This is a genomic window from Paenarthrobacter sp. NPDC090517 (assembly GCF_044769165.1).
Classification (GTDB): domain Bacteria; phylum Actinomycetota; class Actinomycetes; order Actinomycetales; family Micrococcaceae; genus Arthrobacter.
Genome location: NZ_JBIVXN010000009.1, coordinates 1 through 57,671 on the forward strand (window position 1 = coordinate 1; position 57,671 = coordinate 57,671).

Genomic DNA, 57,671 nt, shown 5'->3' on the forward strand with positions numbered 1-57,671 from the left:
TGTGTTTGTTTGAACCGATGCAGGGTTGCCTCGGCATGCTTCAGGATCGGACCGTCGATCATTTTGCCGTCGAGCCGGAACACGCCATTTTCGGCCTTGGTCGCCGCTTCTAGGATCCTTTGTGCGGCTAGAACCTCAGTTTCGGAGGGCGCGTATGCAGCGCGCACTACATCTACTTGGTTCGGATGGATGCACGCTTTGAAACCGAAGCCCGAGGCGGCGGCATCGCCGGCTTCGACGGCCAGCCCATCAAGGTCGAAGATATCCAAGTAGACCGAGTCGATTGCGGGCTTGCCAGCCGCCGCCGCTGCTATGAGCACAGAGGATCGTGCCTGGACCGCGACGTCCCGGTAGCTCCCGTTAGGGTGACGGCTTGATGTCCCACCGATAGATGCCAGCAAGTCTTCGGCGCCCCACATCATGGCCACTACGTTGGGCTCGGCAGCAATGGCGTTTGCATTTGCCACGCCCGCGGCGGTCTCGCACAGAGCAACCACTCGGTAGCCATCCAGGACGCGGATCTGTGCGGTGTCCTCGGTTTTGGCCAGCATTATGGTGCGGTAGGGCGTGAGTGCCAGCCACTGCAGGTCCTTTTCAAAGTCTTCGGTGCCTACGCCACTTATCCGAACAATGGTCCTGTCGGGCTCCAGACCGTGGAATTGTCCATGATCGCTAAGCCGGGAGAGGATTTCCCGCCTGGCACCTACCCGATCTTCTGATGCCACGGCGTCTTCGAGGTCGAGAATGACCGCGTCTGAGCGGGCGGCGGCCTTGATGAACCGGTCAGGTCTGTCGGCTGGGCAAAACAGGAGTGCAGGGCCGGTAGATAATTCGATATTCATGAAAGCCGCCTGGAAGCTTTGTGAGCGTCTTCAGTCCACATGAGGGCGCTTCGTGTTGCTACGGCGACAGCAACCATGTGTTGATTTCTGCCGGTGTGTTTCATGACGGCGATCCCCTGCCCGGGCCTGGTGGCGGACAGCCGCTTTTCGAGGACAACGGTCTCGGTGTACAGCGTGTCCCCATGAAAGAGCGGATGAGGGAAGGAAACGTCGGTCAGCCCTAGTTGGGCAATGATTGTTCCCTGCGTTAATTGGGTTACAGACTGTCCCACCATCGTGGCCAGGGTAAACATGGAGTTGATCAGTCTTTGACCAAGGGGCTGCTGGGCGCTCCATGCGGCGTCCAAGTGAAGAGGCTGGGTATTCATTGTCATGGTGGTGAAGAGCACGTTGTCTGTTTCGGTGACGGTTCGGCCTGGGCGGTGGGCATAGGTGACGCCCAGGTCGAGTTCATCAAAGTACAGCCCACGTTGTTCGACGAGTGGGGGAGCGTGCCCGGGTGAGGGCACAGGGATCTGCGTCATGGTTCTATCGCTCCGCTACAGACCGAGTTCACGGGCGATGAGCATCAGCTGGACTTCAGTGGTACCTTCGCCTACCTCCAGGATTTTGGAGTCTCGGTAGTGTCGAGCTACGGCGAATTCGTTGATGAAGCCGTAGCCGCCGAACACCTGGGTAGCATCTCGCGCGTTGTCCATGGCTGCCTCGCCTGCAACCAGCTTGGCGATAGCAGCTTCGGTCTTAAAGGGTTTGCCGGCTAGCATCCTGGCGGCGGCATCGTAGTACGCAAGGCGCGCTGTGTGGGCTCTGGCCTGCATACGCGCGATCTTGAACTGGATGGCTTGGTACTTGCCGATGTTCTGTCCGAATGCGCTGCGTTCCTTGGCGTACTTCACGGACAGGTCCACGCATCCTTGGGCTGCACCGGTGGCCAGTGCAGCGATCGCGATTCGGCCCTCATCCAGGATGGCGAGGAAGTTTGCGTAGCCGCGTCCTTCCTCTCCAAGCAAATTCGACTCAGGTACCCGGACGTCCTTCAGTGTTAGAGGGTGCGTATCCGAAGCGTTCCAGCCAACCTTGTTGTACGCCTTTTCGGCGGTGAACCCTGGTGTGTTGGTGGGGACCAGGATGGTGGAGATTTCTTTCTTCGTGGTGCCGTCCTCGCGCTCCCGCTGGCCGGTGACAGCGGTGACCGTGACGAGCCGGGTGATGTCCGTGCCGGAGTTGGTGATGAACTCTTTGTTACCGTTGATCACCCATTGGCCTCCATCACGGTGGGCGTGGGTTCGGGTGCCGCCGGCATCCGAACCGGCCTCCGGCTCTGTGAGCCCGAATCCTGCCAGTGCTCGTCCGGACGTCAGCTTAGGCAGCCATTCGTTCTTCTGGTCCTCAGTTCCAAAACGGAAAATGGGCATGGCGCCGAGCGAGACGCCGGCCTCCAGGGTGATGGCTACCGACTGGTCCACTCGCGCGAGTTCTTCCAGAGCAAGGGCGAGTGCGAAGTAGTCGCCGCCCATGCCCCCATATTCTTCAGGAAAGGGGAGCCCGAAGAGGCCCATATCCGCCATTTGGGAAACTACGTCGTACGGAAAGCTGTGTTCCTCGTCGTGTTTGCTTGATACGGGAGCGACGACTTCATCGGCGAAGTCAGCCACCGTCTTCCGGAGTTCTTGGTACTCCTCGCTGAGTTCAAAATCGACCATTTTTGATTCCCTTCTTAATATCTTCTGTCTGCGTTTTGTTTACAGCGCGTGAGTTGAGCTGTTGCGTCCGGCTGCGTCTAAGGAAGAAGTGCCATCCGGTGTGAAGTTCTAAGAGTCAACGGCTTGTGGACCGCGGACCGTCGCCAAAATCTGGTTCGCCCTGACCAGTGCACCGGTGTGCGCGTTTATTTGGACGGTTCCGTCTTGCGGGGCCAGTAGTTGATGTTCCATCTTCATGGCTTCCACGGAGAGGAGGACTTGGCCGGCAACGACTTCTTCGCCGGTACTGACTGCTACAGATACGACAGTTCCCGGCATGGGGGACCGGACTTCGGGGTCTACCGTGCCCTCCGCTCGTTGGATGCTTCCTAGCATCCGGTCGAGGCGGGCCTGACGCGTCAGAATATCCATGCGGCAGGCCCAGCCGTGTTCGCCCAGATACAACGCGGTCGGGTAGTTGATTACTTGTTGTTGGTACGAGCTGTTGGTGATGGTAGCGATGGAGTACTTACGGACTTCGCCGTTGTAGCTCAGCAAAATGGCATCGTCGCCCAGCTGGGAGAGAGTAGCGGTATGCGGCGGACCGTTGTCCACGCTTACATCGAACTCGCTGCCGATGCAGCCCCCCTGGGTGACTGACACAGTCCTCACCTCACCACTGGAAGCACTTAGACTAATGCGCCGTGGCGCGTGCTCTCCCAAGCGCCAGCCTGTGGGCTGGGTCCAAACGTCGGCTTCCAACGCCGGTCGGCCCGCGTCCATCGCGACCAGGTACAGGGCTGTCGCCACAAATTCTCTGTCGGCAGCTGCCCTGAAGGAGAACCCCGACATCTTGCGTTCGATAAGTTCCGTATCGAGCTTTCCTGCCCGGACCTCGGCGTCGTTGATCAGCAGGCGCAGATACTCCACATTGGTCTCGACGCCGAGCAGCCTGTAGCCCGAGAGTGCGTCATCGAGGGTATCGAGCGCCGACTCACGGTCCTCGCCCCAGGCGATTACTTTGGAGATCATCGGGTCGTAATGGGGTGATATTTCAAGGCCGGGCAGCAGGGCTGAATCGATCCGAACTTCACCTTTCGCCTCTGCCCCGGCTGCCGTCCAGGTTGCCGGTTCGTGTAAGAGCTGAACCGTGCCGGTTGACGGTAAGAAGTTCTGCTCAGGGTTTTCCGCGTAGATCCGGGCCTCGACGGCGTGACCCTTGAGTTCGACATCGGATTGCGACAAAGTAAGTTCTTCACCGGCGGCGATCCTTACCTGCCATTCGACGAGGTCCACTCCGGTGACCATTTCCGTGACGGGGTGTTCCACCTGCAGCCGGGTGTTCATCTCCATGAAGAAGAACTCGTCCGGAGCATCATTAGAGACGATAAATTCGACAGTACCTGCACCGCTGTAGTCGACGCTGCGCGCCGCTTGGCAGGCCGCTTCCCCGATCCGAGCGCGGACGGCTTCCCCATCGTGAAGTCCTCCAAGCAGCGGCGAGGGGGCTTCTTCGATGACTTTCTGATGGCGGCGCTGCAGCGAACATTCGCGTTCGCCTAGATGGATCACGTTGCCGTGATTGTCGGCCAGGATTTGGACCTCGATGTGCCTGGGAGTGCGGACCAGACGCTCAAGGAAGAGAGTGTCATCACCGAAAGCACTGGCTGCGACGCGGCGGGCAGTAGCCAGGGTAGCCGGCAGGTCCGCTGGATCTTCGACAACGTGCATGCCTTTGCCGCCACCACCCGCGGAGGGCTTGATCAGCAGCGGAAATCCGACAGCAGCTGCTTCATCGATGAGTTGTCCGTCTGTCATACCGGGCTGCGCGATGCCTGGGACGACTGGAACGCCGTAACCGGCAACATGATTCTTGGAACGGATTTTGTCGCCCATGACGTTTAGCGATTCGACTCCGGGACCAATGAAGGCGATGCCGGCCGCCTGAAGTTCACGGGCGAAGTCGACGTTTTCGCTGAGGAACCCATACCCAGGGTGCACAGCGTCGGCGCCGGATTCCCGGCAGGCTCGGATTACGGCGCCAATGTTCAGGTAGCTCTCAGTGACAGAGGCGGGGCCAATCCGCACCGCTCGATCTGCCTCCTGCACATGCCGGGCATGGGAGTCAGCATCGCTATACACAGCTACTGACTGGATGCCCAAGGACCGCAGGGTCCGGATGATGCGGCAGGCTATCTCACCACGGTTGGCAATGAGCACAGTTTCGAAGAGGGGTCTAGTTGAGCCGATGCCGGTGGGATTGTGAGCGGAAGAGGTGAGTGAGGGAAGAGTCATTGTGGGCTCACATTCTGAAGAGACCGAAGGAGGTCTCGGGCAGTTGTTGGCGGGAGACGACGTCCAGGGCCATGCCCAGGACACGCCGCGTATCAGCGGGGTCGATGATGCCGTCGTCCCAGAGGCGCGCGGTGGAGTAGTAGGGGCTTCCCTGGTCTTCGTATTGCTGTTTGATGGGAGCTTTGAAGGCTTCCTCGTCCTCGGCGGACCATTCCTGGCCGACCGCCTCGTATTGATCCCTCTTGACCGTGGCGAGGACGCTGGAGGCCTGATTTCCGCCCATCACGGAGATCCGGGCTGCCGGCCACATCCACATAAACCGCGGCGAATACGCCCGCCCGCACATGGAGTAATTGCCGGCGCCGAAGGAACCACCGATCACCACTGTCAGTTTCGGGACCCTCGCTGTTGCCACGGCGGTGACCATTTTGGCGCCGTTCTTGGCGATGCCACCTTGCTCGACGTCTTTGCCCACCATGAAGCCTGAAAGGTTTTGCAGGAAGATCAGGGGAATACCGCGCTGATCGCAGAGCTCGATGAAGTGGGCTCCCTTCAAAGACGATTCGCTGAAGAGGACGCCGTTGTTCGCGATTATGCCCACGGGGTGGCCGTGCAGGTGCGCGAATCCGGTCACCAGGGTGGTGCCGTAGTTCTTCTTGAACTCATGAAATTCGGATCCGTCCACCAGCCTCGCGATGACTTCGCGGACGTCGTACTGGGCGTTGACGTCTGTGGGAACCACACCGTATATCTCCGAAGGATCGACGACGGGCGGCAGGACGACGTCCGACATGTCCCATGCTGGCTGCGCCGGCTTCGGCAACGTCGCCACGATGTCCCGAACGATCTCCAGAGCGTGCTGGTCGTTCTCGGCCAGGTGGTCGGTGACCCCGGAAATCCTTGAATGGACGTCGCCGCCGCCCAGTTCCTCTGCTGTGACGATCTCGCCAATCGCTGCCTTTACCAAGGGCGGGCCACCCAGGAAGATGGTGCCCTGGTTCCGGACTATGACGGTCTCATCGCTCATGGCGGGTACATAGGCACCGCCGGCCGTGCACGACCCCATGACGGAGGCGATCTGCGGGATCTTGGCCGCGGACATTTTGGCTTGGTTATAGAAGATCCGGCCGAAGTGCTCCTTGTCCGGGAAGACCTCGTCCTGCTTGGGCAGGAAGGCTCCGCCGGAATCCACGAGGTAGATGCACGGGAGCTTGTTCTCCAAGGCGATTTCCTGTGCCCGGAGGTGCTTCTTCACAGTCATGGGATAGTAAGTGCCGCCCTTGACCGTGGCGTCATTGGAGATCACCAGAACATGGCGACCATGGACCAGGCCAATGCCTGCAATAACCCCCGCACCGGGAGAATCGTCGTTGTACATGCCATTCGCAGCCAGCGGCGCGATCTCAAGGAAGGGGCTGCCCTCATCGAGTAAGTAGTCGATCCGTTCCCGCGGCAGCAGTTTCCCGCGGGCGATGTGCCGTTCCCGGGACTTGGCTGGGCCGCCGAGGGCCGCCGAGGCCAACTTGGACCGGAGCGTGGCTACGAGATCCCGTTGTGCAGCATTATTTGCGGCATATGTTGCATCGACGAAATCCGCTGAGCTTTGCAAGGCATGCATGCACATCTTCCATTCCACATAGGTTTCTTGCCCCAGACGGGGGCTTTCCTTCACGCCTTTTCGAAAGCCACTGGAGAGCTTTCCGGAGAGATGCTGTGAGGGGCGACTGATACTCAACCACTTCGGTATCACCGCTTTATAAATTGGTACTACCACTCTACGAGTTGTGGACCCGGTGTCAAGAGCCCTGAAGCGGCTACCCATAGAATCGGAGAGTCCGCCAAGAGGTGAATGAGGTAAGGGCCGATGACAATACATGATGGGGAAGTCCACTCCCTCGCCAGCGTCTTCGCGAACGACCCAGTCTCTGCAGCTCTCGCGCGGCTCATTAGGGAACTGCGTCCTGGCGATCGACTTCCTAGTGAACGCGACCTTGCCCTTGAACTGGGAGTGAGCAGGACGGCGTTACGCGACCGTTTGGGAGTGCTCGAGGGTTTGGGAATCCTGCGGCGCCGTACCGGGTCGGGAACATTTGTTGAGACTCTAAACCCAGATGCTCTGGCACTGGCTCTGAACTTGGCCATTGCTTCGTCGCACCTTCCGGTATCTGCTCTTGAATCCGTCCGGATCGCGCTAGAGCGGCAAGCGGGCCGTGAAGCGGCTACATCATCGGATCCCGTCCTTGTTGCTTATATGCAGCGCGCCATTAACACGATGGCATCCACAGATGTCCGAGCAGACGTCATGGATGCCGACCTCGCATTCCACCAGTCCCTTCTTAGGGCGGCAGGAAATCCCGCACTGTCCTTCTTTGCTGAAGCACTCTCTGATGTCTTCGCCCAAGACCTCGCCTACCGCAGCGCGCGTCTAAACAACACGAGACTCACTGACTCCGTCCAAACCTTGTTGGTCGAGCACCATCAGAGGATCCATGACGCAATCGTTGCCGGCGATCCTTCTGCGGCGATGCAGGCAATCGATGACCATTTCGACGCCCTTCGCATCAGTTGAAGCATTCCTGGCCAGCTTCTAACGGGTGACCGACCCTGTCATAGCGGCCACCGGGCGCAGGAACAGAGGTCGCGCCAATCCCCACGCGGCGACCATAGCGGCCAGGGAAGCGGAGAAAATCCAGAAACCAACCCAGCTTTCACCGTCCTGTGCGGCGTACATATGGTTTAGGTTTCGCAGCGCACCCGTGGCCAAAACCAGAGTCACGTGAACAGCAATGAACAAAACCAGATAGAACATCACCCAAAGATGCACCCTGCGGCAGATCTCCATGGGAAGAATGCGACTCAAGATGGCGGGGGCCTTTGTCCAGGCCGGGGACATTCGTAGGCCTGTCGCTATGGACAGAGGTGCAGCAACGAAAACTGTTGTGAAGTACGCCAACAGTTGCAGCGAGTTGTAGTTGTTCCAGCCGTTCTCCACAGGCCAATTTAGCGAAACGTACTGCAGGGCAGCAGACGCCGCATTCGGCACAACGTCCCACCCCGTGGGTACAAGCCGCATCCAGTGCCCCGTCACGAAGATGAGAACGAAAAACACGGCACCGTTGAGTACCCAGAGCGCATCAAGGGAGAGATGAAACCAAAGGTCCAGGCTGATCTTTGTGAGCCCCTTCTGGGACTTCTTCGACCAAATCAGTCTCTTGGGTGTCCAGTACGCAGGCGGTTTGCTTCGAGTTCGAACAAGCCACCCTGATCGGATGATCAGTACGATCAGCAAAGAGTTGAGGAAGTGCTGCCATCCCACCCACGCCGGAATACCTGGTTGCGTTCCTTCGGGCTGGTGCGACTCACCGGGATACGCCGCGATGAAATCTTGTATCGGGCTCATCTCGCGGAGCCACCGTCCCAACAGCACGAATACAAGCAGGATGCCGAGAGCCAGCGCAACCTTGCCTGTTATGGGAACCCAGCGTCGCCTGGCTGTGGGTGGGGCTTTGGATTTAGTGGACATGACAGATTCTCCGTGCTTCCGTGAACCGCGACAGTTAGCGGATTCCCGAGGATTCAATGAGTCGACAGAGTTCCAAGGTGTAGTCTCCTGCGGTGGCTCCATCAATTACACGATGGTCGAACGTTACGGTGACGTTCGAGAGTGTCCGAACAACCACTGCACCGTCACGGACCACAGGGCGTTGGACAGCCCGGTGGACCCCAATAATTGCAGTCTGAGGATGACTGATGAGCGGAGTCGCCAAGACCCCGCCTCGTTTCCCGGGGCTGGTGAGGGTAACTGTTGCCCCAGTCATGTCAGCCGGAGTGAGCTTGCCGTCGCGTGCGAGTGCCGCCAGCCGTCGAATCTCTTCCTGGATATCGTCGACTTTTCGGTTTCCTACGTTGCGAATCACCGGGACCATGAGACCGCGTGGGGTATCAACGGCTATGGCCACGTTGCACTCGTCGAAGCAGACAATTTCCGAGTCCACGACATGGGCGTTGAAGTAGGGGTACGTGGCAGAAAGTTGTCCGATTGACGAGCAGGTAATGGCGACGATCCTGCTGAGATCAACCTCAGTGACGTCACATTCCTCGACAACGTGGACACCCGGGATTTGTGTGTGTGACAGCACCATGCGGTCCGAAATGATTTTGCGGATCCCCGAAATTTTAATGCGACGTTCCCCGGGAGCCGTCGTCGTACTCATATCGGTCACGCTGCGCCTCCCTCTGCGGAAACGGCAGTGGACCTGGCGATCGCGTTCCTTCCGTATGCCTTACTGACAGCGGCTGCGATGTTTTCGATGCTAGGAACGAAAGCAGCTTCCAACTGTGCCGCGAAGGGAACGGGGGTGTGGGGTGGCTCCACAAAGTCGACAGTGAAACTTGGGAGACCGTCCACCGCACGGATCAGTTGTGCGCAAATTTCGGACGCAGGACCCGCGACGGGCCAGGACTCTTCGGCTATGACCAGGCGGCCAGTTCGTTGCACCGACTTCAGAATGGTGGAAATATCCAAAGGGGCCATCGACCGGGTATCAATAAGCTCAACGTCGATGCCTTCGGCGGCTAAAGCCTTGGCAGCTCGAAGTGCGCGGGAGACCATCAAGCCCGAGGCTACGACAGTGACGTCATTCCCGGGCCGCCGTATGCTTGCTGTTCCTATTTCGATGCTCAGCTGTGTGTCCACCTCTGCCCGTGCACCGTGGAGCAGACTCATGTGTTCGAGGAAGACGACCGGATTGTCATCTTGAATAGCTGCCCGCATCAGAGAGTAGGCATCCTGTGGACTGGTCGGGATGACGATCTTCAAGCCGGGAAAGCCCATCAGCATGCCAATGCACGACTCGGCATGGCCGCGGTGCGGCCCAATCCCAAATTTCGCCCTCACAACAAGGGGAACGGTAACCCCGGACCGGGTGCGGTAAGCCACCGATGCGCCTTCAAGAGCCAGCGGCGTCATGGTGAGGGCGAGGAATTCAGCAAACATGAGGTCGATAATGGGGCGGCTGCCAGCCATTGCTGCCCCCACAGCACTGCCAACCATGGACGCCTCAGAGATGGGCGCATCAATGAGTCGGCCGGCGGGACCGAACCGTTCCCACAACCCCTTTGTTGACTGCATTGGACCCTCGAAGATCCCAATGTCTTGCCCCAGAAGGTACACAGAATCGTCTGTGTCCATTGCATCGCCGATCGCCGCAACGATGGCTTCACTGATGGTCATCCTGGTCACGATGCGATTCTCCAGTCCTCGGCAAAGGCCGACGGGTTCAGTACCAAGTTCTCTGTCGGCGGAGCATCTTTGGCCGCCGCAACAATGTCATTCATTTCCGCCATCAGGGACAGCGTCTCCGAGGCAGCTTCGTCGGCCCCTAATTCGCCAGCAACAATCAGCTTCTGCTCGAATCGTGTGATGGGATCCAGCTTCTCCCAAGCGGCCACTTCGTCTCTTGTTCGATATGTCTCCGGATCATTCATGTAGTGCCCTCCCATCCGGTAGGTGAGCGCGTGGATCAAAGTAGGACCTCCGCCCTCGCGTGCCCGCGCGACCGCTGTGGCGCGGGCACTGATCACTGCCTCGAGATCGTTGCCGTCAACGTCAACGACCTCAAGTCCCAAAGCCTTCGCCCGGTCGGATACTGTCCCCCCGGCAATCGCAGTGGTCGCCGGAAGAGAGGTGGCGTACTGGTTGTTTTGGCAAATGAGAACCAGCGGCAGCTGCAGCATGGATGCAAGATTCATTGACTCAGCCACAATGCCCGCGTTCGCGGTGCCGTCGCCGAATGCACAGACGGCGACGTTATTCAGATGTCGCTGCTGCAGATGGAGCGCGGCTCCGGTTGCGTAAGCGACGGTGGTTCCAAGCGAACCCGAGAACATCCCGATAAAGCGCTCACTGGGAGTGGGACAGATGTCCCCGCGCCAGTTTCCCCCCGAATTGCTGCCATCCGTGCCGAAGACCCCCGCAGCCAGCTCGGCCGGATCACTGCCACGCATGAGGCTAACGGCGCAAGCACCGCGGAAGTGAGGTGCGACGATATCGTCTGCTTCAAGGTGGGCGAAACCTCCGATAAAGACCGCTTCTTCGCCGCGGGCCTCATGCCAATGGTTGTTGTGCCGGCACATGGCTTGATCGAAAGCACGACCCCGGACCATCGCCCGCCACAGGTTCATTCGGCCCTCTGGTGTTCCGTGGTCAAAGCTCATGATGCCTGCACATCAATCAAGCCGATGACCTGGCCAAGGCGGACAGTGTCCTCGGGCTCACAATCCTGGCTCGCAAGCACGCCGGCCACGGTTGACTCGATTTCGAGGTTGACCTTGTCGGTCATCACCTCGGCGATTGCTTCACCGACAGCGACGGAGTCCCCGACCTCCTTCAGCCAAGCAGCGAATACAGCCTCTTCAACTCCGTCGCCTAGGTCATTAATAGACACCTGAGCACTCATGTGACACATCCTTTCCGTTCGAAGTCGCCGCGTGTAGAGTGGTACCACCGCCTGACGAATTGGTATCACCACTCTACGAGACGTGAGCTTTCTGTCAAGGGCCTCGTCTCGACGCCATCGCGGGCCATACACGAAGGAGTGTTCATTGAAGATCATCGTGCTCATCAAGCAAGTTCCGGATACCTCCGACGAACGATCGCTCGATATGGCCACCGGCCGCATTGAACGAAGTCCGGACAGTTGCGTCGTCGACGAGATAAGCGAGCGTGCGCTCGAAATGGCTCTGCGATTCAAGGACGCTGACAAAAAAACTGAAGTTGTAGCGATGTCGGTCGGACCGCGGCAGGCTAACGCGGCACTACGCAAGTGCCTGTCCACAGGAGCGGATTCAGCCATTCATGTCTGCGACGACGGACTTATCGGAGCTGACTCAGTGTGGACTTCCCAGGTCATCTCAACTGCTCTGCGCGACTCCACATTTGACCTCGTAATCGCCGGAAGCCAGTCCACAGACGGCTGGACCGGAGCGGTGCCGGCCATGATTGCCGAGTACCTGGGCCTGCCTTTGCTCGGCTTCGTCGACGATGTGGAAGTCTCGGCACATCTTGTCAGCGGTCAACGCCACGGAGAAGGAACAGTCATGAAACTGCATACGACGCTGCCGGCCCTCGTGACAGTCACAGAACGCTCACCTGAAGTACGCTTTCCAAACTTTAAGGGCATCCTGTCGGGCAAGCGGAAATCCATCACGAACCTTTCCCTCGCTGACTTGGGCCTGGTCGCATCGGACCGTAACGGGAGCGGCCAATCCGTTGTCGTGTCCACCAATGCCAAGCCGGCCAGGACTGCCGGTAAAAAGATCGTCGATGATGGCGCGGCCGCCAACGATTTGGCCGAATTTCTTATCTCCAGCAAACTCATTTGAAAGAGGAAGCGACGATGCCCAACGTACTAGTGTCAGTTGACACTTCTCCCGAAGGAAAACTCAGCAGGAGCACCCGGGAGGTCCTCGCTGCGGCTTCGCAGCTAGGCTCGCCGGTGGCCGTTCTGGTCGCTTCAAGACCCATAGAGGACAGTGTCGTCGCGGAGCTGGGCAACCTCGGAGCCGAACACGTATTCGCGGCTTACTGCGAGGACGCCGAATCTCTCCTTTTGGCACCTCAGTTGGAGGCGCTGCACCTGGCAGTGGAACACTTTGAGCCTTTAGCCGTTCTTTTGGCCGCTACTCCGGGAGGGCGGGAACTCGCCGGCCGTCTCACAGTCCGCACGAAGGGCGGACTGATCGCCGATGCGGTCGACCTGCAGCTCACTGACGGAACCATAATTGCCACGCACTCTGTTTTCGGAGGATCCTACGCGGTTGAGTCCATGGTTGCCGATGGCCTACCGGTAATCACGCTCCGAGAAGGAGCAATCGAAACTCAGGCAAGGCCGGCTACTCCTGCCATGACTACGGCAACGGTACTCTGCGAAAAGAGTAAATCAGTGGTCATCGATGGCTCCTCTGCAATGACCGTTTCCAGTCGCCCGGAACTGCGTGCTGCGACAAAAGTCGTCTCAGGTGGCCGAGGTCTGGCCTCCAAAGAGAATTTCTTGCTCGTCGAGCAGCTTGCCGATGCACTCGGAGCTGCCGTTGGCGCTTCCCGGGCAGCTGTTGACGCTGGTTTTGTCGGCCGTGACTCACAAGTGGGCCAAACCGGAGTCAGTGTCACACCAGACCTGTACGTGGCGCTGGGAATTTCCGGAGCGATCCAACATCGGGCAGGTATGCAAACGGCGAAGACGATCGTAGCCATCAACTCGGATCCGGATGCGCCCATCTTCGATATTGCTGATTTCGGTGTTGTTGGAGATGTCTTTTCCGTGGTTCCTAAGCTGATCGAGACCATCAATTCCCGCCGCTGAAAAGACAACGCTATCCGGCAGGCTTCACCTCTCGAAGTCTGCCGGATGGACAACAATCCTGGATGCACCGGCCAGCTTTCCGGTCACGGCTGTCGAGATGCTAGTGGGCCGGCTCCAAGCGAATGAAATGATGGTTTACCGCCGCCATCGCTCGCTCTGGGTCCCGGGCGAGAATAGCTTCGTGGATTTCACGATGTGCATCCACAAAAAACTCAGTGGAGCTCTGGGAACCTTCTCCGGCAAGGGCCTGGCTGGAGCGCGTCTTGACATCTTGGGTAAGAACGCCAGCTATGGCGTCCGCGAAGAAGGTCAAGGCGGGATTGGAGGCGGACCGGAGCAGCGCCTGGTGGAATTGCCTATCAGCCTCATCCCTCGTTGCCTGATCTTGCGCTGACGCCATAAGGTCCAAAGCGCGATGCATATAGGCGACAAGCACCGGGTCAGCACTCGTCGCAGCCTCCATCGCCGCCTGTCGCTCCAGCGCAATGCGTACCGACTCCAGCGCCTTGAGCGGGAGTTGGGCGGAACTGATGCCCAAATTCAGGGCCATCGATACGGAGGCCGGATTAAACTCCTGCACATAAGTACCCGATCCGGGCCGACGTTCCAGTATGCCCAAGCCCTCAAGGACACCCAGCCGGTCACGCAACGCGGTTCTACCGACGGCCAGCTGCTTGGTGAGTTCGCGTTCCGTCGGCAATTTATCGCCAGGCTTGAGGCTCTTAACAATGTCCGAGAGCGCAGCAACGAGCGGGTCTTCCTGAGCAAGTGCGTCAAAAGGATCTTTCGCCGGCTCCAAGGCCGGTTCTACCAGTTGTGACATGAACCCTTCAGCTCTCCAGTCGGCCCGCACTCCGCGGGCAGCTCCAGTTGTTGGATGATCGGTCGAATCTACCCCAATCATAGCAACCACGGTCTACCAATTTAAAAAATTGGTGATACCGACCACAAATTGGTAACACCAGGGTTAGACTGGTCTTCATCGGCCCTTAGTGGGCTAGGACACAATCAGGAGGTTTTCGAGTGGACCCCGCAACGATGACTCACGAGGACACCAGAGTCTTCCACCGTGATGTCACCAACGTTCCCGTCCGGGTAGAGCGCGCTGAAGGCGTGCATATCTGGGACGAGGCTGGAAATCGCCTCCTAGACGCATCTTCGGGCCTCAACGTCGTTGTCAACATTGGCTACGGCGTACAAGAGGTCCTTGACGCCATGCAGAAGCAGGCCGCCCTGGTAACCTTCTGCGGCGGATTTACCAGCGCACCACAGGAGGAGTTGGCCAGAGTTCTTGCCAACATGGCCCCCGGGGACCTCAACCACGTTCGCTTCACATCGGGGGGAGCTGAGGCGACAGAGACTGCCATCAAGCTGGCCCGTCATTACTTTGTCGAAATCGGCCAGCCCTCCAAGTGGAAAATCATCAGCCGATGGAAGAGCTTTCACGGCAACACTTTGGGGGCCCTTGCTGCCTCCGGTTACACGGCGCGACGGCTGGAGTACACCCCGTATCTGAGCAACTTCCCGCACATTTCGCCAGCTTGTGACCTGGCAGCAGCCGAGGAACTCGAGGCTGCGATTCTCAACGAAGGACCCGATGAGATAGCAGCTTTCATAGCTGAACCTGTGGTGGGCTCAGCCGACCTTGCCCGGATACCTCCCGAAGGCTACTTCAAGCGTGTCAGGGAGATCTGCGACAAGTACGACGTTCTCTTCATAGCCGACGAGGTTTTGTGCGGCATTGGCCGCACCGGCAAGAACTTCGCGATTGATCACTGGAATGTGACACCGGACATGATCATCTTCGGCAAGGGCGTCTCCAGCGGTTACACCCCCTTGGGCGGGGTCATCACAACTGACGGAATTTACGATGCAGTCTCAGAAGGATCGGGACTTTTCGACCATGGCTACACCTACAGCGGCAACCCCCTTTCGTGCGCGGTTGGCCTAGCTGTGCTGAACTACCTCAACGAGCACCAGCTGGTCGAACGTTCCGCACAGACAGGTCAATACCTCCTGAATTCGCTTCGGTTGGCCTTGGCAGAAAGCCCGATCGTCGGAGAAATCTCCGGACTGGGGATGCTCACAGGTATTGAGCTGGTTTCCGACAAATCAACACGCACTCCTTTTGCCGCAGCGAAGCGGATCGGAGCAAGGATAGGCAAAGCAACCCGCGACCGGGGAGTGCTCATCAACCCGGGTTTCGGGGCACCCAGTCTTCCCACGGACCCCGAACGGATTGGCGTCTGCCCGTCATTTATTTTCACCAGGGAACACGTCGACGAAGCCGTAGCCGCCCTCTCCGCTGCAATCATGCAGATCGCCCAAGAAGAAGGTCTCGCTTAGTTCCCTGCCTTCCTTTTCCCCAACACCCCAGTAAGGACTCACTATGCGCATTATCAAGCCTTCGGCTCTCGCCGGCCTTTTCGGCGTGTCCGTTTTAGCACTCTCTAGCTGCTCAAGTCCGTCACCGGCAGAGAGCTCAAATCCGTATTCAGGCAAAACCGTCTGCATCGACCAGTATGCGACAGCCACAGCGATCACGGACATCATGGCTGGGCTGGAGACAGGCTTGGCTGACGCCAAGGCTAAAGGACTCAAAGTCGTCATCGAGAACCCCAACGCTGACCCGGCCACCGAGCAGAGCATTGCTCAGAAGTTCATCAGCAGCGGTTGCGATGTCATCGGGGGAGTAGGAACTGCAGCAGCGCAGCTACAGGCCAATGCTTCCAACGGAATCCCGGTCGTGTTCCTGGCTTCGTCCACCCCGGTGGAAGCCGGCCTCGTGGCATCAATGGATAAGCCGGGAAGGCACGTCACGGGCGTGGCCGACGTCCTTGACCCAGCTCCCGATATCGACGCCATGATCAAACTGGATCCGTCCATAAAGACCATCGGTCTTATCTGGAAGACGGGTGACCCTGCGGGAGACACACTGGCGAAAGCCGCGCAGAAACACATGGATTCGTTGGGTCTCAAGAACATCACATCCACCATTACGACCGGAGCCGACGTTACCCAGGCGGCTCAAAGTCTCGTAGGTCGCGTTGATGCAGTCATGATCCCGGGCGATACAACCACCATCAGTGCCGCCGCGGGAATCACTGCAGTTACAGACGCTGCCAAGATCCCGGTCTTCGGCGGGACAACGTCGGCCGTCGACGCGGGGGCAGTGCTGGCCTCCGGTTACAACTATGTCGACGTAGGCACCGAGGGCGCCAAGCTGATGCTGGGCATCTTGGACGGGAAGGACCCAGCAACCACCCCGGTTGTCATCCCCCACGTCGGAGGCTTCGACATCGCCACCGACAAACTCTCGACCTTCGGTCTTACTCTGCCTGACTCGCTTAAAGACCAGCTCTTGAAGAAGAAGTAGAACGGAAATTCTGTGCTTGAATCAATCACTATCGCAGTCCAGGTGGGGCTGCTATACATCCCGCTCGTCCTAGGTATCTACATCACCATGGGCGTCCTAAGCCTGCCCGACTTCACGATGCAAGGATCGTTTGGCATCGGCGGAGCGACGGGAGCCGTCCTGGCGATTAATGGAGCGAACCCACTCGTCGCAATCCTGGTCGCAATGATTGCCGGGGCTCTTACAGGCCTCGTGACCGCTGCGATGCACTTGTGGCTTCGACTTAACGTCCTGCTGGCAAGCATCCTGGTCTCGGCGGCCGCATATTCGGTGGCGCTCGTCATCATGGGCAGCGGAAATCTCTCTCTGATGGGCAAAAAGAGCGTCTTCTCCTGGTTCCAGAGTCTGGGGCTGACCCCCCAGATGTCGACGATACTCGCCGGCTCTGCCATCACGATCCTTCTGAGCGCTGCAATTCTGGTCTTCCTCCGCACACAGTATGGTGTCTCCTTGATCGCCTCAGGCCAGAGTATTCAAACGGCCCGAGGTTTGGGCATCAGAACTGAATCCAGGCAGGTCGTCGGTTTGGCGATCGGCAACGGGCTCGCCGGCGTCTCGGGTGCCTTGATCGTCCAAAATCAAGGCTTCATGGACGTCACCATACAAAATGGAATCATCGTCATCGGACTCGCAGGAATGATGGTTGGGCTCAGCCTTGTCCGCACCAACAAGACAACCCTTATCCTCATCGGACTCATCCTGGGGGTCTTCATCTACCGGCTCGTTGTGGTCTACGCGATCCAACTGGGCATCAATCCAAACCTTGTTCAGCTGATCACAGCAGCACTTGTTGTGCTCGTCGTGTGGTTGCGGAACAACGGCAACATGCTCACCGGACTTACATCCAAACGCGGACGAAACAATCTCCAAATGTCACGCGTCAAATTCTACGAGGAGGACCGTGTTGCTAGTTTCTTCTAACTCAGCCCCCGACCTGGAGATCGTCCATCTTGCCAAGCAATTCAAGGGACTTGGCAAAGAAGTCAACAAGGTCATCACAAATTTCTCTCTGACCATCGAGAAGGGAACCACAGTCGCCGTCGTGGGCTCCAACGGTGCAGGTAAATCCACCCTTCTGAACATGGTCTCGGGAACAGTTCTGCCAGACTCAGGACGGATCTCAGTCCGTGGAAAAGACATAACTTTCCTCCCTTCCTGGAAGCGGGTTCCCCTAGTTCGCCGTGTGCGTCAGAATCCGCAAGACAACATGATTTCATCGCTAACCGTCGAGGAAAACTTCGCCATGGCCCTCTCTGGCACCCGTCAGAGATACAGGCTGACTCCTGCCAGAAACAAGGCAGTTCGAGAGCTGGCCGTGAGGCAGATCGAGATGCTGGGCATGGGCCTTGAAAACCGGCTTCATGCGACCTCAGAGAGCCTCTCCGGAGGCCAAAGGCAAGCGATCGCCCTTGCCATCGCCGCCCTCGGCTCACCGGCTGTAATGCTCCTCGATGAACACACGGCGGCTCTCGACCCCAACAGTGCCCAACGAATCAAGGAAGTCACTGAGCGCATCGTAAAAGAGTCTGGAACAACAGCTCTCATGGTCACTCACGACATGGCGCACGCGCTCAAACACGCCGACCGGCTGCTGATGCTGCATGCCGGAACCATAGTCATGGATCTGAACAAGGACGAAATGCAGCGCCAGAGCGTCCAGCAAATCTCCGCCCAGTTCGCAGCCCACGCGGGGGAGTCCCTGCCTGACGAAACGATGCTGACCGCATCGTGAACGGATAACGTCTCCGTTTTCAGTTCACGACTAAACCGCGAACCAGGTGAACGCAGGTGGTGGGCGCAGGGCTCATGTAGAGGCTGCGCCCACCACGCCAAAGGCCCTCGAGCCGTGCATTATGCCCCACCCGTGGAGCTCGCCACCGCAAGCCACATGATTTCAGCCCTTTGACAGCAGGTAGTACTCATGATCGAGATGTACAGATATGACGGCTGGTCCCACCTGCGAGGTCACTTCGTGGAGGTAAGACGTCGGGACAACGTTGTGCGAAGAGGTTTCATCGAAGAGGCCACTTCAGATTCGGAAGTTATGTGGCTGACTGCAGACGGCACTTGCACTCGACAGATGTTTGAGAAGGCCGAGGACTACGAAGTTTGGGTTTGCGTAAACGCCGCTCAGCCTCAAATCCCTGACGAGAAAGGAGCATTGAAATGAAGAAGCGCAGTATTCGTTGGGCCCGGACCGGTGAACATTGCCCTATGACCGGGTGGTGGAGCCCCAATGCAGAAGGCCAGCGCACGATGTTTCTGAGCGAGGGCACCTTGATGCCTCCAGCAAAAAGCGAGCCGACCACCTGGCGGATGCTCCAGCAGCCATCCCTCGGGACACTGCCTGCGTACCACCCCCTCTATGACCTACCCGCGACTGGGCTCAAGCAGAATGGACCAGCTTAGGCTCCATTCTGTGGTCGTGCGCAACGTCGCGCACATACCGCTCTCTGAGCGGTGCCAAGTGCCGCACCGGGGCTTGGATAGCCTGGCTCGGAGTCGACCTGGATCTCCCGAATGAACTGACTCGCTACACAGGTCGCCCAGGCAACTAAAGCCACATGCTATCCAAGGGAAAATAGGTTGTTGAGGAGTTCCAGCAGCTATCTCCAGCCCCGTGTTTTAAGTACCGATAACGGAGATTATGTCGTGTTGAACGATGACTATCGGCATCTGATGCACGATCAACGGCCGCCATCTTCCCGTAGGACTTTCTCCGCGGGTTCAGTCCAGCCATCGGTTTGGGGGCACACGTCTTTAGAGTTAGAACTTGGGTGCTCCCGGGAAGTACGGCTCATGCTCGGAGTCGTCTTCCCAGTAGCGGTATCTGTCACCCAGGAAACTTAGGATCGCTTCGGTGGGAACAGCCTTCTTGTGAAGGGTGAGACCCAAAGTACCTAGGCCCGACACCGCTGCAGTAGACAGATGGATCCGAAGGCTGTCTTCAGTGAAAGAACTAGTGGGAAGGACGGGGTCACTAGTACGGGCGGGCTCGTGAATCAGGTCGATGAAAGCCCGCTGTTCGCTGGCCGTCATGTTTCTACTTAGTCGGATACCACGCGCGGCCGCTCGGCCATTGACCACGATGTTGGCAATAGCAAGAAGCAGATGCCAGTCAAGCCATCCCTCTCGGCGAAGTCGTTTAGCTATGAATGTGAATTGAGTGTCCTGCTGGAGGAGGCCCAACACCGGGCCGATCACCGCAGGAAGCCGCGCGTACCGGTAGGCGATGTTCTCGTGGATCTTGTTCCTATTTGCCTCGTAGGAGGCCGCCAAACCCTGAAGCTCCTGCATGTCGGGGCTCGGGTTGCTAATTGATGATGGATCACTCCGTCCCACGGGTGTTTCCTCACGCTCGGAAAAAGCAGCATAGGTTGCACCTTCTGCTAGGTCCGCGAGCTCGTCGTACGACCTCACAATTGACGACTTGTGTGATAGACCCCCTGCAAACAAGGTGTCCATCACGGCACTGAAGTCAGCTTGATTGAGTAGGGACTGGGAAGCCAGAAAGTGCATGGCCGCACCGAGCGATTCTAGCTGTAAGGCTTCACGGTCAGCACCATCACCAGGGGTTAGGTGGAGGTTCCAATGCCCGCCTCGCTTATCCGAGATCCAGTCGACCCACCCTGCACCCCCCAGTCCATTTCTCGCATCGACACTCACGTCAATGAGTAGGGGCTCCACTAGAAGATGTGCATCATGCCGGGCAAACTCGCTAAGGACAATCTGAGTTGTGGCTATAAAGCGCTCCGTGGCTAGTACAGCTTGTCGTTCATTCTTACACTGCACCTGCCATGTAAGCCCCAAGGCAGCCCAACGATAGTAGCGGGTAGGTCCAACGTCACTGAACAGTCTCCCCATTCCGGAACGATCCGTTGCATCTGCAATTTCGGACTCCGTCATGGGTTTAGTTCCGCCTACAGCATCCAGCACCGACGTGACTGCTTCCATGACGTTGGTGGGCTCAAGTAATGACGAGAGTAACGGAACAAGAGACGGCCGCACCGCTTTCGCTGCCCGGAATATATGGCATTGGTCCTGCAGCATGTTCGTCACAGCCGAATGAACTTCCAATTGATCAGAGCGGTCACCATAGTGACTTCGAGCAAGCAGCCCCAGATTGAAGGTCCGAGTGGCGGTAAGGGATTGACCAGCGTGGTGATCGCAGGTGGCGGCAGCCACAAGGCCATGCGCCACATAGTGCTTCAACGAGGGGTCAGTGGCGTCGTGAGCCGCGGTCGTCGCCGCCAAGGCGTAGAGTTTGCCCGCATGCGGCAAATTCAGCTGGTAGTAGACCCTAGAGATCAACATAAACATCTCGATGCTTCCTTCGAGAGTGTCGCCGTGCCACCAACTGGCTTTGGCGACGTGAAGTTCATGAAGCGCGTCTAGTAGTCGATCTACTTCGATGAGTCTAAGCGCGCGATTAAGAGCTCGACTACCACGGCCAGATTCACCTTCTACTCGTTCCAAAGCGTCGTCCAGCCCGTCGCGCACTTTTCCGAACAGAGGGTGGTCCACCAACTGGGACGTGTAGAGGCCAAAAATGTCGGCAGTGTCGCGGATCGGAAAAAGGGGGGCTTCGGGAAGGAGCTCTACAAGTTCTCCCAGCGCTTTCATACCCTTATCGACATCCATCAACTCAATGCCGCTCACCCCGTGATGCGCATCAATTTGGACAGTGCCACGAAGAGCAGACATGGTGTCGGACATGGAAGGCATCTCCCCATGTTCAGGCAGTTCCCCGGCTGGGTACCTCTGATGCAGTGCTAGATAGGCCTGGAGCGAAAGCAACATGGCTCGCGCATTGGGGTATGGGCTTGCTCCTAATAACGCGTCAATTTTGCCCGCCAAAGCTCCATGCCACGTCTCCAGCTGACATCGATCGATGCTGGTTGTTCGTCGAAGCATCGCGGCATAGCCGAGATCGAGCAGCATGGTACCGTCACGCAGAATGCCCGGATCCTCCAGCGACCCAGGCACGAGACCGAAAAAAGCCTTAAGCATATCGTCTGCTGGCAGCAGTGTTTCGGTACCGCGCATCGTCGCCCATGCAATTTCGAATTGTGCTCGAACGGCGACATCCTCGCTGTTGGCATTTGCGAGAAGTTGCTTAGCCATCGTCAACCAATTGGGCAGGTCCGCTGCAAACAGAGAGTCGGTACTGGCGAGCCTCAGCCCCTCCCTCAGATCAACAAGATCACCGATCGTGGACGGCGAGTTTGGACGTGTGCTCCACCGAGATAGGGCTTCCACGTACCAATCCGGCCTGGGACTTTCGGGGACCGGCCGTTCAGGGGCAAGGTCACTAGGAAGGTGCAGGTAATCGACGGCTAAGTGGTACAGATCGTGTTCCGAGAGCTCTTTTGCTACGGCTAGGCCATCCCAGATATCCAAGGAGATACCGTGAAGGTCTCTTGCCTGTTGCTGCAATTCATGACGCTTCGCCACAGAGACAGGACTTAGAGTGAAGAAGACGACCCGGTCAACGTGTCCGCCCTGTGTGCAAATGGAACGCAGATCTCTTCGGATCTTAGTGGGAACGTCCGCCTGCTGGATCGTGCAAGCGAGGACAACATTCTCTTGGGTCGCACCCAGCGCAAAAGATGAAAGGATTGCCACCTCGGAGGGAAGGTGGGTCCAAAAGCTCTCCGCGTCTCGCCCCTGGTCCCCTCCAGCACTGACTGGCCCAGTCGCCGGCATAAGATTCGTCGCGATGCGTCCGCGAGCAAGACCCAGGCATATGGCTTCGAAATCGTGGTGGGCGTTACTCTCAGCCAACGTACTGAGTTCGTATCTTATTCGTTTTTCGAGCGCGAGACGGCTAGTCATACCCTTGATCATCGCCCACAGACCCCAGGGACACGACGTAGACGACGTGGTGGTTCATCAAGGGCGCAGAAACAGCGGAGTTGGACCAGCCAGGGAGCTGGTGGAGTAGACATCAGGACTGGTCGTCAGCACAGGCACCGGAAATCATCTGACTCCTATCCTGACACAGTTCAGATGACGGGCGAGCAACCCTACACCTCAACCATGGTCAAACAGACCGTGCAAATGAAGCTGAGCGAATCTAATGGCGACCTCAAATCCCCCAACGAGGCGTACAACGAAGTCACCGACCAATTGAGGATGGAGGACTCGGAGGCAAACAGCTATCTGTGACGTCCTATTGATCTGGTGGGAAGCGCTCAACCCGGACTACGACTTTCTTCCTGCATATGAAGAATCAGTACTTAGTTTGCCAACACAAAGGAAGGGCGTCACGTTGAAACGTGACGCCCTTCCTCTGTTGGTAGTCAACGCGACAGTCCGCTCTTCCCGCGCTCAGCTCCTACGGAGGCCCCTCTGCGGGATTTGCGGGCCTCGGCGGCCTTCCCGGTTGTCACTGCTGCTCTCGGGTGTGTGCCCTCGCTGCGGGCAGCTGCGAGTCGGCCACGGATCTGGGTTTCGTTGGCGCCGGTGCCGGCTAGGGACTCCGCGAATTTCTGGTGGTGCTCGGCTGAGCCGTAGCCGGACTGTGCAGCGGTTTCGGTTTTCAAGCCCTGGTCTTTTAGCCGGCTGCTGTCGTTGCCGGTGACGCGGTTCTCGATCTCCCGTCCGACCGCCTCCATACGGGCAAAGAGTTCCTTCTCGGCCCGCTCATAGCGCTGCTCCTGCGTCGACCATTTGTCACCCGTGAAGCCGCCCTCAGCCAGTAGTTTTGCTTCGTGCAGTTTCTTGGCGGCGTCCACGAAGGCAGGGTCTTTGAAGTGTTCCTCTCCCGCCCCGTTGACGTTGGCGGTGGTTTCCGTGCGGAGCTGGTCGATGTCGGGTCCGTTGATGCCGTCCTTCCCGATGAGGAACATGCGTTCCTTGATTTCGGCGTCGGCTACCTCGCGCGCCTTAGGGGTCTTCGCGTTGTGTGCGAGCTGGAGTGCTTTGGTTAGTTCAGGGTTGGCCAAGTAATCCGCCGGCACCTGGTGGCGTTCCATTTCGGGGGCGAGTTTCGCAGCCTGGGCACGGAGTTCTTCGGCTCGGGCGGCGGCTATGAGCTGCGTGGCTTTCTGGTGCTCAGCCTCGCCTTTGCGAGCATCCTCCTGGCTACGCGCCTGCTCACCTTTGGCTTTCTCAGTCGTAGCCGTCTGGATGCCGGCTTCAAGCTCGGCGCCGCCCACCTCGCGGGTGTCGATGGCGTACCTGGACAGGACTTCCTGACGGATCTTCTCCGACGCGGACAAGGCAATGGGATCGTAGTCTTTCCAGCCCTCAGCGACAGCATGTGCTGTGGCAATGTCCGCCGGTTGAGCTTTGTCCCACCACTGGTCCTTTTCTACCTGTGCGAGGACCGCGTGGGCAGTGCTGCGTTCAGCCGCCAGGCGGGCGGCTGCTTCCTGAGCGGCCTGCGCGTCTCGGTGCTCCTGTTGCCTTTGGGATTCCTGACGACGACGGGCCAAGGTCTCAGCGATGCGGGACGCGATCATCAGCGATTGCCGCAGCCCACCGTCTATTACATCGTCCATTCCGTCTGATTCACTCATGGTGTTCCCCTTGCACTAGTGGTGTGATTCTTATCGGTCCAGGCCCGGGCCGGTATCGCGTTGGCTGGGTTGGTAGGTCTTTGCTGGTGTAGCGGTTGGTGTGGTGGGCAGGGCGGATCCGGGACGGATGGGAACCATGCCTCGGCGTGCGATATCAATCGCACGGGGCGGCACCGTTGACTCTGTTGATTGCTGCTGGCCTGCTTCCGCTGGTGCGGCTTTGGGCATGGTTCCAGTGAACGGTGCGAGCTGGTTCTCCACGACCGAGCGGATGCGTTGAGCCTCGCGCGTCCGTCCCGACTGCTGATGCATTTCGTACACGGCGAAGGCGGTGTTGATCAGTTGCACCATGAGTGCTGTCTGCGCTGCTGACTTATTCTTGCTCGACGCTGCCATGAACAACATGGCGGTGCCGGCAATGGACGGAAGAGCAACCGGCTTGCTGTGCTCACGCGGTGCACGCAGCTGGGCGGTGCGGGACAGTTCAGCGGCCGTGGCTGCCAGTGGCCCAGGTGTGGGTTCGAGACGGTGTGACCATGCGGCGAACGCGCCGGAAACTTCCCGTGCGGCTTTCGCCCAGGTCGCGTGATCATCGCGGGGAATGGACCGCAGCTGCTCTGCAAGGGCTGTTGCGTTGCGGGTGTACTCCACCCACACCTGCGCCGGAGGTGTTGCCTTCTCGGGTCCGGTCCTGAAGACGGTGCGCTTGTTGCGTGCAGCGGCATTCCACTCGGCTGCAGCTTCGGTGGCAAGGTGCGGTGAGTCCATCCACTCTTCACGCAGTGCACCCAGTTTCAGGTCCGATGCGAGCGTGCCGCCGCCGAACCAAATAGGCCGCTCCCCGGCCTTGGGTCGTTCGGCCACGGAATACCCGACAATGACGTCGGTGGTGTTCTTCGCATAACGCGGACGAAGAAGCATACCGGTCTCGCGCGCACGGCGGACGAACTCCCCTTCCGTAGCTGAGGCGCTGGCACTGGCACGCACTTTACGGGCCAGGGACATACGGTGCATTTCCCGTTCGTCCCGCACGGCAGTTGCTTTCTCTGCACGGTCGTAGCCTCGCGTGGCGTACACGGTGGAAAGTTGCTCCAGGCCGTACTTAACTTCCAGTTCCCGGCAGGTCTGCTGTGCCCTCTTGTAGTCCCCGTGGGTGGATGCCTTGGTGCCGTCCTCGCGGACGAGGGACACGGCCAAGTGGATGTGGTGGTTTCCGTTTTCACTGGTGCCGTGGTTGATGGCGGCCCAGCGGCACTGGGCCTTGCCGCTGGCGGCAGTGAAGCCCATCGAATCCATGAAATCGTTTGCGATGTCGCCCCACTGCTGGTCCGTCAATGCGCCCTCTTCGGCGCGCAGACTCAGCGAGCAATGCCAGACACTGGCGTCCTTGTAACCAACGTGGACCCGCTCCTTCTTTGCAGCATCCCACTGGAAGTCCTTGATCTTGACGGAGACCCCGAAAAGCTTCCGTGGCTGGTCAAGGTGCTTGGCAATAGCCAGGGCATCATCCCTGTCCAGTATCCCGTCGTCATACCAGCTCATGATCGCTGCGTCGCCTGCCACCAGGTGCGGATCACTGTGCGCATTCTTCGTTTTGTCCGAGTCGGTGGACGCCAGATACACCATGAGCCCACCCATACGTGAACCGCGTGTGATGTTCGGAATCATCCTTACATCAGCCCCTCAATGGCGCGGTCGATTCGCATGGCCACGGAACGCAGATGCTTCAATGCTTCGCGAGCCTCAACCGGGAACTCGCTCGTCGCGTTGGCCTGCCGTGCAAGCTGGTTAATGTTGTTCGAAGAACGCGCCAACAAGTTGTGCAGCTGCATCAGCTCCGCGCCGATGGCACGGCGCTCGGTCGGTGAATCAGTGCGTTCTGCCAGGGCCGATGAAACCAGCAGGTTCGGAACGGTCACTTTCTCCCGTTCGGCCCTCGCAACGAGAGCCGCTTCCTCTTCAACCGTGACCCACACGTCACGGCGCTTCTTCGTCCCTGCCGGAGTGTTGGCACGACGACGGCGGGACAGATTGGGGCGGTGAGTGCTTTCCTCTTCCGACATCCCAATCCCTCCCTTCAAAGGCCCAGCGCAGCGACCCCGATCCGGGGACCACACTGACAAGTGTGCCGTACTCGACCGCCAGTGTCGAGGACGACAAGCCGCTTACACCCGTGTAAGTGTATAGCTTGCTCCGCATTACTGAGTTTTCGGGTTTTTCGTCCCTCTGCGGGACTCGGGAGAAACCTTCCCTCCGGGTGTCGGTCCGAACCCGTAGACTGGCCTCATGGACATCAACGACATTGCCGCCAAAGCGGCCGCGAAAATTGACGCTGCCAGGGACGCTAAGGTCAACGCCGTAAAGAACGCAGCGGCCAGCAGCGTCGAACTCCAGGAGGCCTCCCAGCTACTCGCCGCAGCAGAGCAGAAATATGCGAAGGACTACCAGGCTGCACTGCGTGCGGATTGGACTGAAACAGATCTGCGCGGCTTCGGTCTGGATACCCCGGGCAAGAAAGCCGGCGGCCGCCCGCGCGGCAAAAAGGCGACGCGGGAAACGGCTTCCTCCACGGGATCAGCTGAGCAGTAGCACCTCGCCCAGAAGAAGGGCACCAGGGGCACTGTTTCCCATGGTCCAAGACTCGTCACTGCCGGCGCACCTACCATCTTGGGTTGGCTTTTCCTGCCTTGATGACATGAACGGCCGGCGGGGTGGCGGGGGCATGCGGGCACCGGAACCGGGGCTGGCGGAGACTTTCAGAGCGGCAGGGGGGATCGACGCTGCGGTGCTCTTCGTTTCCCCCAGGACCCACCACCCAGCCCACATCCTTAGCGGCGCGCAAACAGCCAGGGCCTGTTCCATAAGGTACGGGCCCTGACTGTTTGTTTGGAGTCGTGATGCTGGTTATCTGGCGTCTTGAGTCAGGCGGGGGAAGCGGTCCTCCCAAAGCTTCCTGCATCTCACTGGAAGTATCAGGTCAGACCAGATTTCACAGAGAAGGCCCGCGTTTAGAAGTTCCTTTTGATCGGCCTGCGTGCCTACGCGCAGAACAGCCTGGTAAGCCTTGATGACTCCTTCAGCCTGGTTCAAATCACAATCGGCCTGCGGCCCCCAGTACACGTGCTGCGGGAGAGTCAGCAGTCCTTCTGCCGGCCCGTGAAGGTCCTCAAGCCGGTCGGGAATCTCGTACGGCATCACGTCCTGAATGAGGACGCGTTTCCCCGGTGCAGGGGCTGCGGGTTTGGGTCTGGGCCGGATCATTTACCGGTCCTCTTTCGCTGCTGTCTCGGCACGGGTCCGCCTCCCTGGACGGAGTTGCCCGGCTTCGACTCCCGGCCATTTCCGGCCGTCGTTGTACTTGCGCTGCAGACGCCGGAGCTCCCGGCGGGCGGCTGCTTCAACGAAGTCCGTAATGGACGCATACCCCTCCAGCTCCCCCACGGCTTGGACAGCTGCACGGATTTGTTGCAGGTCCTCTTCCGTGAAGTAGGGCCCCTTCTTCTGGTTGGATTTCATCATGGCCAATGGACCTCCTGAAAGCGGCTGGGTAGCTGTTAGAACGGGGGTTCGGAATCGAGGCCGCTGCCCCAGGAACCGGCATTCGCTGACGTGTTCGCGGCCCACAGATCGTCCTGCCGGCTGGCCTGCCCGGTGCTGGGCTGACTCCCGAAGTCTCCGCCGTTTCCGCCACCTTGGTTGGTGTTGCGCTGGGTGCGGTTCACCTTCGCGTTCGCGTAACGCAGGCTCGGACCGATCTCGTCTACCTCGAGTTCTATGACGGTGCGCTTGTCGCCTTCCTTGGTTTCGTAGGACCGTGACTTCAGCCGGCCCGAGGCGATGACCCGCATTCCCTTGGTCAGGGACTCGGCGACGTTTTCCGCGGCTTCCCGCCATACACTGGCGCGGAGGAAAAGGGTCTCCCCGTCCTTCCACTCGTTGGCTTGGCGGTCGAAGGTCCTGGGCGTGGAAGCGATGGTGAAGTTAGCGACCGCCGAACCGCCTGGGGTGAACCGCAGCTCCGGGTCGTTGGTCAGGTTTCCAATGACTGTGATGGTGGTTTCGCCGGCCATGATGGTTCCTTTTCCTCGTGCGTTGCTGGTGTTTCCGTTGCCTGTGCTGGTGTCGTTCCGTGGTCCGGTGACGTCGGGTTCATCGTGGGTGAGGTCGTTGGGTTGGTGCTGGTCCGCGGTGTGTTCATCCCACAAACCACCCTCCCCCAACGGGGCTCGGAGGATGGCGGCCAGGTACCGGTCATCCTCCACGGTGTACGGGTTGGCGTAGTAGCCGACGTAAGGGTCCGGTGTGTCGACGTTGATGACCCCCGAGGGGTTCCCGATCCGGCCGAACTCCTCCAGGTCCACGTACTGCCGGGGGCTGAGGGTGAACCCGTCCACCGGGTGCGGCTCCCTCACCGGAGCCCCACGTGCTCTGTCTCGTCTTCGGCGTCGCCATCCAGGAGGGCGTTGGTGCGGACGCTGGCCCGGTAGAAGAGTTGTTCGGCCATCAGGTCCCGGTTACCGACCTCGTACCTCAAGGGAGAATCGCTTTCGGGATCCACGTCGTAGAAGACGGTATCGGAGTCGTAAAAGTTTTCCTCGGTCTTGGTGGCGGGCGCGCCCAGGAAGGCGACCCCGTAGGCCACGGCCTGCAGTTCGGGGTCGGCGTGGAGTTCGGCAGGGACCCGGAACTCGTTCAGGATCGCGGTGATGGTTTCTGCGGTGATGCTCATGATGCTTCCTTCCGGGTGGTGGCGGTGTGGGTCATGGCGGCGGTGACGAGTTTGTCGCGGCGCAGCCCGGACCAGTGGTCCTGGTCATCGGAGTTGTTCACGATGACGGGGGCCTGGGAGTAGCCGAGCTCAGCGGTGATGTATTCCAGCGCTGCCGGCACCTCGGCGATATCCACACTCGTGTAAGTGATGCCTTTGGAGTCGAAGTACTCCATGGTGCGGTCGCAGTTCGGGCAACCGGGCTTGGTGTAAACCGTGTAATCGGTGGGTGAAGTAGTCATTTTCAGTCCTGCGTTTCGTATCAATTAGGTAAGGTTCGTCTGGCTGACTTGCTACCTCAATTCTAGCATTTATCCACTCGGATAAACAAGGTTTTGTCCCGTATTTCCGGGGTTTTTCGGCCTATTTTGGGTCTTTTTTTGGTGGGTTTTGCGGGTGGTGGGTTTGGTGTTGCGGGCAGTAGTCCGGCGGCACTCCCCCGGCTTCTTTGAAAGCTGTCCAGGGCGCTGGGTTCCTGCGCCTGTACCAGGTGATTGCGTGCGCCCCAGTGTGTCGTCGCGGCTGAAAGGAACTGTTCCCCAGCCGGTGGTGGGCCGGCGGCGGGTGTTGTGGCCCATGGGGAAGGTGGCCGGTTTGAGCGGGTTAAACAAAGCAGGACCGGCGCGGGCCGGTCCTGCTTCGCTCTCCTCGGACAAAGGAAATCTGTTGTTCAGTCTAGCGGGGATCTTTAGCGAAGCTTCCCGGTGGTGAGTCGATGAAGTAGCCGGATCGACGGCGGGGCGCGGCTCTTTTGATGGGGGTCTGCCTGGTGGCGTCCACTGGCGGTCCGCCGCTGGTGATTGGTTGCTGTGGTTCGCCCTGGGCGGCGGACCGCCCGACTTTTGGGAGGTTCCTGGCCCTGTTCGTGGTGAGTGCCCGGCGGCCTTGCCGGGCGGTGGGGGTTCCGCCCGGCAAGGGGTTCTAGGCTGCTTCGATATTTTCCTCTGCGGTGTCTTCTTCGACTGGTTTGTCGCTGTCGATGATGATCTGCTCAACCTCGGACGGGGTATAGCCCCAGATGACGAGCTGGTTCAAGTAGTCCCGGTGGCTTTGGAACGGGTTCCGCCAGGAGTCCTTGGCGATGGTCTTCTCATACCCTGCGCAGACCAGCGCGACCAACGAGAACTCGGGTCGGGTCGTGGACTTGGCCACGTGGTCCTTCAGCGGGTTCCATCCCCATGACTTCTCCCCGTCTGTCTTGGCGCTGACCATCACGGCGGCCACTTCTCCGTCGTAACTCCGGGCGACGTCGGTGTGGTGGGTGATCGCGTGGACGGTGAAGTACTGCCAGCCTTTCGGTGCCTGCTTCTTCGCCAGCAGGGTTTTGACGAATTCCCGGCGCACGGTGGTGGCCGATTCCATGGCCTTGTTGTTCGCGATCAGGGTTTTCCGTTCGGCTTTCTGTTCCTCGGTCATCGGCCCTTTGTTGGCCGATGAAGAGTGGTAGGTGTACCGCTCGGTGAAGCCAAGTTCCTTCCAGTCGACGATCACGGGGACGGTGGAGAACTCACCCCGGTAGTCCTGGATGATGTAGACGGCGTTCGCGTCGTCCTCGGTGGCCGGTTCCCCATCGGCCCGCTTCAGGGACGTGACACTGGCGGTTCCCTCCTCGCCGTAGCCGGGCCGTTCCACAATGATTGTGCCGGTGGCTGCAACTTCTGCCCTGTACGCCGCGAGAGTGGCGGCGCGTACGCGGTCGTCCCGGAGTTGCTGGGCGACGTGGAACAGTTGGTCAGGTTCGTCCTGGATGACCGATGCCAGTTCGGCGGTGGCTTCCTCGTCGTCTTCGAATTCGGCGAGGATCAGGGCTTCTTCGATGGTGTGGCCTCTGCCGAGGGCGGCGGTTCCAACCTCGGATGCCTTGGCTTTCAACGCGCCTTCGACAGTGGTCTTCGTCCGTCCCGTTTTCTTGGCGATCGCTGCCGCTGAGACGCCGATCAGGGACAGCTGGTGGTAGGCGTCGGCTTCGTCCGCGTCGGTCAGTTCCGCGCGCTGGATGTTCTCGACCACCTGCGTGACGATGCGTTCGGCTTCTTCCGGGCTGCTGATGATCATCACCGGGATTTCCGCGCGTTTGGCTTCCACGGCCCCGAGGGTGCGGCGCTGACCCATCAGCACGTGCACGGTTCCGTCCTCTTTGCGGTGGGCGATCACCGGCTCCATCACGCCATGCTCCTTGATGCTGGCAACGAAGTCAGGAGTCAGGGCGGCGTCTTTGCGGACGTTGATGTCCACGGTCAGGGTTGCGGGGTCGAGCATTTCCAGCGTGGGTGCTGCGTTCATGGTGTTGTTCCTTCTTGTCCGAGAAGTTGGGTGGGTGGGGCGACCAATGGTGACCGGCCAGCTTCCCCTCTCCCCCGATGCTTCTATGTCTTGTCAAGCGTCGGAAATGGGCTGGAAGAGCTGATTAGAGGTTGCCGCTGCCACGTTGTTTGTCGGTGGGTGGGGCGCTCGTGGTGAGTGGCCAGCTTCCCCTCTCCCCCCGTTGTTTTGGCTGCTGGCGAAGCTTGCGGAGCTGCGCCCGACGGAGGCCTGTCTACCCATGGGGCAAGGGCCGGGAAATTCCCGAAGGAAATCAGCGACGCAGGAGCGCCGAAGGGACATTTCACGGCACGCAGGCCCCGACGAAGGAGGGGCTAGACGGGCCGGAGCGGGCACGTACAATCCGAAGGACAGCAGCCAAAACAAGAAAAACGCTTCTACAGCCCGAGCGAAGCGAGGACCGTCCTACAGCGCTCAACGCTGCACTCTGACACCGCACGTTGACGGTGCCAGGGGGATTGCTTGATAGTGCGCTACATGGAAGTCTTCTGCTCGGTGAGTGCTCGTGAGCGTCTGTAAAAGGTTGCACGGGACATCCCCAAGTCACGGGCAACCTGCGCTGCCGGCTCGCCGGCTGTGACCAGTTGGACGGCGTTTCGGATCTGGCTATCGGTAACCCGGCGGGGCCGGCCGCCGAGGTCTCCGCCAGACTCTCTGCGCTTGTTGAGGGAATCCATGACGCGTTCGCGCTTGATCTCGGATTCCATCTGGGCAAGGGCAGCCATGACCGTGAACAGCATTGACCCCATCGGAGTTGCTGTGTCGACGTCTCCTCCACCCAGGTTCAGTACGCGCAGCCCGGCACGCCTGCTACTGAGCTCATCAGCGAGGGCAAGCATGTTCTGGGTCGATCTGCCGAGCCTGTCCAGAGTCGTGATGACAAGGGTGTCTCCTTCGATCAGTGCCTCGATTGCTCGATCAAACTCGGGTCGTGAAGCGCGTGTTCCGGAGACACCATGATCGATGTAGAGGTCGTCGCGTCGAACGCCCGCGGCCAGTAGATCTGCCTGTTGCCGGTCGGTTGACTGCTGCCGTGTCGAAACTCGCGCGTAGCCGATAAGTTTCGTCATAGCCTGCCTCCACGTGTCGCATAACTAAAGGTCAGTATGCCGATTCCGCGAGTAGGTTTCGAGACATAGTTACGAGAATCTTTGGTGCCCTGAAAGGTTGCACCTACTGCGGAAATCCGGGATAGCCCGGACATCGGCATGAGACGTCTCGTATCCCAAAGGTTTCGAGACATTTTGCTGTTTAGACTTAGGGGCTCCCGTCACTGGGCATTTCGGAGGCACCTCAGCTCCACCCACCGGGATCCTGAACTGGTCCGACTCCGCAACCACTACCTTCCAAAGCAGCCAAAGCGCTGGCGGGTTCTGCGCGAGAAAGGCCTCTGGTTTCCCGTAGCTATGGTCTTTCGGTCATGCATGGCCCAGTATGTTCAGGGGAATGGGCCATCCGTCTGTGCGTTTCTGCGTGCGTGATTAGTGATGGCGCTTGTGGCTGTTGGAGGAAGCATGGGGCTGTGGGATGGGTCGGTGATCCCGGCCCGGGAGCAATTCGACTATTGGCAGGACATTATCTGTCGCGAGTTTGTGCCTTTGTCTGCGGTGAGGACCGGTCATGACTTCGGATTTGCGTCGAAGGTTGAGACTTCTCCGCTGGGTTCGCTGAACCGTGCAAGCATCGTGTCGAAAGCGCAGATCACACGGCGAGGTGCCCGTGAGATTGCCGCGTCAGACGAGGCGTATTTCTTCGTCAATCTTCAGATGGCAGGACGATGTCTCGCAAACGTCGGCGGCGTTAGTTCCGTGGTGAACCCTGGAGAATTCATGGTGGTTGACACCGCCGAGCCTTACGAGTTCGAGTTCAGCGGTGATTGGCGTATGTTGTCGTTCCGCGTCGACCATAGGGACATTGAGGACTATCTCTCGGCGTATCGGGATCGTCTCGGCGTCCCGGTCGGGCCTGGGGGTGTCGGCAGTGCTGTGACGTCATTGATGCGGGTGCTGGATTCGTTGTCGGATGAACTGTCCCCGGTCTCGGTGTCCTCCATGGTTCATTCTTTTGAGTCTGCTGTGGTGGCTGCATTGGCAGCGGCGCCGGGTCTTTCTGTGGACGCGGTGGGGGCAGCGCCTTTGCGTGCCGCTGTTCTGGACCATGTTCGGAGGAACCTTGGTGATGCCGGGCTTAGCGTGGAGCAGGTGAGCAGAACCTTTTCCATCTCCGTGCGCACTCTTCATGGGTTGTTCGAGGGGGCAGAAGATTCGTTCTCCAGGACAGTTCGGAATCTTCGCCTGCAGCGTGCACACGATGTGCTGTCCGATCCTTCGTGCACTGTATCGGTGACCGAGCTGGCCCAGTTCTCAGGTTTCTATGATCCGAGCGCCTTCACGAGGGCGTTTCGCCGGCGTTTTGGTGTGAGCCCAGTCGAGCTGCGGCGCTCCGTGACTGCACGAACTGCAAAGTAGGGGTGCACGCACTGCATAGAAAACGAGCCTGAAGCAGAGTGATATAGATCTCACCAATTAGAAAGCCGTGGACCATAGACAGGTCCGCGGCGGTTTGTGAGAGGCACTAATGACTGTTTCATTCACGCTCACACCTGAGCAAGAACAGCTGAAGATGGCTGCGCGAGGTTTCGCCCAAGAGTATCTCCGTCCGATGATGCACGGAGTGGGCAATGAGGCAGATCCCCTGCGTCGTGCGATGCTGCTGCGGCCGGTGTTCGAGAAGGCCGTTCAGGCCGGTTTCCTGAAGGCTCTTATCCCGGTCCCGTTCGGCGGGTCGGCAGGCAGCGGTGTGGATGCGGCGATTTTCATTGAGGAGCTCGCCGCCGAAAGCCCGGACTTCGTGATTTCCCTTGCGGGACCGTTAATTGCTCTTGCACCGGTCTACGAGGTCGGCACCATGGAGCAGATTTCGCGTTTTGTTGCACCCTTCCTGGCCGACTCCGGCGCGCCCGTTGCAGCGATGGCTTACAGCGAGCCTGGCGGAAGTGCTAACTTCGACGCCGAAGCGCCCGCAGACGGCGTCCGGACAACCGCCGTTCTCGATGGCGATGAATGGGTGATCAACGGTTCCAAGGCGTGGGCCTCCCACTTGGGTGGTTGGGACGGACAGGGCCCTGATCTGATGACCATCGTCTGCCGCACCGACAAGGGGGTTTCCCTCATCGTTGCCGAGCGAGAGCACCTTCAGGGCCACGTCACCGTGGAGGAATACTACGACCTAGCCGGGCTCAGGGGCTGCCTCACTACCCGCGTCACCCTCAACAACGTCCGGGTCCCCAAGGGAAACCTGTTGGGACTCGAAGGAGACGGGGTCCGCCTGACTCGCAACGCCTTCTACGCCAGCGGCGCCTCCATAGGCACCTTCGCCGTCGCAGCAATGCGACAGGCATTCGACATCGCCCACGAATTCGCGCTGGCCGAAAAACGCGGCGGACACGCCCCTATCATCCACTACCAGGCAGTGGCCGACATCCTGGCAGACGCCAAAGGCAAAATAGAAGCAACACGCCTGCTGTCCTGGCGCGCTCTGGACGCCGTACTACGCCAGGACCCCGCTGCGCCCGAACTCGCGCTGCATGCCAAGGTCTTCGGCTCAGAAACCGGGGTCGAGGTCATCAACGAACTCATCAAAGCCGTCGGCGTCACCGCCTTTAACCAAGGATTCCCGATCCTCAGGCACCTCATGGACGCTCTGGCCTACCCCATCATTGAAGGCGGCAACGTCGGCGTCCGCCGCCGTCAACTCCAGACGCTGATGAGCACCCCCGATTATGACCCGCTGTTCGCCTCCGGGATGGCATAACTCTTCGGTCCAACCCCTCTGCGTCTGGGCTGACGAGAAGAAACCTCGTCGCCTCAAACTTCATACGCGTTCCCTCTAATCCGAAGAGACTTAGGAAATATCATGAGTGTTGTTCCAGAGATGAAGCAGGCTTTGCTCGCTTCCGTTAGCGCTGCCGATAACGGCCGCAAAATCAAGGACCCGGCCACCGGCGAAACAGTCGGCTATGCCCCTCAACACGGGGTTAGGGACCTGCAAAATGCAGTCGATCTTGCCAGGTCGGCGCAGCCGGCCTGGGCTGATGCCGGGCATGAAACCCGCTCGGCTGCGCTTTTGGCCGCAGCCGACGCGGTGGAAGCCCACGCCGAGGAGCTGGCGCAGATCCTTTCCCGGGAACAGGGCAAGCCCCTGAACGGACCGAATGCACGATTCGAAATCGGTGCCTGTTCCGCATGGCTGCGGGCCGCCGCCGGCATCCCCCTGGAGCCGGAGACACTGGTCGATGACGGCGAAACCCGGGCCGAAGTGCACTACCGCCCGCTCGGGATCGTCGGGGCAATCGGGCCGTGGAACTGGCCCATGATGATCACGATCTGGCAGGTCGCTCCCGCGCTGCGAATGGGCAATGCGGTCATCGTCAAACCCAGCGAATACACCCCCTTGAGCGTTCTCGCCCTTGTGGAAGTTCTCAACACGGTCCTACCTGCCGGCCTCCTGACCGCCGTTTCCGGGGGACGGGACGTCGGTGAAGCCCTGGCCTCCCACCCGGCCGTCAGCAAGATCATGTTCACCGGTTCCACCGCCACCGGCAAAGCCATCATCAAGTCCTCCGCGGACTCCATCAAGCGCCTGACACTGGAATTGGGCGGCAATGACGCCGGAATCGTCCTTCCCGACGCAGACGCCAAGGCCATCGCCGAAGGACTTTTCTGGGGCGCCTTCATCAACACCGGCCAGACCTGCGCGGCGCTGAAACGCCTCTACGTCCACGAGGATATCTACGACGCAGTCTGCGAAGCCCTCACCGAAGTCGCCTCGGCGATGCCCATGGGTGTCGGGCTTGACGAGAACAACGTCCTGGGACCACTTCAGAACAAAGCCCAGTACGACATCGTGGAACGCCTCGTAGACGAAGCACGGAAATCCGGGGCCCGAATCCTCATCGGCGGCAACCCGGACACCGAGCAGCCCGGCTATTTCTATCCCACGACCCTCGTGGCGGACATCGACAACAACAACCCGCTGGTCGTAGAAGAACAGTTTGGCCCCGCACTACCCATCATCCGATACAAGACCGTCGACGAAGCCGTGGCCATGGCGAACGCACTTGACGTAGGGCTGGGAGCCTCGGTCTGGTCCCCGGACCTGGAGCAGGCACGTACCGTTGCCGCACGCGTTCAAGCCGGCACCGTTTGGATCAATAAGCACGGAGCAGTCGACCCGCGGATCCCGTTCGGCGGAGCCAAACAATCCGGCTATGGCTTGGAATTCGGCGTCGAAGGACTCAAACACCTGGCCCAGCCCCAGATCATCAACGGCTAAGGTTAACAAACAACACCCCGGGGGCGCAGCAGAGCATGCGCCCCCGGTTCGCCCAAGGAGCCACCTTGAAATACCCCGTCAACTCCTGCAGAGAATTGACCTGCGGTGACGAGATAGAAGCCCGCAACGGTACTAAGAGCTTCCGAGGTCATGTCGTCAGCATCCACGAACCCATGGAACTCTTCTGGGCGGTCGACACACTGGGGGAACCCCGCATTTTGGAATTCGATGAGTACTCAGTCTTCGTCTTGGATACCGCGCAAGCTCGGCCCTGGAAAGCAAGTGCCTGATCGAACCCAGAGGTGCTGCAGTGACCGTTGCAAAAAGCCGTGTCTCGAAACCTTGCTGCCTCAAAACTCTAGGGAAATGAGACGGGTACAGCCGGGGACCGGGGTTGCGGCCGAGTCCGGACTAGCGCCCCAAGCAAGCAGTGACTTAGGCGACCACTGGCAACCAAGATTGCTGCTCCCGCAGAGCTGACAATGTGGGCCGATTCCCCGGAAGGTTCTCCCCCGAGGTGTGAGATGGCGTCAGTCCGGCGGTGGCGTAAAGCGTGTTCAGTTGGCGGTAGAGGGTTCGGGCTAGGTATCGCTTGAGGGATCTGCGGATTTCCCGGTAGCTCCGGCCCTCTTGAGTGCGTTTGGCGACGTAGTCGCGTGTGCCAGGATGGTGGATCATCCGGGTCATGGTGATGGTGTGCAAGGCACGGTTAAGGCGCCTGTCACAGCCTCTGTTGAGTCTGTGCCGGACAATGTTTCCGCTTGAGGCTTGCAAAGGATTCACCCCTGCGAGTGAGGCGAAAGCAGCTTCGCTGCGAACCCTGCCTGGATGCGACCAAGCTGTCAGGACTGCTGATATTGTGACGGCCCCGGCGCCTACCATCTCCAGCAGCGGCGCGGCAGGGCTCTGCTGAATCAGAGCTGTCATCCGCTTTTGGTTCGCCGTGAGCTGGGCGGTTACTTCCAGGACACGGCGTGCCAACCGGATAGCTTCCTCGCGCGCGATCGATAGCTCTAACTGCTCCTGTCGTTCCCGCCACCTGGTAATTGTGGCGATCTGGGCCGGCACCAAAGGTTTGCGGGCGTCAATTCCCAGATCATGAGTCCGCAGAAGGGCGATGAGTGCGTTGACGTTCATTGTTCGTTCCCGTGTCAGCTGATCCCGGGCTGCACTTAGAATCCTGAGTCCGGCACGGGTTCCTTCGTCCTCCCGCGGAGTCCGGAGTTGGAACTCCTCCAAGCCTAGGGCCGCGGTTCCGATGGCTGTGGCATCCAGTGGGTCGGATTTGCCGAGTCCTCGACGGCCTCGGGCGTTCATTCGTGGTGCTTCGGCGACGTCATAGCCAGCGTCCGTTACTGGCCTAGCTAAGCGCGCCCCATATGAGCCGATACCCTCAACAACCCATAAACAGCCCATATCGCCGTCTGACCTTCGAGCTACCCAAGCAAGTGCGCGTGAAATCCCGGCCGAGGTGCTCGGAAACTGCTCACATGCGATCTGTCGCTTAGTGCTGGCCTCGATGATGGCGTACGTGTGGGTGCGGGCGTGACAGTCCACGCCGACGATGTACGGGCGGGTCTGCGCAACAAGGGTCAACGCGGCCACCCTCCTTTCATTTCGAACGGACAAGACAGGTCGCAGCACGACCGGCGCCGGACCTGGGAAAGGGTCACTCCGCGGCAAAACTGTGATGAGCCACAACCTCACAGGTTGGGCAAGCTTCTAATCAAGCCAACGACGTGGGACAGGTTAGCGCCGGTTGCTCCGCCCAGCGTGGACAAATCGGGGGAAACGCACCCTCGAGGGGCAATTGTTTTTTCGAGTCACACGCCAAGCAGAACGACCGGCACCAACACTGCCAGCTAGTCCCAGACCAGCCACGTAAAGACTCACAGTTGTTTTTTGGTTGCTGGCAAGCATGCTTGCTTGGCGGCCAGCGGAGCCCTGTCTACCCGCAGGGCAAGGGGCAGGAAATTCCCGGAGGAAATAAGCGACGAAGGAGCGCCGGAGGGAAATTCCTGCACCGCAGGCCCCGACTGCTTTTGGAGGGGCTAGACGGGGTGGAGTGGACGCCTACAATCCGGAGGACAGCAACCAGAAAACGTCGTAGACAAGCAGGTGATGACGGGCAGGAGCTCTGCGACGGACCGGCAGCACCCAACAGCCGGCCACGGAGCTTGCGGAGTGGACGCCCAAAAGGGTGCGAGCCCTGCGAGCATGCTTTCCCTGATCCCGCCGAACCTCTCCAGGAAGAACCGGCACCGGTTCGCCGCACGCACCAGGTCAGTGATCCCTGACCGTCGCGGGAACGGCGGTCCGTCGCCGGCAACCACCCACCCAGGCGGCCACCTGCGGCGGACCGCCCGCCCACACAAGGCGAACGGCCCACCAGCGCCTGTTAGAGGAAGGTGGGGCGGTGTTCTGCGGCGAATACGACGCCTACGGCTTCGTTGTGCCAGTCCAGTGCCGCGTATTGCCGGGTGGTGTCCAGTTCGGCCGGGTTCACACGGGCCTCGGTGTTGACGGCTTCGCCATGCCGCGGATGTGCGCGGCGAGGTCTGCGGCGGAGTCGGTGCTGTAGGCCACGGGGGACTTCTCCACGATCGCGGCGAGGGTTTCGAGGAAGACGACGGCTTGGGCGGGGCTGTTGGCGATGCTGCGCTTTTCGGTCATTGTCATTGGTCCTTTGCTTTGGGATTGGGGCCCTGCCGGGCGGTGGGGGTTCCGCCCGGCAAGGAGTCGAGGGGTATTAGGCGGCGGCTGTTTGGAAGACGGGTGGAATCCGGTAACGGCTGGGAAGCTCTGCGGCGGCTTCGGGCAGGTCTTCCGGGCCGTGGGCTTGTCCGTTCTTCCAGTGGAAGAACGCCTGTTCACTGATCGCGTCCCAGTACCGGGCCTTGGTCCGGTAGAACGTCGTTGTCACGTCGCCCTCGCAGTAGGTGGCCATACCGAACAGGTTGCCGATTTCATCCGCTGTGCGGATCCCGGCGACCATGACGTAGGGCCACTGGCCCAAGTCCCAGCCCTCAGACCCCCACCCGGGGATCACGGCCCAGCCGTGCTCTGAAATGAGCCCCATCCAGTCGTAGCCGTCGTTCATGTGGTAGTCGCCCAGCACGGTGACGCCGTCGATGGTTTCGCCGGTGTCCTCGGTGGTCACCGTCGTGGTGGTAATTGAATCCATGTGGTGTTTGTCCTTCTTGACCGAGAAGTTGGGTGGGTGGGGCGACCAATGGTGACCGGCCAGCTTCCCCTCTCCCCCCGTTGTTTTTGGCTGCTGGCGAAGCTTGCGGAGCTGTGGCCGACGGAGGCCTGTCTACCCGCAGGGCAAGGGGCAGGAAAATCCCGGAGGAAATAAGCGACGCAGGAGCGCCGGAGGGACATTTCCTGCACCGCAGGCCCCGGAGTTTACGGAGGGGCTAGACGGGGTGGAGCGGACACGTACAATCCGAAGGACAGCAGCCAAAAAACGTCGTAGACACAACAGGGACCGAGCACGGCGGAGCTCTGCGACATCGGGACCGGGCCCACCAGCCGGCCACGGAGCGAAGCGCAGTGGACGCCCAAAAGGGGCGCGATCCCTGCGAGCATGCCTTCCCTGAGTCTTGTCAGACTGGGTTGGTACGGTGGGGATGTCCCGCCTGGTTTCCCCCAATCCAGGCGGGACATTTTTGTCCCTTGCTCTCTGCTAACTTGCGGGCATGGATTTGAAATCGTGTGGATACTGCAATGAGCAAGTCGATCTCAGTGAACACCCCCACGTTCATGACCCAAAGATTTGCAAGCGCTGCAGAACGGAGCTTCCGGCTTCTGATTTCCAGCCCTGGCCTTCCAGCGCTGACGGCCGGCGGCATACTTGTCGAAACTGCGTTGCTGGTGATTCCGAGGAAGCCCGTGCTCAGAGGGCTATCCAGAAGGACAAACAGTTCCATGCAGAGAAGGAAAAGCTCAAAGAATACGGGTACCGCTGGAGGCGTCGTCCTGTCCGGTCCGGTCCAACTCCAGATTTTGTATGGGTTCTTTTGGACCCGCATGGGCGGGAGGTCTCAAAAGAAGCGGCTCTGCGGGCTATCGCAGAATTGGAAGCCCCCAGCCCGATGGATGACGACTTCGGCTACTTCTGAGCTGCGTCATAGCTACGGGTTTCACGGGTTAAAACCCGTAGGGCGGGCCGCCGTCTGGCAGACCCGCCCCGGGTCCGGTCTAGCTGCGGTCTTCCTTGAGGACGTTGGAGGTGGCGCGGTACGCCATGATCGAAGCGCCCAGTGCTGTGAGTGAGAGAACGAAGTTCACGATGGTCAGTGGTTCCATGAGGTTTCCTTATCGGTGAGTAGGACTTAGTCTGAGAAGGAGCCGGTGGCCGCAACCGAAGCGGTCACGACCACCGGATTTCGTAGCTACACCTACTTCCTTGCTTTACGCTCACGCTTCCGAGTTGCACCTCGGGAGCGTTTGCTTGTTAAGCGCGCGTTCCGCATGGAGAGTAGAGCGATGACAGCTGTCATCAAGCTCACGACCGAAGTCGCGAGCTTGATCGCTTCGTCGATGCTCATGTAGCCACCTCCTTCCTGCCCCGCCGTGCGAGGCCCCCACTGGTCCAGCCGGTCGAGGGTGGGCCGTCAACCCCGAAGAGTGACCGGGGAATCCCGCGAAATAAGGGAGCGCAGCGACCGCGTGGGAGTCTCCGGTCGCGTGGGTTGACGGGTCGGGCCCCCGGACGGCTACGATCAGTGGCCTTGTACGGAGAACAACCCAGCCACATGTAAGGCAAAGAAGAGCTCTTACAGGCCGAAGCGCAGCGAAGGTCCGTCCGGGTCCTTGGTCCTCTAGGCTGAGCTCATGGACGAGTCCATCCCGTCGGCACTGCAACCACCGGTTGCTGTTGCCCTGGCGAAGCTCGTCAAGGCTCTCCCCGGTCCTAATGCGCTCCCAGGTGCTTCCTACTACGAGCCCAAGTGGGACGGCTATAGGGCGGTCCTTGTCGTAGAGGCCGAATCCGTGACGCTTTGGTCCCGGCAGGGCAAAGAGCTCACGAGGGTTTTCCCTGATCTTGCCGCTGCCGCTGCGGCGCAGATCCCGCCCGGGTGCGTTATCGACGGTGAAGCCGTCATCTGGAACGGTGACCGTCTGGACTTCGACGCGTTGCAACGGCGGATGGTCACGTCCCGGGCAGCTCTGCCGACTCTCGTTCACGAGTTGCCGGCCTCTTTCGCGGCCTTCGACGTCCTAGCCGTCGCCGGGCAAGACATTAGGAGCGTGCCGTTCACCGGCCGCCGGTCCTTGCTCGAGGAGCTTGCCCGGGAATGGACCGCCCCGCTGAACCTCTCCCCCGCCACAACAGACCGGGACCTGGCACAGACCTGGCTGCGGGATTTGCCCGCCACCGGCGTGGAAGGGCTCGTGGTCAAGGGCGGAGCCCAGACCTACGAGCCAGGTGCCAGGGCGTGGTTGAAGGTCAAGCACAAAGACGTCACAGACGTGGTGTGCGCGGCCGTCATCGGCCCGCTGAACCAACCGCAGGCGATCATCGCCGGCCTGCCGGTCGATGGACAGCTGCGGATCGTCGGCCGCTCGACGGTGCTCTCAACGCGGATAGGGCGTGAGCTGGGCCGCCAGCTCCGACCGGCGCAGCCCGGGCACCCGTGGCCCGAAGAAATCACCGAAACCTCGCTGAACCGGTTCAGCAAAGACAAAGGGCCAGTGCGGCTGACGTTGGTCGAACCGTTCGTGGTGGAGATCGCGTCCGACGTCGCATGGACAGGCAAGTCCTACCGCCACCCAATCAAGCTGCTCCGCACCAGACCCGAGCTCGACCCCGCCGACGTCGAACTACCCCCGCATCTCAAAGACCGGCAACCCTGACCGTCGCGGTGGACGGGTTGTGCCCATTGGGGGCAGGTGGAGTCCTCCGCACAGCTCAAAGCTGTCCCCATTGGCCGTGCAAGCCGTCCACGCCGCCCGACGGGCGGCTATTTCGTCGGAGCCCTTGGAGTACAGTTAATCGAACATAGATTCGAATAAAGGGCGTGTTGTGGGCGTGATAGTTGGCCCCCGTGTGATAGATGCGGGACTCTCTCTGGTGACGGCTTTGCTGGCCCCCGTTGCGGTGGCTGCCGGCTATCCCTCGCCCGCCCAGGATTACTTCGACGGTCGGATCGACCTCAACGAACACCTGGTCAAAGACGTGACCAGCACCTTCATCGTCCGGGTGACCGGGCAGTCCATGGAGCAGGCCGGCATCAGCGACGGTGACGAGCTGGTGGTGAACCGGGCGTTGGAACCGAAAGACGGTTCCGTGGTCGTCGCGGTCCTCGATGGTGAGCTGACGATCAAGCGGCTGCGGATCACACCCTCGGGCGTGGTTCTGCAGGCCGATAACCCACGTTTCCCCGATATCGAGGTTCCGGCTTTGTCCGACCTGACGATCTGGGGCGTGGCCACGAGGTGCCTGCATCATGTCTAAGCCCGCGATGATGCGCCGGATGCAGGAAATCGCGCACGTGGACGTGAACTGCTTTTACGCCTCGGCCGAGCGCGCCTTCAACCCCTCCTTGGAGGGGAAACCGGTCATTGTGCTCTCCAACAACGACGGCTGCGCCGTGACCCGCTCGCCCGAAGCCAAGCGCCTGGGCATTGCCATGGGCGATCCGTGGTTCAAGCTACGGCCCCGGGCCAAGGAATGGGGGCTGGTGGCCCTCTCGAGCAACTACGAACTGTACGGGGACATTTCAGCCCGGGTGATGGAGCTGCTGGGCCGATACTCGGCCTGGTTGGAGGTCTACTCCATCGATGAGGCATTCCTTGGCGTCAAGGGCGAACCCGACCAGTTGCTGGAACTCGGCCGGGAGATGAAGGCCGCCTGCCGGCGGCACGTCGGCGTGCCGGTCTGCGTCGGCATCGCACCGACGAAAACCCTGGCCAAGCTGTGCAACAAGTGGGCAAAAAACAACCCCGCCTTCAGGGGCGTGTGCCGGTGGGAATCCGTCCCGGCCGAGCAGCGCGAAGCGCTCATGGCCAAGCTGTCCGTGATCGAAATCTGGGGCGTGGCCACACGGCTCACCAAACGCCTGAACGCGATGGGGATCTTCACCATCGCTGACCTGACCCGGGCGGACCCGGTAGCGATCAGGGACAAGTTCTCCATCGTCATGATGCGCACCGTCTTGGAACTGCAGGGAACCCCGTGCATCCCCATGGAAGAAGAACGAATCGGCCGGGACCAGCTGATCTTCTCCCGGTCCTTCTCCACACCCATCACCACCACCGCAGGGTTGCGGCAGGTCATGAGCGTGTACGCGCAAATGGCCTCCGCGCGGCTGGCCAAACACGACCTGCAAGCGAAGGTGTTGACGGCGTTCGCGGCGACGTCGCACTTCAACCCGAACGAAAAGTCCTTCCCGTCGGTCTGCCTGGCGCTGCCGATGCCAACGGCGGACCCGGTGCTGCTGACCCGGGCAGCGCACGCGCTGCTCCCCCAGGTGCACGAGGGCGTGAAGTACGTCAGGGCCGGGATCATGGTCACCGACCTGCGCCCGTCCGGGAACCAGAAACCTTTGGAACTGTTCGAAAACCCCCACGAGGAACGCGGCATCGGGATCCTGCTGGAGGACGTGTCCAAACGGTATGGCCGCGGCTCCATCGGCCTGGGCCATGCCGGCATCAAGGGCGGTCCGGACTGGTCCATGAAACGCGACATGCTCTCCCCCAGGTATACCACCCACTGGGACGAACTTCCCCTCGTCAAGGCCGCCTGACCGGCGCCACGAAAGAAAAGGAAACCACAAATGACCCTTGCGCCCGAAACACCCACGGCCCTTCGTGAGGTCGATGTCCGGTTCAGCCACGACGGCACACCGTTGGCGATCCGTCACGACGGCCGGATCTGGATGGTCGATCCCGACGTCCACACCGCGCACTGGTTCACCCGGGACGCATGGTGGGAAACCCGGACCCGGGCCGCCGTCGGCACCGGTGACCTGGTCAGCGTCGAGCACTGGCAGGTCCAAGCCAAACTCCCGACCGCCAGCGCAGAGCTACGCACCTTCACGCTACGGCGGGAACCGCTGGCCACAGTGTGGCAGATGGAGGCCATCAGCTAGTGCCCGCCGACCTGTACCGCTCCCCCATCCCAGAACAACTCTGGGAGCGGATCCGCAACGAATACAGCCTGCCCACCCTGGAACAGGTCCACGAACGGCTGACCGCCGTGCAGGAGGATCCCGACCCGGTGATGCAACAGCTTTTCCGCGTCTTCGTCGGAGAAGAGACGTACTGTCCTGGTTTCCAGTTCCGCCCTGACCTGTCCCTGGACCCGGCAGTGGTTGAGCTTTTCGAACGTGCCCTGGCGTTGAGGATCCCTCACAACTACTTTGCTCTCTGGATGATGGTCCCCTCCCCCGCCCTGCAAGGGAAACGGCCCGTGGACCTTCAGCACAGACGTGCAGCACCGGCGCTGACAGCAGCCCTCGAACGGGCCTTCACCTCGATGGCGGCCTAGGATATGGGAGTCAAAGTGACCCTGACCGTCGAGGCCTCCACCGGGGAACTGAGCCACGTCGAGGCCGAAGCACAGATCCCCGAAGGCTCCAGAGCTATTGCCATCCGCACCAGCTAACAGGCGCTCGTACCTGGAATCGGCGCAGCACATAGCCGCCTACGTCCAGCGAACCGGTTCCCTGCCCGCCTCCGATGGTCACAGCGGGAGTGAGACGGACCGCCTCGCCCGGGCACTCAATGTCCTGCGACATCAGAAACGGCGCGGCCGCCTCACGGACGAAGCGATCCAGGTCCTCGACGCGGCGTTCCCTGCCTGGTCGGACGGGACCACCCTGAAAATCGAACGTCAGTGGCAAGCCCGGGCGACGGAGTTCATCGAATGGGTCACCAAGAACGGAAGACGCCCACACCACAGCTCCGCGGACCCCACCGAACGGGCACTGTCCAGTTGGATCACACGGCAACGACGGCACGCCGCCAAGGGCCAATACCCAGCCCGGATCCAGGAACTCAACGCACGCATGCCCGGATGGGACCGCACCCCCGGCCCCAGGTCTTCCAGCTGAGGTCTCAGGCTATTTGTCGGCCCAACGTTCGTGTGCAGCCTGCCGGCTGATCCCAGCCGCACGGCCGATATCCGCCCACGAAGCACCAGCAGCCTTCGCGGCCGCGACCGTCTTATCCAGCCGATGGGCCGACTGTTGGTGCTCCTTCGCTGCTGCCTCCACGCCAAGGATCGCTTCGGACGGGGCAATGTGAACACACCATTCCGCCTGAATGGCGTCCTCAACCTCTCCCGAGACATCCGCTGCATCCCCCAAGGGGACGTATTCCCTGCGGGCTGCAATGTCAGCCTCTGCAGCTGACCCCACTCTGTGCCAGAGCTCGCCCTGCCAGCCGCACGTGCAAGCACCACGCCAGCTCATGATCAGATCGTCAGGAACGATCTCCTGGTCAGGGTCGAACTCCCCTGCTGGCTGGTATTCACCGGTGATTCCGTGGAAAAGTACTCCCGCCCCGGTCGAACTCCCTGAGAGCCGTCCGTCGGGTGCGACAAAAGCCACCCAGCCCTCGTGATTGTAGTCGTTTGATATCCAGCCCATGGCCTATACCTTCCTGTCAGGGTTTCCTGACAGGAAGTCAGTCGGTAGCCACCGACAATGACCAGCGCGGCCCAGATGTACGGCTGGATGGAGCCTGTAATATGCTGGGGAAATTTCTGCTTGGTGCGCTTTACATCATGAGTCAGCTAACTTAGGCCACCACGGTCTCCGGGGTGATCGATTCAAGTTGGCATGAGAGTGAGGCACGCTGGTTGTTAGCCCGGTTCCAAACGCAACGTTCGCCGATCTCACCAACAGGCATTTCGTTGGAAACCTGAACCGTGAAATACCCTGCCGACACTCTCGTCACCAGCACCCCGCACCTTTGGGCCGCTGCCACTGGAATGACCCACGAAAGGGCCCGACCAATCAACTCATCACGTTGGGTCGAGGTTTGCACCTGCACTTGAATCTGCACCCTTGATCCCCTGTCTTCGCCCTGAATATGAGTGGGGCAGGGACGAAGCGTCTCTGCTACGCCCCCACCCAACAGACCGTATGGTCTAGCCGATCACAGCTTTGGCTGCAGCTTCACCCATCCGAATTGCACCGTCGATGTGTGTGTAGCCAATGCCGGCAATGTCAGAGCATGCGAAGTGAATATTGCCTACGCTTGAGCGGATGTTGTCGCGGTATCGGGTAAGTCCCCCGATATCAAAGCTCGTCCCATAAGCGCCCCGGGTGTACACCTCGTTGACCCAGTCGCTCTCGTAGTACACCGTAGGGCTCACCGCAGCGTCTCCGAAGTAGGCAGCGAATGAATCAAGAATCGCCTGTTTGCGGGCCTCCGGGCTCTTCTCGTACAACTCGTCAGCTACATGGTCAGAGACGAATCCTACGAGCGTTCCGCCGTCGTAGCCAAAGGGCGTGTTGTCGTATGCTTCATGCACCGTTTGGTAGGGGCTGAACGCGGTTCCAGAAAGCCCTTGGTCTCTCCAGAAGGCCCTGCGGTAAAACGCTTGAACTTTGATGACTTGACCACTGGATAGGTGCTGGGCCATTTGTTGTTTTACCGACGGCAAGGCCGGTTCGAAATCGATGCGCGAGAGCAAGTGAGGGCCGAGGGCGATGATGATACTCGAGGCACGGACCCTGAGGTTCTCAGAGGCTACCGTGACGGTACCATCAATGCAGGTGATGCTCTTGACGTCGGTGTTGAGATGCACCTTATCGAGTCCAATGTTTTCAGCGAGTAGTGTGGGCACCTGGTGCATGCCACCCTTGACACGTTTGTCCAAAATGAAGTCTGGATCGACAAGTTCCTTGAAGCCACCGGCGCTGGCTGCCATCATCAGCGCCTGCAACAGGGAGAATGCGTACGCCGGTTTGGTCAGCATCGCCCCGGCAACAAATAGAGCTACGTTGTCCCGCGCCTCCGCGTCCTGGGTCTGTTCCAGCAACCACGTGTCAAAAGAGATGGCATCGTAAGAGCTGGCCATCGAGTGGTCCCATGGTTTCAACGGGTCGATTTCATGTGACATCTCGTCGAGGACATCGATGATCCTGATGATTTCGGCTTCGGTTTCCGGGCTGGCAGGGAAAATATCTCCCTCGTACCGCCGCACCTGACCTTGAGGGTTGACGTAGACGTTCTTACCTTCCCGGTAGCGGGAGTACGTTTCCAATCCAAGCTTTTCCAACAGTGCCAGCAGTTTTTCCTGGTCTGGAGCAATCCACTGTCCTCCCACCTCCACCAGGCACCCGTCGTGAATCTCGCTCTTGACCCGGCCCCCCACCCGGTCTCGCGCTTCGAGCACCAGCACATCGAGGCCTGCGGCGGTTAGGGTGTTCGCTGCCGTCAAGCCCGCCATGCCGGCCCCTATGATCACTACGTCGGTCGACAGTTCTTTCATATGCGTGTCCTTACTCATTTTGTGGTCAATGCAGATGGTCAGGGGGCGTCTAGTCGCTAACTACCCGATACAGAGTGCTGTTACGGTTGACTGCGCCACGGATAAACCCGCCAGGACTGGCGGCGACGGCAGAAAGAAACTTCACAGTTTCTTCGGTGATTTCTTCCCCTGGAAGCAGATTGGGAATGCCGGGCGGGTACGCGGCCAGGGTGTCCGCCGAAATGCGGCCCGCGACTTCCGACGCGGGAACAATCTCGTGCTTTTTCATGAACGCATCCCGGGGTGACATCAGTCGTCGGCCCGCGGCAGGGATGGGGATCCCGAGCTCAGCAAGATTTGCCGTCGGAGCGGTCTCACGGCCCAGGACCACCCGGGCGTGTTCAATGCTCTGCACAATGCGGGCAGCATCTGGCATCGCACCGGCTCCGATCAGCGCTACGACTGAGTTATGCGTGGAGGCCTCGAAGTAAACGCCGTGCTCGTTCGCGACGTATTCCTTCAGCTCATGCCCTGAAATTCCCGTGCCGGAAACGTCAATGGCCACATGAAGCGGGTCGTGCGTCAGGATATCGGGAAACGCCTTGAATGACTCTTCAACGAGTTCAAGGTAGTCGGTTTCTCGTACGAGCCGCCTCAGGGATTCTGCGGCCTCGACAGATGCGTCGATGCGCTTTTCGCCGTTGGCAAGGAAATGGCGAGCAATATCCAGCGAGGCTAGAAGCCATGTGTTTTCGGACGTGGACTGGGTGAGTCCGAATGCGCGATCGATCAACGGTTCGAGTTGGTCAGCGTAAGGCCCCTCTGCAAGATGGAGCATGGCCGATTGCGTAAGGCTCCCGCCCAGTTTGTGTGTACTCGAAATAGCAAGGTCGGCTCCGAGATTGATGGGATTGTCCGGAACAGAGCGGCTGAACCCGAAGTGCGCACCCCAAGCTGCATCGACAATGAGGGGCAGGCCATGCCGGTGGACTACTTCAGCGATCTGTTCGATGTTTGCCACCGCACCGAAGTAGCTAGGGCTTATGACGTACACCGCAACGGGGCGTTCGCTAAGTTCGGCAAGCCGTTGGTCGACTGCCGCTGCGGAAACCCCATGAGCGATACCGCGCTGGAGATCAAGGCTTGGCAGGACGAATTCAGGTGTCAGTCCGGATAGGACCAGACCATCCACAAAAGAGCTGTGGGTGCTCCGTTGGGCCAGCAGATGTTCGCCCAGCCCCCGCAACGCTAACGCGGTGATCCGGTTGCCTTGTGAAGCGCCGTTCGTCAGGAACCAGACTCGTCTAGCGTTCCAAGCCTGCGCGGCCAACATCTTCGCCTGGTCCAAAGGGTTCCCGGCGCCCTTGTCGAGTCCCGTGAGGAGAGGCGTGAAGTCCTTGTGGAAGGGTTTTGACTCAATAAAGTGCTGCAGCTTTTCAGGGACACCACCTCCCTCGGCGCCATGCCCGGGCACAATGATCCGCACTAAATCTCGCTCGCTGAAAGCGTTTAGCGCATCTGCATAGGGTGTGAGGCTTTGATTCATGATTCCATCCATGGGCCAGCGGCAGTGCCGAAAGGTCGTATCTATCAAGTGTAATAGACATTACACTTGATAGAACAGCCGGTCTAGATGAAACTTTTGTTAGGTGCTTCGGAGTTGGTAAAGCAAGGAAGCCCGGCCGCTGGCCGGGCTTCCTGTAGGACTTCAGAAAATCAGAGCACCGACTCCTGGGACTCGGCTGAGGCTTCTACGGCTTCGAGTCGAGTGCGGCCCCTTTCTCCTAGACCGTCAGTGACGGCAGCAATGAGCGCCTCCGTAAGAGCGGTCGCCGGCACCAATGAGTCAAACGGCGATGGCGCTTCAACGCGGCATGTTACAACGATGTCTGCGGACTTAGCGATGGGAGACAACCAGTTATCAGTCATGAGCGCAATCGTGGCACCCTTGGCGCGCATGGCTCCGACAAACTGTGCCGTGACTTCGTCGTAGCGGCGGTAATCGTAGGCGATCAGCAGCGTAGATGGCCCAGCGTCCGTGACGGCAGCCAGGCGGGGTAACTCATCGCGAGGTATGAGTTGGATCCGAGGCCTTATCAATTGAAGGTGACTGGCGAGGTAATCCGCGAGTAACCTGCTGAAGCGGCCCCCGACCACCCTTACTTCGCGCGACTCATCGGCAAGGAATCGCACCAATCGCTCGAACTCCCACCGAGACAACTCGGTGAAGGAAGCATCAATGCTGGAATGAAAGACATCCTTTGAGCGGTCCAGGATGTCCCCTTCGGAAGGGGAAGCCTCGTACTGCTTCAAGGGTGATCCCATACCCTCGTTGATCTCGTGCACCAAAGCCTTTTGAAACTCAGGAAATCCTGTGTAGCCCAGCCGGGTCGCAAACCTGAGTACTGTAGGAGGGCTTACCCCGGCGTCGGTAGCTAGTGATGCAACAGTAGCCAGGCCTGCCGCAGGATACGAAGCCAGCAACGCTCTGGCCACTTTCCGCTCACCCTTGCTCAACGTGTCCATGGATGCCGCTATCGTCCGTTTTAGCGATCGCTCGGAATGTATCTCTTCTACCTGCACAGTGTGATCCTACCCCGAAGCATTTCATTTCTGGACTATCTGTTACATATTCGCTGTTATAACCGCGGTCGTATCCTTCTCAGTACACGAGCAACCCCGGCCAGAACTGAAAACTGACAGAAAGAGACCGGCCAAGCTGCGAGGGTGGGCGGGGCAGGTGATGTTATCGGCGTAGGAGTAGTGGGCAGCGAGCTGCAGTAGTGATCGCATCTTCCCTCCGATGGTTGGTCGCTCTTATCTCGATACGACAAGCCTGTTCATTGTGCATGGGTCGGACTGCACTCGGACCGGTCAGTATTTCCACAAGTGGAGGTCGATCCGTGTGTCCTTATCCAAGGCAGAAAATTTCTCCTGCTCCTGGGCGTGCACGGCAACGAACGCCTCAACAAGGGGTCCGCCCAAGGCCTCCCTCATCACGGTGTTGGCCTTGAGAAATTCCAGGCCTAGCTGCTGACTGGATGGCAGTTGTTCAATGCCTTTCTCGAGCCGGTCTTGGACCGGAACTAGGGAAGGATCAATTACTACGGGTGGTTTGAGTTCCACCTGGTTGATTACGCCGTGCTGGGTTAGTGCCAGAACCGTCGCCACGACAAGATAGGGGTTCGCCGCCGGATCAACAATCTTGACCTCACAGTTTGCGGAGCTATCACCGTATCCGGTTGTGCCCTTGATAAAGCGCAATGCCGCCTCACGGTTTTCCAGGCCCCAGCAGGCCCATGCACCGGACCACATACCTGGTGCAAGCCGGTCGAAGCTCAGCACGCTGGGAGCGAGGAGGGCGGTGACGCTGGCCAGATTCTCATGGAGCCCGGCGATCATGTGGGCGCCGGACTGACTCATATTGAACGGAAGGTCGCCGTTGCTAAAAACGTTTCCCTTGCTGGTGCTGGCTGAGAAGTGGAGATGGGCGCCGTTTCCGATCCCGTTGGAAACAGTGATCGGCGAGAAAGAAACCATGAGGTTGTGCTGCAAAGCTACTCTGCGAGCGATTAGACGCACAAGAACGGAAGTGTCGGCGGCCTGAACAGGCGACGATGGCGCTACGGAAAGCTCAAGTTGGCCTTTGCCATACTCCGGATGGATTTGTTCAACCTTCACCCCTGCGTATTGCAGGTCATGAAGGAGGTCCAAGAGGAAGGCTTCAAGCTCCAGGAAAGCGGCTAGACCATATCCTGGTCCGTCGTGGCCAAGCCTGAGTCCGCTTGCATCACGTTTGAAGACCGTAAATTCATATTCGAAGGCCATCAGGTACTCATAGCCGTTACGTCGCGCGTCTTCATCAAGCCTGCGCGCCGCGGAGCGTTGGCAGGTGGGCATCGGTGACAGCTCTTGATCCAGTTGGTCCGCTGGAGCCCAGCTGAGGTGTGGTGTCAGAGGTACTGCCGCCTCCAAGTCGGGGACGAGCCGCATATCTCCTACCGGTGAGGAATCGTTGATCACCGCGATGGAGTCGTCAACGCAGATCGTGGCAAAGGCTGGCGACAGGCCAATCCCCTTCTTGGACACGGACTCCACCCTGTCTGCAGGCAGCAATTTAGCGCGGGATACTCCCGCGTTATCCACGATCGTGGTCAAAAGATCAGTCTGCGGGAGACTGCGGTCCTGGTGGTTCATGGAATCTCTCTGTTCAAGCTGAGGAGGTCGTCGACTTCCTGGGGGATGGTGAGGTTTTGTTGTGCAGAAACGAACCCGGCGAGAAGTGCTTCGGCGACATGACCGACGGCTTCATCCGGGGGAAGGAACTTTGAATGATGGAGGCCAGGTTCATTGGCTGCGCCGGTTCCGACTCCGACGAAGATCATCGCTGACGGGACTACCTCGCAGTAGTAGGCGAAGTCGTCTGCACCGCAGGACCTCAGCTCCGTGTCCATGTCGTTACCGAGTTCATAGAGCATTTGCTTGGCTCCGTGGATCAGAGCCTTGTCGTTATCAAGGACTGGTTCTCCGTCGGAGATGATCACTTGGGACGAGCACCCATAGCCGGCACTGACGCTCTGGGTGATAGTGCCGATCAGTGTCAAAATCTGTGTGCGTTGCTTGCTTGAAAATGAGCGGGCAGTCCCCCTGAGAACAACCTCGTCCGGAATAACGTTGGCGGAAGATCCTCCATGGATCGAGCCGATGCTTACAACGGCTGGCGTCATGGGGTCTGCGGTGCGGGAGACTATCTGTTGAATTGCGCCCACTACAGCCGCTGATGCCACGACTGGGTCTTTCAGCAGATGTGGGTAAGCGGCGTGGCCGCCGTGGCCGGTGATTCGGATCTCGAATTCATCAGCCGAGGCATTAACGGGGCCTTCGGCGGCGGAGACGTGTCCTGCGGCAAGCCGTGGCTGGGTATGCGCCCCGATAACCGCACCGATGTTTGCTTCCTGCCACTCTCGTGCTGCCAAGAGGTCGACGGCGCCGCACGGGTAAACCTCCTCCCTGGGCTGAAGAAGAGCTACGACTGGCAGCCCGGGGGCGGCGTCTCGGAGCGTGAGAATGGTTGCATAGAGGGCTGCCATGTGTACATCGTGACCGCAGGCGTGCATCGCACCATTTGAGGAGGCCCAGCTGACATTCGTTTCTTCAACGATGGGGAGCGCGTCCAGTTCGGCGCGCAAGGCCACCGCTGGCCCCTCGTCCGGGCCAAACCGGAGGATGCGCCCGTCCGCGATGGAAGGTGCACTTGGCCTCCCAAGAAGTGCAGCCAGCTTCTCTGCTGTCTCGGCCTCCGTGCCTCCCACCCGCGGGTCGGCATGCAGTTCCCGCCGTAAATCAACAGCGGCTGGAAGGTGACGTTGCAGCGCTATGCGGAGTTCGTGGACGGTGGGTATATATGTCATAGGGAGTACACCCGTTCTGCATTCCCGTGGGCGAGGGCGATGATGTAGCGTTCCGCATCTTTTTCGCCGAGTACCCCCTCAGAGACCCATTCGGCGAAAATTCGTCCGATGGCGCGGCGCCAGAGGGCCACATTGCAAAGGTAGAGTTCCGGAAGCCCGTACGCGTCGCTCGAGAAGAGAATTTTTCCGAAGGGTGCCAACTCCAGCGATTCACGGATCAGGGAATCAGAGGCAAAGCCAGTAAAAGCCATTGCAGCGCCCGTATCGAGGTACACGTGCGGATACACCTGCGCCAGAAATGCTGCTTCACGTTGAAAGGGGTAGCAATGAAGCAGCATTATGCTGGATCCGCTGGTGCGGGTGCGACGGATGAACTCAGTCATGCGTGTGGGGTCACATCTGTAGAGGTTGATGTCCGAATCGCCGTACCCGACATGAAATTGTAAGGGGCGGGCACGGTCTATAGCCTCCCAGATGAGGTAACGCATCAGTACCGGGTCCGCGAGCCGCCCGTTCCAAGCACCCGCATCGCGCTCTACTAGCAGAGCGTCAATGCAAGCGGAGACCTCGTCAGGAGTGGGTCGTTCCGGATCAAAATCGAGCCCGTAGCGGTAGGCAATTATTGATTTAAATCCCCTGCCCTTGAGGGCAGCTTCATCCATGGCCGCGGCCAACCTTTGAATGAGGTCGGGGGCGGAGGTTGCTGTTGGAATGAGAGACTCCGCGATCACTTCAAGTCGTGCCACGGTCTCACAGGGGATTTCACTCACAGCCTCAAGTTCCGGGACCGTCAGCATCGCAGGGTGTGAAGCTCCGGTTTCGATAAGGAGCCCCTGAATTCCCGTGGCAGCAAACAGCCGCTTGTTCACTTCCGCGGCACCCAGTTCTGTCCTGGCAGCCATATAGTCTGTCGCAGATGAATTGGGTGCCAGTCCCAGCAGAGGCGAACACAGCGATCGAACAGCGACCCCGACCGGGGAGTCAAAGTTACTGATACCGGCGGGCGGGGCCCAATCCGACTCCGTAAGCAACGACTCGACGTCGTCCCGCACTAGGTCGTTCCCCATCACGCTGTGACAGTGGTGGTCAACCAGGGAAACCCTGGTTGCCAACTCGAGTTCGTATATCACCACTTATTCCTCACATTGAAAGTTCTATTACATGTTCGAGGAGCTAAGGCACGTCCGTAAGCCAAATCCTCACAGGAGGCAGGATCAGCGGGCCAGAGGTCGCAACTGGCGGATGGGCTCTAGCCTAGAAAACAGGACTCGCCGTATCGATCGTTACGTTTTAGCTCAAATTTGGATATCTGTAATGAATCTTACTCCATGTAGCTCAGATCACAAGCCGTGCGCGGTTCCGACTCTGGCCGTGCGAAACGCTAAGGCTGGTTGTGGCCGAGCCTTCGCTTCAAACGCGAAGGCCCCCCGGACCTGACGGTCGTGGGGAGCCTTCACGCCTCCTTGGTGTATACCTTTAGCCCCAGCCAGGAAAGGCCCGTATGTTCGCGGGGTCCACTAGGCCTCTTGCTGCATCCGCTAGTGCTTGATTCAATCGAGCAAATCCGTCTTCCAGTTCTGCTTCAGTGATTATCAGAGGTGGGGTGAGTTCGATGACGTTTCCGGCAGGCCCCACGCTTATGGCGGTGACGCCCAATTCCCAGGCTCTGTACAAGACCAAGGAAGTAATGGCGGCTGCCGGCTGCCCGTTTTCGGGCCGGAGCTCGATACCGCACACCAGGCCCTGGCTTCGAACATCCACGACGAGGTCATGTTGAAGGTAGAGATCCTCCAGCTGTTTCGCGAAGAGTTTCCCCTTCTCGGCAACGTCTGCCACCAAAGTCGTCGTGCTCAGAACTTCGGTGACTGCTATAGCGGCCGCCGCACCTACTGGATTGCCGGAGAGGGTGAGGAGTGAGGATGCCGGCTCGGCTCCGAGAATCTTGCGGGGTCCTACCGCAGCGGAGATGGGCAGACCGCCACCTAAGGATTTCCCCAGAGTCACTACGTCGGGTTCGATTCCAGCGTGCTCAAAGGCGTGCAACCTGCCGGTTCTACCCAACCCCACTTTGACTTCATCGACCACGAGCCAGGATCCATAAGCGGTACAAGCCTTCCTGACCTTCTCTAGGAAGTCCTGCGGAGGGAATACCAGCCCTCCGTCACTTAGAACCGGTTCAATGAACACCGCGGCCACGTCCCTACTCGCCAGTGCCTTTTCGACGGCACCAGCATCCCCGTAGGGCAATAGGACCAGTTCAGGGTCTGCTTCTGTGGCAGGATTTGCCCAAACACCTGAGATGTCCTGGGCCGGTCCAATGCCCCCATGATACGAATGTTCGAACGCAACGATGACCGGCCGGGGCGAAGCAGCTCTTACTCCTCGAAGAACTGCTGAATTTGCATCCGATCCCGATAATCCGAGGTAAACACACCGGTTATCACCTTTGGTGGGGGTCAGGGACAGGAGCTGGGCAGCCAGGTCGACAGCATAACGATGAGTGCCGAGCAGAACTCCCACACCCGGCATGGTCCTTACTGCCTGCTCAACGGCTGAGATGACTGCAGGGTGCGCGTAGCCTAGGCCTGCTGCACTGCCGCCAGCAGAAAAGTCGATGAGGATCCGTCCATTTTCGTCAACAAGCTGGCTTCCCTGCGCGGAATTGACTGCGAGTGGGGAAAAGCGAAGCAAACCGCAAGAGGCAAGAACCTCCTGATCCCGTTCATAGAGTGTCTTTGCACTCACAATTTGTCCTGGCCCGTACCTGCTTCATTGGAGGTTGCCGAAGACGCTGCGCCGAGCAGTGGTGCACTGGGATTTTTCGCGTCGCTGTCCTGCTGTAGGGAATCCTGCTGGACCAACCTCTGTCCGATCTTCCGGGCCAGCGTCGGAGCGAAAATGGCGATGGCCGCACCTACCAAGCACCAACCTCCGGCAATCCACGGGAAGTAGCTGAAGGGAGGCTCTTGGCCGACAGCCTGGACAAAGTAGACGTACATCAGAAAGCCAAGTCCCAGCAACGGAATCACAACTTCCCATTTTGGGATGCCCCCGCGACCGGACAAGATATAGACCACGACCCCGATGATCGTTGTCCCGTACGCCACCAAAAGGCACAGAACCGCGATGGTAGCCGTCCAATAGAAGGTATCAAAGGCCGTGACGCCTGCGAGCCAGTGTCCGACGGTGATGGCCAAGCTCAGGACGGTAGCTATCACCACTGCCGGACGGGGAACTCCCGTCTTTTGGTCAACCCGCGCGAGAACCGAAGGTCCGAACCCATCCCTGGCCAATGCAAACAACAGCCGTGACGCTGCAGCAGTAGAGCTAAGCGTTGAGGCGAACGCTACGGCCGCTGCTGCGAACGCGAGGATCAGGGCGTATTCCTTTCCTATATACATGCCAGCCAATGCTGTAATCGATGATTCAGAACCAGCAAAGAGTGCAACCCCTGTCTCACTGGTTCCGAACCCAATGGTTTGGGCAAACATCATGAATACGAAAATGGCGCCGCAGAGCACAACTGCTCCACCCAGGGCCATCGGAATCGCCCGTTTCGGGTTGTCGGTTTCTTCACCCAGAGAGGCGCAGGACTCGAACCCGGCCCAGCAAAGAAACGCGAACACAGTCGCTGCCATCAAAGAATCAAGTGGGACGCCTTCGGGGCTGAAAACGCTTAAGTCAATACCGGTCTCCACTGGTGCCTGCCCGGTGGAAACCTTGAACAGAATCACGCCGGCAAGTACGAGCATTAGAACAACGCCGGCACCGCCGATGTAGGTGAGCAAATGCGTCGTAAAGCGTGACTCCTTCAAGTTGCACACAACCGTCAGAACGGCAGCCGCCAGCGGCAAGAGTATCCAGCTGGGCTCGAATGACCACCCGGCTTCGACTACCCACGCTTGGAAGAATACGGAGCAAGCCGTCAAAGTACATGCGGCAAACAAGAGGTAAGTGCCCAGAAGGGCAAACCCTCCGATGAACCCGGCACGAGGTCCTATGGTGAGGCCGGCGAGGGCATACACAGAACCAGCATGGTTGAAACGACCGGTCAGGCGAACAAATCCGTAGGCGACAAGTGCAACGCCGACGAACCCAAGGGCAAAGACAAACGGTACGGCCTTGCCCACGAGTGAGGAAACGCCGATCCCGTTAAGGGAAACGGCCATAAGGGGGCCCATGAAGCCTATGGAAAGCGCAGCGGCTTCCCACGATTTCAGCTTCCTGCCCCGAGTACCGCTAACAGACATAACAGTCCTCTTTAGGTGGAGTAGCGGCGACACGT

The 57,671-nt window shown here is 59.6% G+C and carries 50 protein-coding genes and 1 pseudogene; 18 read left to right on the forward strand and 33 right to left on the reverse strand.

Annotation, left to right across the window (positions count from 1 at the left end):
- From ACIQTW_RS20220 to ACIQTW_RS20240, 5 genes are all read right to left on the reverse strand, one after another.
- On the reverse strand, positions 1-836 hold an 836-nt coding region (locus ACIQTW_RS20220; protein WP_402941058.1), incomplete at its 3' end, for an HpcH/HpaI aldolase/citrate lyase family protein.
- 2 nt (positions 837-838) lie between these two features.
- Positions 839-1,366 (reverse strand): MaoC family dehydratase, encoded by a 528-nt coding sequence (locus ACIQTW_RS20225; protein ID WP_402940818.1) that lies wholly within the window; start codon positions 1,364-1,366, stop codon positions 839-841.
- A gap of 15 nt (positions 1,367-1,381) precedes the next feature.
- Complete coding sequence (locus tag ACIQTW_RS20230; protein WP_402940821.1) at positions 1,382-2,545, reverse strand: acyl-CoA dehydrogenase family protein; 1,164 nt, start codon at positions 2,543-2,545, stop codon at positions 1,382-1,384.
- Positions 2,546-2,653: 108 nt separating this feature from the next.
- Complete coding sequence (locus ACIQTW_RS20235) at positions 2,654-4,819, reverse strand: acetyl/propionyl/methylcrotonyl-CoA carboxylase subunit alpha (protein WP_402940823.1); 2,166 nt, start codon at positions 4,817-4,819, stop codon at positions 2,654-2,656.
- Between the two features lie 7 nt (positions 4,820-4,826).
- Positions 4,827-6,437 (reverse strand): carboxyl transferase domain-containing protein, encoded by a 1,611-nt coding sequence (locus ACIQTW_RS20240; protein WP_402940826.1) that lies wholly within the window; start codon positions 6,435-6,437, stop codon positions 4,827-4,829.
- Between the two features lie 246 nt (positions 6,438-6,683).
- Between ACIQTW_RS20240 and ACIQTW_RS20245 the strand changes: the two genes are divergently transcribed.
- Positions 6,684-7,388, forward strand: a complete 705-nt coding sequence (locus ACIQTW_RS20245; protein ID WP_402940829.1) for a FadR/GntR family transcriptional regulator — start codon at positions 6,684-6,686, stop codon at positions 7,386-7,388.
- Between the two features lie 18 nt (positions 7,389-7,406).
- On the opposite strand, the gene ACIQTW_RS20250 is transcribed toward ACIQTW_RS20245, so the two are convergent.
- From ACIQTW_RS20250 to ACIQTW_RS20270, 5 genes are read right to left on the reverse strand one after another with little or no spacing between them, the layout of a single operon-like run.
- Positions 7,407-8,342 (reverse strand): cytochrome b/b6 domain-containing protein, encoded by a 936-nt coding sequence (locus ACIQTW_RS20250; protein WP_402940831.1) that lies wholly within the window; start codon positions 8,340-8,342, stop codon positions 7,407-7,409.
- 34 nt (positions 8,343-8,376) lie between these two features.
- Positions 8,377-9,033, reverse strand: a complete 657-nt coding sequence (locus tag ACIQTW_RS20255) for a 2-oxo acid dehydrogenase subunit E2 (RefSeq protein ID WP_223937578.1) — start codon at positions 9,031-9,033, stop codon at positions 8,377-8,379.
- Positions 9,034-9,038: 5 nt separating this feature from the next.
- A complete protein-coding gene (locus tag ACIQTW_RS20260; protein ID WP_402941060.1) occupies positions 9,039-10,052 on the reverse strand; it encodes an alpha-ketoacid dehydrogenase subunit beta in 1,014 nt (337 codons plus the stop codon).
- 5 nt (positions 10,053-10,057) lie between these two features.
- Positions 10,058-11,035, reverse strand: a complete 978-nt coding sequence (locus ACIQTW_RS20265; RefSeq protein ID WP_402940834.1) for a thiamine pyrophosphate-dependent dehydrogenase E1 component subunit alpha — start codon at positions 11,033-11,035, stop codon at positions 10,058-10,060.
- Positions 11,032-11,277, reverse strand: coding sequence for a lipoyl domain-containing protein (locus ACIQTW_RS20270; protein ID WP_179018270.1), 246 nt, complete (start codon positions 11,275-11,277; stop codon positions 11,032-11,034). Before ACIQTW_RS20270 ends, ACIQTW_RS20265 begins: the two co-directional genes overlap by 4 nt.
- 145 nt (positions 11,278-11,422) lie before the next feature.
- On the opposite strand from ACIQTW_RS20270, the gene ACIQTW_RS20275 reads away from it, so the two are divergent.
- Entirely contained in the window at positions 11,423-12,202 is a 780-nt protein-coding gene (locus ACIQTW_RS20275; RefSeq protein WP_402940839.1) for an electron transfer flavoprotein subunit beta/FixA family protein, read from the forward strand.
- A gap of 14 nt (positions 12,203-12,216) precedes the next feature.
- Positions 12,217-13,182, forward strand: coding sequence for an electron transfer flavoprotein subunit alpha/FixB family protein (locus ACIQTW_RS20280; protein ID WP_402940842.1), 966 nt, complete (start codon positions 12,217-12,219; stop codon positions 13,180-13,182).
- Positions 13,183-13,282: 100 nt separating this feature from the next.
- On the opposite strand, the gene ACIQTW_RS20285 is transcribed toward ACIQTW_RS20280, so the two are convergent.
- Positions 13,283-14,005 carry a FadR/GntR family transcriptional regulator gene (locus tag ACIQTW_RS20285; RefSeq protein WP_179018267.1) on the reverse strand — a complete coding sequence of 241 codons (723 nt, stop codon included), beginning with the start codon at positions 14,003-14,005 and terminating at the stop codon, positions 13,283-13,285.
- Positions 14,006-14,205: 200 nt separating this feature from the next.
- Between ACIQTW_RS20285 and ACIQTW_RS20290 the strand changes: the two genes are divergently transcribed.
- From ACIQTW_RS20290 to ACIQTW_RS20305, 4 genes are read left to right on the forward strand one after another with little or no spacing between them, the layout of a single operon-like run.
- Entirely contained in the window at positions 14,206-15,528 is a 1,323-nt protein-coding gene (locus ACIQTW_RS20290; protein WP_402940846.1) for an aspartate aminotransferase family protein, read from the forward strand.
- Positions 15,529-15,571: 43 nt separating this feature from the next.
- Positions 15,572-16,558: an ABC transporter substrate-binding protein gene (locus tag ACIQTW_RS20295; RefSeq protein ID WP_402940848.1), complete on the forward strand. Its 987-nt coding sequence runs from the start codon at positions 15,572-15,574 to the stop codon at positions 16,556-16,558.
- Positions 16,559-16,570: 12 nt separating this feature from the next.
- Positions 16,571-17,518, forward strand: coding sequence for an ABC transporter permease (locus tag ACIQTW_RS20300; RefSeq protein WP_402940851.1), 948 nt, complete (start codon positions 16,571-16,573; stop codon positions 17,516-17,518).
- On the forward strand, positions 17,502-18,329 hold the full coding sequence (locus tag ACIQTW_RS20305) for an ABC transporter ATP-binding protein (RefSeq protein WP_223932763.1): 828 nt from the start codon (positions 17,502-17,504) through the stop codon (positions 18,327-18,329). Before ACIQTW_RS20300 ends, ACIQTW_RS20305 begins: the two co-directional genes overlap by 17 nt.
- 1,034 nt (positions 18,330-19,363) lie before the next feature.
- Here the strand turns inward: ACIQTW_RS20305 and ACIQTW_RS20310 are convergent.
- On the reverse strand, positions 19,364-22,432 hold the full coding sequence (locus ACIQTW_RS20310) for a hypothetical protein (protein ID WP_402940854.1): 3,069 nt from the start codon (positions 22,430-22,432) through the stop codon (positions 19,364-19,366).
- A gap of 174 nt (positions 22,433-22,606) precedes the next feature.
- Here ACIQTW_RS20310 and ACIQTW_RS20315 point away from each other — a divergent pair, with 174 nt between their 5' ends.
- Positions 22,607-22,765: a hypothetical protein gene (locus ACIQTW_RS20315; RefSeq protein ID WP_402940857.1), complete on the forward strand. Its 159-nt coding sequence runs from the start codon at positions 22,607-22,609 to the stop codon at positions 22,763-22,765.
- A gap of 134 nt (positions 22,766-22,899) precedes the next feature.
- On the opposite strand, the gene ACIQTW_RS20320 is transcribed toward ACIQTW_RS20315, so the two are convergent.
- The 3 genes from ACIQTW_RS20320 to mobC are packed head-to-tail and all read right to left on the reverse strand — an operon-like array spanning position 22,900 to position 26,183.
- Complete coding sequence (locus ACIQTW_RS20320) at positions 22,900-24,120, reverse strand: hypothetical protein (RefSeq protein WP_402940860.1); 1,221 nt, start codon at positions 24,118-24,120, stop codon at positions 22,900-22,902.
- A 30-nt stretch (positions 24,121-24,150) separates the two neighbouring features.
- On the reverse strand, positions 24,151-25,788 hold the full coding sequence (locus ACIQTW_RS20325) for a relaxase/mobilization nuclease domain-containing protein (protein ID WP_402940863.1): 1,638 nt from the start codon (positions 25,786-25,788) through the stop codon (positions 24,151-24,153).
- A 2-nt stretch (positions 25,789-25,790) separates the two neighbouring features.
- Positions 25,791-26,183 (reverse strand): plasmid mobilization relaxosome protein MobC, encoded by a 393-nt coding sequence (gene mobC, locus ACIQTW_RS20330; RefSeq protein WP_402940865.1) that lies wholly within the window; start codon positions 26,181-26,183, stop codon positions 25,791-25,793.
- Between the two features lie 223 nt (positions 26,184-26,406).
- On the opposite strand from mobC, the gene ACIQTW_RS20335 reads away from it, so the two are divergent.
- The gene (locus ACIQTW_RS20335) at positions 26,407-26,709 is read left to right on the forward strand and encodes a hypothetical protein (RefSeq protein ID WP_402940868.1); all 303 of its coding nucleotides are present in this window, start codon (positions 26,407-26,409) and stop codon (positions 26,707-26,709) included.
- Positions 26,710-27,381: 672 nt separating this feature from the next.
- Here the strand turns inward: ACIQTW_RS20335 and ACIQTW_RS20340 are convergent.
- The 6 genes from ACIQTW_RS20340 to ACIQTW_RS20365 form a co-directional block, all read right to left on the reverse strand.
- Positions 27,382-27,636: a hypothetical protein gene (locus tag ACIQTW_RS20340; protein WP_402941062.1), complete on the reverse strand. Its 255-nt coding sequence runs from the start codon at positions 27,634-27,636 to the stop codon at positions 27,382-27,384.
- Positions 27,637-27,674: 38 nt separating this feature from the next.
- Entirely contained in the window at positions 27,675-28,532 is an 858-nt protein-coding gene (locus ACIQTW_RS20345; RefSeq protein ID WP_402940871.1) for a single-stranded DNA-binding protein, read from the reverse strand.
- Positions 28,529-28,849 carry a hypothetical protein gene (locus ACIQTW_RS20350; RefSeq protein WP_402940874.1) on the reverse strand — a complete coding sequence of 107 codons (321 nt, stop codon included), beginning with the start codon at positions 28,847-28,849 and terminating at the stop codon, positions 28,529-28,531. Before ACIQTW_RS20350 ends, ACIQTW_RS20345 begins: the two co-directional genes overlap by 4 nt.
- Positions 28,846-29,130 (reverse strand): glutaredoxin family protein, encoded by a 285-nt coding sequence (locus ACIQTW_RS20355; RefSeq protein ID WP_402940877.1) that lies wholly within the window; start codon positions 29,128-29,130, stop codon positions 28,846-28,848. Before ACIQTW_RS20355 ends, ACIQTW_RS20350 begins: the two co-directional genes overlap by 4 nt.
- Positions 29,131-29,809: 679 nt before the next feature.
- Entirely contained in the window at positions 29,810-31,171 is a 1,362-nt protein-coding gene (locus tag ACIQTW_RS20360) for a ParB/RepB/Spo0J family partition protein (protein ID WP_402940879.1), read from the reverse strand.
- A 512-nt stretch (positions 31,172-31,683) separates the two neighbouring features.
- Positions 31,684-32,280 carry a recombinase family protein gene (locus ACIQTW_RS20365; protein ID WP_402940882.1) on the reverse strand — a complete coding sequence of 199 codons (597 nt, stop codon included), beginning with the start codon at positions 32,278-32,280 and terminating at the stop codon, positions 31,684-31,686.
- 444 nt (positions 32,281-32,724) lie between these two features.
- Here ACIQTW_RS20365 and ACIQTW_RS20370 point away from each other — a divergent pair, with 444 nt between their 5' ends.
- The 3 genes from ACIQTW_RS20370 (at position 32,725) to ACIQTW_RS20380 (ending at position 36,544) form a co-directional block, all read left to right on the forward strand.
- Positions 32,725-33,678 (forward strand): helix-turn-helix domain-containing protein, encoded by a 954-nt coding sequence (locus tag ACIQTW_RS20370; protein WP_402940884.1) that lies wholly within the window; start codon positions 32,725-32,727, stop codon positions 33,676-33,678.
- A 109-nt stretch (positions 33,679-33,787) separates the two neighbouring features.
- On the forward strand, positions 33,788-35,023 hold the full coding sequence (locus ACIQTW_RS20375; protein ID WP_402940886.1) for an acyl-CoA dehydrogenase family protein: 1,236 nt from the start codon (positions 33,788-33,790) through the stop codon (positions 35,021-35,023).
- Positions 35,024-35,125: 102 nt separating this feature from the next.
- A complete protein-coding gene (locus ACIQTW_RS20380) occupies positions 35,126-36,544 on the forward strand; it encodes an aldehyde dehydrogenase family protein (RefSeq protein WP_402940889.1) in 1,419 nt (472 codons plus the stop codon).
- A 549-nt stretch (positions 36,545-37,093) separates the two neighbouring features.
- On the opposite strand, the pseudogene ACIQTW_RS20385 reads toward ACIQTW_RS20380, so the two are convergent.
- The 3 genes and pseudogenes from ACIQTW_RS20385 to ACIQTW_RS20395 all read right to left on the reverse strand — a co-directional run.
- Positions 37,094-38,140, reverse strand: a pseudogene (locus tag ACIQTW_RS20385) (IS110 family transposase); the annotation flags it as partial.
- A 906-nt stretch (positions 38,141-39,046) separates the two neighbouring features.
- Entirely contained in the window at positions 39,047-39,223 is a 177-nt protein-coding gene (locus tag ACIQTW_RS20390) for a hypothetical protein (protein ID WP_402940892.1), read from the reverse strand.
- A gap of 70 nt (positions 39,224-39,293) precedes the next feature.
- Positions 39,294-39,728, reverse strand: a complete 435-nt coding sequence (locus ACIQTW_RS20395) for a hypothetical protein (RefSeq protein ID WP_402940895.1) — start codon at positions 39,726-39,728, stop codon at positions 39,294-39,296.
- Positions 39,729-41,383: 1,655 nt separating this feature from the next.
- Between ACIQTW_RS20395 and ACIQTW_RS20400 the strand changes: the two genes are divergently transcribed.
- The 6 genes from ACIQTW_RS20400 (at position 41,384) to ACIQTW_RS20425 (ending at position 45,606) form a co-directional block, all read left to right on the forward strand.
- Positions 41,384-42,406: an ATP-dependent DNA ligase gene (locus ACIQTW_RS20400; protein WP_402940897.1), complete on the forward strand. Its 1,023-nt coding sequence runs from the start codon at positions 41,384-41,386 to the stop codon at positions 42,404-42,406.
- Between the two features lie 169 nt (positions 42,407-42,575).
- On the forward strand, positions 42,576-43,007 hold the full coding sequence (locus ACIQTW_RS20405; protein ID WP_402940900.1) for a LexA family protein: 432 nt from the start codon (positions 42,576-42,578) through the stop codon (positions 43,005-43,007).
- Complete coding sequence (locus ACIQTW_RS20410; RefSeq protein ID WP_402940902.1) at positions 43,000-44,298, forward strand: Y-family DNA polymerase; 1,299 nt, start codon at positions 43,000-43,002, stop codon at positions 44,296-44,298. The genes ACIQTW_RS20405 and ACIQTW_RS20410 overlap by 8 nt, the downstream gene beginning before the upstream one ends.
- Positions 44,299-44,328: 30 nt before the next feature.
- Positions 44,329-44,643, forward strand: coding sequence for a hypothetical protein (locus tag ACIQTW_RS20415; RefSeq protein ID WP_402940906.1), 315 nt, complete (start codon positions 44,329-44,331; stop codon positions 44,641-44,643).
- Entirely contained in the window at positions 44,643-45,041 is a 399-nt protein-coding gene (locus ACIQTW_RS20420; RefSeq protein WP_402940908.1) for a hypothetical protein, read from the forward strand. The genes ACIQTW_RS20415 and ACIQTW_RS20420 overlap by 1 nt, the downstream gene beginning before the upstream one ends.
- A gap of 97 nt (positions 45,042-45,138) precedes the next feature.
- Positions 45,139-45,606 (forward strand): helicase associated domain-containing protein, encoded by a 468-nt coding sequence (locus ACIQTW_RS20425; protein WP_402940910.1) that lies wholly within the window; start codon positions 45,139-45,141, stop codon positions 45,604-45,606.
- Between the two features lie 9 nt (positions 45,607-45,615).
- Here ACIQTW_RS20425 and ACIQTW_RS20430 read toward each other — a convergent pair whose 3' ends face one another.
- The 9 genes from ACIQTW_RS20430 to ACIQTW_RS20470 all read right to left on the reverse strand — a co-directional run bounded on the left by ACIQTW_RS20430 (position 45,616) and on the right by ACIQTW_RS20470 (position 57,636).
- Complete coding sequence (locus ACIQTW_RS20430; RefSeq protein WP_402940913.1) at positions 45,616-46,143, reverse strand: hypothetical protein; 528 nt, start codon at positions 46,141-46,143, stop codon at positions 45,616-45,618.
- Positions 46,144-46,646: 503 nt separating this feature from the next.
- Entirely contained in the window at positions 46,647-47,996 is a 1,350-nt protein-coding gene (locus tag ACIQTW_RS20435) for a flavin monoamine oxidase family protein (RefSeq protein WP_402941064.1), read from the reverse strand.
- A 49-nt stretch (positions 47,997-48,045) separates the two neighbouring features.
- The gene (locus ACIQTW_RS20440) at positions 48,046-49,521 is read right to left on the reverse strand and encodes an aminotransferase class I/II-fold pyridoxal phosphate-dependent enzyme (RefSeq protein ID WP_402940916.1); all 1,476 of its coding nucleotides are present in this window, start codon (positions 49,519-49,521) and stop codon (positions 48,046-48,048) included.
- A gap of 170 nt (positions 49,522-49,691) precedes the next feature.
- Entirely contained in the window at positions 49,692-50,558 is an 867-nt protein-coding gene (locus ACIQTW_RS20445) for a MurR/RpiR family transcriptional regulator (protein ID WP_402940918.1), read from the reverse strand.
- A 291-nt stretch (positions 50,559-50,849) separates the two neighbouring features.
- Positions 50,850-52,172 (reverse strand): glutamine synthetase, encoded by a 1,323-nt coding sequence (locus ACIQTW_RS20450; protein WP_402940921.1) that lies wholly within the window; start codon positions 52,170-52,172, stop codon positions 50,850-50,852.
- Positions 52,169-53,386, reverse strand: a complete 1,218-nt coding sequence (locus ACIQTW_RS20455; RefSeq protein WP_402940924.1) for a M20 family metallopeptidase — start codon at positions 53,384-53,386, stop codon at positions 52,169-52,171. Before ACIQTW_RS20455 ends, ACIQTW_RS20450 begins: the two co-directional genes overlap by 4 nt.
- Positions 53,383-54,255 carry an amidohydrolase family protein gene (locus ACIQTW_RS20460; RefSeq protein ID WP_402940927.1) on the reverse strand — a complete coding sequence of 291 codons (873 nt, stop codon included), beginning with the start codon at positions 54,253-54,255 and terminating at the stop codon, positions 53,383-53,385. Before ACIQTW_RS20460 ends, ACIQTW_RS20455 begins: the two co-directional genes overlap by 4 nt.
- 607 nt (positions 54,256-54,862) lie before the next feature.
- A complete protein-coding gene (locus ACIQTW_RS20465) occupies positions 54,863-56,131 on the reverse strand; it encodes an aspartate aminotransferase family protein (RefSeq protein WP_402940930.1) in 1,269 nt (422 codons plus the stop codon).
- The gene (locus tag ACIQTW_RS20470) at positions 56,128-57,636 is read right to left on the reverse strand and encodes an APC family permease (protein ID WP_402940932.1); all 1,509 of its coding nucleotides are present in this window, start codon (positions 57,634-57,636) and stop codon (positions 56,128-56,130) included. Before ACIQTW_RS20470 ends, ACIQTW_RS20465 begins: the two co-directional genes overlap by 4 nt.
- Positions 57,637-57,671: the final 35 nt, after the last annotated feature.

Coding starts and splice junctions, on each gene's coding strand:
- ACIQTW_RS20225 (WP_402940818.1), bottom strand. CDS start 1,366: ATGACGCAGATCCCTGTGCCCTCACCCGGGCACGCTCCCCCACTCGTC.
- ACIQTW_RS20230 (WP_402940821.1), bottom strand. CDS start 2,545: ATGGTCGATTTTGAACTCAGCGAGGAGTACCAAGAACTCCGGAAGACG.
- ACIQTW_RS20235 (WP_402940823.1), bottom strand. CDS start 4,819: ATGACTCTTCCCTCACTCACCTCTTCCGCTCACAATCCCACCGGCATC.
- ACIQTW_RS20240 (WP_402940826.1), bottom strand. CDS start 6,437: ATGCATGCCTTGCAAAGCTCAGCGGATTTCGTCGATGCAACATATGCC.
- ACIQTW_RS20245 (WP_402940829.1), top strand. CDS start 6,684: ATGACAATACATGATGGGGAAGTCCACTCCCTCGCCAGCGTCTTCGCG.
- ACIQTW_RS20250 (WP_402940831.1), bottom strand. CDS start 8,342: ATGTCCACTAAATCCAAAGCCCCACCCACAGCCAGGCGACGCTGGGTT.
- ACIQTW_RS20255 (WP_223937578.1), bottom strand. CDS start 9,033: ATGAGTACGACGACGGCTCCCGGGGAACGTCGCATTAAAATTTCGGGG.
- ACIQTW_RS20260 (WP_402941060.1), bottom strand. CDS start 10,052: ATGACCATCAGTGAAGCCATCGTTGCGGCGATCGGCGATGCAATGGAC.
- ACIQTW_RS20265 (WP_402940834.1), bottom strand. CDS start 11,035: ATGAGCTTTGACCACGGAACACCAGAGGGCCGAATGAACCTGTGGCGG.
- ACIQTW_RS20270 (WP_179018270.1), bottom strand. CDS start 11,277: ATGAGTGCTCAGGTGTCTATTAATGACCTAGGCGACGGAGTTGAAGAG.
- ACIQTW_RS20280 (WP_402940842.1), top strand. CDS start 12,217: ATGCCCAACGTACTAGTGTCAGTTGACACTTCTCCCGAAGGAAAACTC.
- ACIQTW_RS20285 (WP_179018267.1), bottom strand. CDS start 14,005: ATGTCACAACTGGTAGAACCGGCCTTGGAGCCGGCGAAAGATCCTTTT.
- ACIQTW_RS20295 (WP_402940848.1), top strand. CDS start 15,572: ATGCGCATTATCAAGCCTTCGGCTCTCGCCGGCCTTTTCGGCGTGTCC.
- ACIQTW_RS20310 (WP_402940854.1), bottom strand. CDS start 22,432: ATGACTAGCCGTCTCGCGCTCGAAAAACGAATAAGATACGAACTCAGT.
- ACIQTW_RS20315 (WP_402940857.1), top strand. CDS start 22,607: ATGACGGGCGAGCAACCCTACACCTCAACCATGGTCAAACAGACCGTG.
- ACIQTW_RS20320 (WP_402940860.1), bottom strand. CDS start 24,120: ATGAGTGAATCAGACGGAATGGACGATGTAATAGACGGTGGGCTGCGG.
- ACIQTW_RS20325 (WP_402940863.1), bottom strand. CDS start 25,788: ATGATTCCGAACATCACACGCGGTTCACGTATGGGTGGGCTCATGGTG.
- mobC (WP_402940865.1), bottom strand. CDS start 26,183: ATGTCGGAAGAGGAAAGCACTCACCGCCCCAATCTGTCCCGCCGTCGT.
- ACIQTW_RS20335 (WP_402940868.1), top strand. CDS start 26,407: ATGGACATCAACGACATTGCCGCCAAAGCGGCCGCGAAAATTGACGCT.
- ACIQTW_RS20340 (WP_402941062.1), bottom strand. CDS start 27,636: ATGAAATCCAACCAGAAGAAGGGGCCCTACTTCACGGAAGAGGACCTG.
- ACIQTW_RS20350 (WP_402940874.1), bottom strand. CDS start 28,849: ATGAGCATCACCGCAGAAACCATCACCGCGATCCTGAACGAGTTCCGG.
- ACIQTW_RS20355 (WP_402940877.1), bottom strand. CDS start 29,130: ATGACTACTTCACCCACCGATTACACGGTTTACACCAAGCCCGGTTGC.
- ACIQTW_RS20360 (WP_402940879.1), bottom strand. CDS start 31,171: ATGAACGCAGCACCCACGCTGGAAATGCTCGACCCCGCAACCCTGACC.
- ACIQTW_RS20365 (WP_402940882.1), bottom strand. CDS start 32,280: ATGACGAAACTTATCGGCTACGCGCGAGTTTCGACACGGCAGCAGTCA.
- ACIQTW_RS20370 (WP_402940884.1), top strand. CDS start 32,725: ATGGGGCTGTGGGATGGGTCGGTGATCCCGGCCCGGGAGCAATTCGAC.
- ACIQTW_RS20375 (WP_402940886.1), top strand. CDS start 33,788: ATGACTGTTTCATTCACGCTCACACCTGAGCAAGAACAGCTGAAGATG.
- ACIQTW_RS20380 (WP_402940889.1), top strand. CDS start 35,126: ATGAGTGTTGTTCCAGAGATGAAGCAGGCTTTGCTCGCTTCCGTTAGC.
- ACIQTW_RS20390 (WP_402940892.1), bottom strand. CDS start 39,223: ATGACAATGACCGAAAAGCGCAGCATCGCCAACAGCCCCGCCCAAGCC.
- ACIQTW_RS20395 (WP_402940895.1), bottom strand. CDS start 39,728: ATGGATTCAATTACCACCACGACGGTGACCACCGAGGACACCGGCGAA.
- ACIQTW_RS20400 (WP_402940897.1), top strand. CDS start 41,384: ATGGACGAGTCCATCCCGTCGGCACTGCAACCACCGGTTGCTGTTGCC.
- ACIQTW_RS20410 (WP_402940902.1), top strand. CDS start 43,000: ATGTCTAAGCCCGCGATGATGCGCCGGATGCAGGAAATCGCGCACGTG.
- ACIQTW_RS20415 (WP_402940906.1), top strand. CDS start 44,329: ATGACCCTTGCGCCCGAAACACCCACGGCCCTTCGTGAGGTCGATGTC.
- ACIQTW_RS20430 (WP_402940913.1), bottom strand. CDS start 46,143: ATGGGCTGGATATCAAACGACTACAATCACGAGGGCTGGGTGGCTTTT.
- ACIQTW_RS20435 (WP_402941064.1), bottom strand. CDS start 47,996: ATGAAAGAACTGTCGACCGACGTAGTGATCATAGGGGCCGGCATGGCG.
- ACIQTW_RS20440 (WP_402940916.1), bottom strand. CDS start 49,521: ATGAATCAAAGCCTCACACCCTATGCAGATGCGCTAAACGCTTTCAGC.
- ACIQTW_RS20450 (WP_402940921.1), bottom strand. CDS start 52,172: ATGAACCACCAGGACCGCAGTCTCCCGCAGACTGATCTTTTGACCACG.
- ACIQTW_RS20455 (WP_402940924.1), bottom strand. CDS start 53,386: ATGACATATATACCCACCGTCCACGAACTCCGCATAGCGCTGCAACGT.
- ACIQTW_RS20470 (WP_402940932.1), bottom strand. CDS start 57,636: ATGTCTGTTAGCGGTACTCGGGGCAGGAAGCTGAAATCGTGGGAAGCC.